Origin of the sequence: Promineifilum sp. (SeqCode), assembly GCF_041918635.1 — a bacterium.
Taxonomy (GTDB): Bacteria; Chloroflexota; Anaerolineae; order Promineifilales; family Promineifilaceae; genus Promineifilum.
Genome location: NZ_JAYRVJ010000009.1, coordinates 1 through 45,306, shown reverse-complemented (window position 1 = coordinate 45,306; position 45,306 = coordinate 1). Strand labels below are relative to the sequence as shown.

The following is a 45,306-nucleotide window of genomic DNA, read 5'->3' as shown; positions in this document are numbered from 1 at the left end:
GTCAGGATGGACACGATCGCGGCCAGGGCGATGCCGATGAGCGCCCGCTCCAGGTCACGCGGCTGAACGACGAGCGGCGAGCGACGAGCAACGCTCTCCCCCGCTCCCCCGCTCCCCTGCACCCCGGCGCCCCGGCGCGCCACCCAGATCACCGCACTCACATTAATGACCAACGCCAACGGCGCCATATTGATGCGCGAGGCGGCGGCCAGGCCCAAGGCCAGACCGAACAGCGCCCACCAGCGCAGCCGCCAGCGCGGCTCGGCGTCGCCCAGCGAGGCGGCGCGCACGGCGGCGTAGAGCGCCAACGTGGTGAACACCGTCGCCCAGTTGTCCATCGTGAAGAAGTGGGACTGCTGGATGGGCATGACGGCCACAGCCAAAAGCAGCGCGGCGAACAGGCCGGCCCAGGCGCTATAGAGCCGCCGGCCGATCAGGAAGGTGAACAGAATGGAGACGAGATCGACCAGCGCCGACAGAGCGCGGCCGACCAGCTGGATGCCGTCGTAGCCAGTGTAGACGCGCTGGCACCAGGCGAGCGGCGCGCCGGCCACGTCGGCGGCGAAGTCGCAGACGCCGGCCATCCACTCGGCGGCGTAGCGCACCACCGTCATGGGCAGGTTGCCATAGACGTAGAAAGATTCGCCAAAGTTATACGGGTTGAGCGTCGAACGGGAGGTGCGCAGGTAGTCGAGGGGGTTCTCCACGCCGCTGATCTTGCCGGCTACAATGGTCAAGAAGCGCTCGTCGGGGTGGAGGTGGCTGCCAGCGTCCCAATCGAGGCCGACCAGGCGGAAATAGGCCCCCAGGGCGAGCACCGCCAGGAGCAGGATGACTACCAGCGCCTCGGCGCGCGCCGCTGCTCGCGCCGCCGCGTCCAGGTTGTCGTGTTCGATGTCGGTCACGCCCATCGTCGTCTGATCAATCGCTAGTCCGAAAGGATCGGTTTGGTTTTCGCTGCCACGCCCGCTCCACCGCCCATACCGGCCAGGTGCCATCAGCGCGCCATCTCATGTTTATACACGACAGGCGCGGTTGCGGCGTACTTTTTCTCTCTTTCTAATCAGGGGAGTGAAATTACCCGGAGATCTCGATCAGGCCCTCCAGCGCCGCCTGATCGACGACCGTCACCCGCCGGCCGCTCACGCGAATCCAGCCGGAGCGCCGGAAGCGGCCGAGGGCCTTGTTGATGCTGACCCGCGTCGCGCCGGTCATCTCGGCCAGGTCGGTCTGAGTGAGTGCCAGGTCAATGAGGACGCCATCCTGGGTCTTGCGGCCATACTGTTCGGACAGGTTGAGCAGCAGCCGCGCCAGACGCCCGGGTAGATCGAGGAAGAAGATGTCGGCCAGTTGGGTGTTGAGCCGACGAATGACGCGGGCCAGCATCTTCAGCACGTGCAAGGCGAAACCGGGGTTCTCACTCAGGTAGTGCATGAACTCCTCGCGGTGCAGCGTCCAGGTCTCAGTCGGCTCCAGGGCGACGGCCGTGGCCGAGCGCGGGGAGTCATCGAGCAGGGCCAGCTCGCCGAAGAAGTCGCCCGTGCCCAGGATCGCCAGCACGACTTCCTGCCCCTCGGGCGTGGTGTGGCTGATCTTCACCTTGCCGCGGCTGATCAGATACAGCAGGCCGCCCGGGTCGCCCAGGTGAAATATCACCTGACCGGGGCCGAAGCGGCGGGGAACCAGCCGTGTGGCGAGTTCATTGGCGTGCTCGTCCCCTAAATTGGTGAAGAAAGGCACCACCTGCAGGGCCTGTGCGGCGTTACTATCCCGTATTGCCATCTCCCATCCTCCCGCTCACTCGTCCTCTTGCTCCACCCTTCATTCTACTGCGTTCGCGGCGGCCCGCAACCGCTGACGCGCCTCGGCCAGCGCGGCGGTCACGGCGGCCTCACCGGCCGGCGGCCCCCCGCCCTGGGCGAAGGTAGGCCTCCCGCCGCCGCGCGCCCCGCCCAGGGCGGCCAGCGCCGGCTTGATCAACTCGCCCATCATCCCCGGCGCGTCGGCCGAGCGGCAAAAGAGTAGTTGCGCCTGCGCCCCGGCGCTGCCCAGCAGGCCGACCGTCCCGCCCGCCTCGGCCAGCAGCTTGCCCAACTGGCGCAGTTCGTCCGCCTCGCGCCCGGCGAAGACGCGGCACACCAGGCGCGCCGCGCCCAGCGGCTCGGCCTCGGCCAGCAGCTGTTGCGCCTCCAGCCCCAACAGAGCCGCCGACTGCCGCTTCAGCGTGGCGCGCAATCCCTTGGCCTCGTCCTGTAGCCGAACCACCGCCGGCAGCAGGTCGGCCTGCCCCGTGGTCAGCGCCTCGCCCAGGCCCGTCACCACGTCGTGCTTCTGGCGGTAGTCGGCCAGCGCCCGGCCGCCGCAGCAAAACTCGACGCGGGCGTTCGCGCCGCGCCGCTCGACCTTGAGCACCTTCAGCGCGCCAACCGCGCCGGTATGGGCCACATGCGTGCCGCCGCAGGCGGTCAGGTCAAACCCCTCGATGTCGATCAGCCGCAGCCGGCCGTCGCGGCCGGGCGGTATCTTGCGCAGCGGCAGCGCGTCCGCCTCGGCGCGCTCGACTTCGCGGGCGTGGACGGGGCGGTTTTGCCAGATGACCTCGTTCGCCAGCAGTTCGGCCGCGCGCCACAGCTCCGGCGTCACGTCGGCCCGATCCAGGTCGATGGTGACGCTCTGGGGGCTGAGGTGGAAACCGACCGTCTCGGCCTCGGCCACGCGGATGAACGCCTGCGAGAGGATGTGCTGGCCGGTGTGCTGCTGCATGTGGTCGAAGCGCCGCGGCCAGTCGATCTCCCCCGTCACCTCGCCCAGGCTCAGCGGCCCGTCGAGGACGTGCAGCACGGCGTCATCCGCCTCGCGCACCACCACGTCGAGCACCCGCGCCGTCCGATCCCTCTGGCGCAGACAGCCGGTATCGTTCGGCTGGCCGCCGGAGGTGGGATAGAAGTAGGTCTGGGCCAACCGGACGGCGGGCCGGCCAGCTTCCTCGGTCACTTCTTCGACAACCGATGCGAACCGGGTGGTGTAGGCGTCGGTATAGTAGGCGCGCCGCCCGCTCATGACGCGGCGCCGTCCTCCCCGTCGGCGATGGCCTGCGCCTGGAGCGGCGCGGCCGGCAAGGTCAGGTTGAAGCGCGCGCCACGGCCCACAGCATCATCAACCCAAATGCGGCCGCCGTGCGCCTCCACCGCCAACCGGCAAAAGGCCAGCCCCAGCCCCAGCCCCTTGGACGAGGAGCCGTCCTTGATGCGCTGGAACTTCTCAAAGATGACCTCGCGGTACTCCTTAGGGACGCCCGCCCCCTGATCGCTGACCGAAACGAGCACCATGCCATCGTCGGCCGCACGGCCCTCGACGCGGATCTGTTCGCCATTGTGGCTATACTTCAAGCCGTTGTCGAACAGGTTCAGCAAGACGCGGGTGATGACGTTCTCTTCGACCAGCAGCGGCGGCAAATCGTCGGCCAGCGTTGTGCGCAAGGCGACGCCGCGCCGCGCGAAGTTCGGCTCCTCGATCTCATAGGCGTCGCTGACCAGCTTGCGCAAGCTGACGACCGTCTGCCGCCCCACCGGCTGGCCCGCCTCCAGCCGGCTGATGTCCATCAGCGAGGCGATGAGCCGCTGGAGTTGGGCGCTGCTGCGCGAGGCGATGTCGAGCAGCGACAGCAGTACTTCGTCCTTGTCGGCCGTCTCCATCTGCATGCGCAACAGTTCGAGGGCCGAGATGACGTTGCTCAGCGGGCTTTGCAGGTCGTGGAGGAGCATGGCGATGAGGTCCTGGCGCATCTCCTCCAGTTCGACGCGGCTGGAGACGTCGTGGTAGATCCATTGCCACGTCCCTTCACGGCCGGGCGTCAGGCGGCGGGCGCGCACCTCGACGGCCAGCGTCACCTGCCGCTCCCGCCCGTCCTTCACGCGGCCGGCGACCACGCGGCTTTGGAAGCTGCTGGAACCGGGGCCGGTCAGTTTGTTCACGTCGGGCAGCGGCTCGGCCGGATGGTGGAGGTCGCGGATGTTGGCCGCCAGCAACGCCCGCCGCTCAATGCCGAAGAAGCTGAGCGCCTGGCGGTTGCCGTCGAGAATCTGGCCGGTGTGATCGGTCAGCAGAATGGGGTCGAAACCCTCGGCGAAGACGTGGCGGAAGCGCGCGTCGGCGTTCAGCGCCAGGCCGGCGCTGTCCATGTGGGGGAGAGGGGCTGTCTCGTTACTCATCAGATACAGTGCCAATTAGACCTGACAGGTCTGGGAACGTTCAAGTCAACTGTAAACTCGGTACAACGTCCAGGTCGAGGCTATCGCGCCGGCCGCGGATGAAGTGGAAGTGGGCCGCCGCGCCGATCATGGCCGCGTTGTCGGTGCAGAGCGCCAGCGGCGGCACGCGCACCGGCACGTCCAGCCGCGCTGTCATGGCCGCGCGCAAGGCCCGGTTGGCCGAGACGCCGCCGGCGACGTGGACGGCGGTGGCTCCCGTCGCCGCCGCGGCGGCCGCGGTTTTGCTGACCAGCGCCTCCACCGCGGCAGCCTGGAAGCTGGCGGCCAGGTCGGCGACGGGCATGACTGTCGGCGAATGGTACTGGCTGACCTGGCGCATGACGGCCGTCTTCAGACCGCTGAAACTGAAGTCGTAGCCATGCTCCTGCTCCATCACCGCGCGCGGGAAGCGGTAGGCGGCCGGGTTGCCCCGTTCGGAAGCCTCATCGATGGCCGGGCCGCCGGGATAGGGTAGACCCAGCAGGCGGCCCACCTTGTCGAACGCCTCACCGGCGGCGTCGTCGAGCGTGGCCCCGAGCAGTTGGTACTGGCCGTGGCCGCTCATCAGGTACAGCTCGGTGTGGCCGCCGCTGACGACCAGGGTCAGCACCGGGAAGCGGATGGCCGGGGCCACCTCGGTGAGCCAGAGGGAGTAGATGTGGCCCTCGATGTGGTTGACGCCCAGCAGCGGCAGGCCGCGGCTGACGGCCAGCCCCTTGGCGAAGTTCATGCCCACCAGCAGCGACCCGACCAGCCCCGGCCCGCGCGTGACGGCGACGCAGTCCAGGTCGCCGAAACCCAGATGGGCCTGACGCATGGCCTGGTCGACAACGGCGTGGATGACCTCGACGTGCTGGCGCGAGGCGACTTCAGGGAAGACACCCCCGTAGCGCGCGTGCAGGTCGGTCTGGCTGGCGACGACGTTGCTCAGGATGGTGACGCCGTCGCCGATGACCGCCGCGGCCGTCTCGTCACAGGACGTTTCGATGGCCAGGATTCGGGTCGAGTGTTCCTTTACGTCCATAATGATCCTAACACAAAGCCGCTTCGTTCGTAGTCAGGCAATACATTGCCGTTCTTCTGGCGAGCCGGAAGAACGGCAATGAATTGTCTGACTACGAGCCGCGATTCATCGCCGTCCGCTCGACGGCCCGCAGCAGGGCCTCCGCTTGACCCGGCAGCACAGTGCGCGGATCGAGCAGCAGGCGATCGTCCTGGATGCGGGCAATGACCGGCCGGCGGCCGGCCCGCAGCCGCGCGGCGAATGCCTCGGCGCTCAGCCCGTCCGGCGTCACAGCCACCAGCCGCGTCGGCAGGCTCGCGCCGGGCAAACTGCCGCCGCCGACGCGCGATTCGCCCGGCAACGTCTCGGCGCGCAGGCCGGCCCGCGTTAGATGGGCCGCCCACGCCTCGGCCTCGGCGGCGATCTCGGCCGCCGGTCGGGCGATCATGCCCCAGACGGGCACGCGCTCCGGCTGTCCAGTCAGATAGTGGCCTAGCGTCGCCGTTAGGGCCGCCAGGGCCATTTTGTCAGCGCGGACGGCGCGGGCCAGTGGGTGTCGCTTCAGGCGCGCTACCAGGTCGGCCCGGCCACACAGGATGCCCGCCTGTGGGCCGCCCAGCAGCTTATCGCCGCTGAAGGCGACCACGTCACAGCCGGCGCGCAGGCCGTCGGGCACGGTTGGCTCCGGCTCCAGGCCGTAGGGGGCTACGTCGAGCAGCGCGCCGCTGCCCTGATCGAACAGCAGCCACAGGTCGCGTTCATGGGCCAGTTCGGCCAATTCGGCCAGTTCCGGCTGGCTGGTAAAGCCGGTAATCTGGTAGTTGGAGTGGTGGACGACCAGGATGGCCGCGGTGTCCTCGGTGATGGCCTCGGCGTAGTCGCGCCGGTACGTGCGGTTGGTCGTGCCCACCTCGACCAGACGCGCCCCCGATTGGGCCAGCACTTCCGGGATGCGGAAGCCGCCGCCGATCTCCACCAGTTGGCCGCGGCTAATGATGACTTCGCGCCCGCGGCAGAGGGCAGTCAGCAGCAACAGGACGGCCGCCGCGTTGTTGTTGACGACGAGCGCCGCCTCCGCGCCCACCAGCCGCGCCAGCAGGCGCTCGGCGTGGACGGCGCGCGAGCCGCGGCGCCCCTCCTCCAGGTCGTATTCCAGCGTCGAGTAGCCGGACGAGACGGCGGCCACCGCCGCCAGGGCGTCGTCGCTGAGTGGGGCGCGGCCCAGGTTGGTGTGGACGATGATGCCCGTGGCGTTGATGACCGGCCGGAGTGTGGGGGCCAGCAGGCTCTCCAGCCAGGCCCGCGCGCCGACAACCAGTTCCCAATCGGGCAGGGCCTCATCCTCGCGGCCGTCACGCAGGGCGGCACGGGCCTCATCCAGCGCGGCGCGCAGGGCCTCGGTCGCCAGTGGCCGGCCGTAGGCCGCGGCCAGTTCGTCCGCGCCGGGAGCGCGGAGCAAACGATCCACACTGGGCAAGTCGCGCAAGGCGCTGGCGGGAGGGGCAATAGTGGTCGGCACGCGCTACCCCCTATGAGGGCGAACCCTGCTCCTGGGCCGCCGCCGCGCGCGCCCGGATTTGCAGCAGGAGCTCGAACAGGATGAACACGCCGGCCATCAGCGCCGCCACGGCCAGGCCCAGGGTGCGGTTCATCTGCAACCAGAGGCAGAAGGCAACCCACAACCCGGCGTAGAGCGATTGGCGCAGCACGGCCAGGATGCTCGGCGGCTGGTCGCGCAGGTGGGGTGGGTTCAGGCGCTTGTTCAGGTAGTAGGCCAGGGGCATGAACAGCCCGGCGACGGCCACAACGACGGAGGCCAGGAAGGCCAGGATGATCTCGTTGTTGGCGGCAGCCAGCAGCATGGCCGCGTCGACGCGCTGCTGGGCCGTGGCGCGAACCAGTTCGATGCGGTTCACGTCGAACGGCCACATGGTGTTGACGACGCGATTGACCGCCAACAGGCCGAGCGCGACCAGACCGGCGCTGAGCGCCAGTACGGGTAATACTCCCAATCGCCGGGCAAAGTTACGCATGGCGGGATTATACACCAATTGACCCATTATGTTACGTCATGGCCAGGCTGGGTCAGCAGATGGAGCAGCGCCCGGCCGTACGCCTCGCTGGCCGTAGCCTCGTCGAAGGCCAGCCGCTCGCCGCCGATGCCAATGGCGCAGCGATAGCCGCCGGCCACGCGCCGCAACTCCAGCGCGGCCTCGTCTCCGGCGCGTTCCAGGGCGCCGGCCAGCGCCTCGCGCAACTGCTCCTCCGTGGGCAGCCAGATGACCTCAGTGGTGAAGATGTAGTCGAGCGCCCACTCGGCCGTGCCGTGGAAGGCCACCACCGGCCAGCCCTGCACCAGGTCGGTGTAGGCCATCATGTCGGCCAGGACGTAGACGCGATCATCCAGGCCGCGGTCGGGAATGGCGAAGAAGTCGTGCATGGTGGTGCGCCATAGCAGACCGGCCTGTTTGAGTTCCAGGGCCAGCGCGACGGGGATCATGACGCCTCCCACGGGTTGAGCATGGTCTGGATAAGCAGCGGCCGGCCGATCTTGACGTTGGCGCGGCGGGTCGCCAGCCACAGCACCAGGTCGGCAATGTCCTCCGGATAGAGGCAGCGCTCGCGGTTCAGCCCAACCGAGTCCTGTGTCATCTCGGTCACGACCATGCCTGGGCAGACGGCATTGACGCGGATGTTGTGCGCCTGGTTCTCGCGCTGGATGATCTCGCTCAGGGCGTTCAGCGCGTGTTTGGAGACGCCGTAAGCGCCATCTCCCTCATAATACTCCACGCCCGACTCGGAACTGATGTTGATGATGTGCCCCTCGCCCTGCTGGCGCATGAGCGGCAGGACGGCCCGCGCCATCAGGAATGGCCCGCGCAGGTTGACCGCCATGACGCGATCCCACTCCGCGACGTCGTGGGCGTGAATCGGCCCGCCGCCGTAGATGGCGGCGTTATTCACCAGCAGGTGGACGGCCCCGTAGGTATCCACCGCCGCCGCCGCCACTCGCGCCGCGTCCGCCTCCTGGGACACGTCGGCAGCCACGGGCAGCGCCGCGCCTCCCTCGGCCGCGATCGCCCCAACCACGCGGGCCAGCGCCGCCTCGCGCCGGCCGCAAATCACCACGTTCATGCCGTGACGGGCCAGCGCCATGGCAACGCCCTCGCCAATGCCGCTACCGCCGCCGGTGATGATCGCCGTCTTTCCCCGCAGATCGGTCATTTTGCCCTTCCCTCACTCATTGTTTGCCGCTTGCCCGCCGGATGGCGCGCCACTATGCTATCATTGAGCACCGATGAGCGCGCTACCGGCCCATTTTACCCACTTACACGTGCATTCGCATTTCTCGCTGCTGGGCGCGACCGGTTCGCCGGCGGAACTCGTGGCCCGCGCGCGGCAGGACGGGCTGAGCCAGCTGGCCCTGACCGACAGTAACGCCTTGCACGGCGCAGTGGCCTTCGCCCGCGCCTGTGGCGCGGCCGAGATACGCCCCCTCATCGGCATGACGGCCAGCCTGGCCCTGCCGGCTGAAGATTTGCGGCCCGACCGGCACGCCAGTTGGGGCCGGCTGGTACTGCTGGCCGCCGGCCCGGAGGGCTACCGCTCGCTGTGCCGCCTCACCTCGCTTTACTGGACCGACCCCGACTACGAGCGGCGGCGGCGCATGGGCTTCCAGTGGGCCGAACTGCGGGAGCACGCGCGCGGCCTCATTTGCGTGACCGGCGGACGCACCTGCTGGCTGGAGCGGCTGCTGCGCGCCGGCAATCTGGCCGCCGCCACCCGCTACGTGGCCCGGCTGGGCGGCCTGTTCGACGAGCGCTGCGCTTTGAGCATCAGTCCCGATCTGATGGCCCCGCCGCTGCGCCCGCTGGCGGACGAGATCATGGCCCTCGGCGCGCGCTTCGGCCTGCGCGTCGCCGCCGCCCAGCCTATCTTCTGCCTGGAGGAGGCGCGCCGGCCGCGCCTGCGCCTGCTGGCGGCCATCGACGCCAACCGCCCGCTGGCCGAGGCGGAACGGGAGCCCATCGCCGGCACACTGCCCGACTACGGCGAGGCGGCGACGGCCATCGCCTGGCCCGCGCCGGACGAGCTGGCCCGACGTTACGAGGAGTGCCCCGACCTGCTGCGCGCCGCTGGCGAGGTAGCCGATGAGTGCGGCGAGGCGCTGCCCGACGGCCGACTGCTGTGGCCGGTGCTGGCCGACGTGGGCGGGCGGTCGCCGGTCGAAGCGCTGCGCGAGGCGGCGGCGACCGGGCTGGCAGCGCGCTACCCGGCCGACGCGCCGCCAGCCGCCGGCGAGCGGCTGGCCCGCGAGATCGCCGCCATCGGCGACTACGGCTACGCGCCGCTCTTTCTGCTGGTGGCCGACGTCGTCCGCTTCGCCCGCGCGGCTGGCATCCCAGTCAGCACCCGCGGCAGTGTGGCGAACTCGCTACTGGCCTACTGCCTGGGCATCACCGGCGTAGACCCGATGGCCCACGACCTGCTGTTCGAGCGCTTCCTCAGCCCGGCCCGCCGCAGCCCGCCCGACATCGACCTCGACTTTTGCAGCCGCCGCCGCGATGAGGTGCTGGACTATATTCGCCGGACGTATGGCGACGACCGGGTAGCGCTGGTCAGCACGATGAACACCTTCCGGCCGCGCTCGGCGGTGCGCGAAACGGGCAAGGCGTACGGCCTGCCGGACGAGGTGATTGATCATCTGGTCGAGCTGCTGCCGGAAGGGTGGCATCCCGACCCACGCCGCCGCTCGACTGAGACGGTAGAAGACGTGCTGGCGAAGCTTGATGACCCGATTCATCGTGAAGTCGTCCGGGAGGCGTATGGCCTGGTGGGCCTGCCCCACCACGCCGGGCTGCACCCCGGCGGCGTGGTCATCACCCCCGGCCCGCTGACCGACACCGTGCCGGTGCTACTGTCGGCCAAGGGCTTCCTGGCGACGCAGTACGAGCACGCCGACGTGGAGGCCATCGGCCTGCCCAAACTCGACCTCCTGGGCATCCGCGCCCTGACGGTGCTGGCCGATGCCGCCGAATTGGTGCGCCGCCATCACGACCCGGTCTTCCAACTCGACGCCATCCCCGCCGACGATCCGGCGACGGGCGACCTGCTGGCCGAGGCGGAGACGATCGGCGTCTTCCAGTGCGAATCGGCCGGGGCGCGGCGCACGTTGCGCCAACTGGCGGCGCGCAACGTGGCCGATCTGGCCGTTGCCGGGGCGTTCTTCAAGCCTGGCCCGGCCATGGGCGGCATGGTCCGCGCCTTCATCCGGCGCTATCGCGGCCAGGAGCGGGTGACCTACCTCCACCCCTCGCTGGAGCCGATCCTGAGCCGAACTCAGGGCGTGCTGCTCTTCCAGGAGCAGGTGTTGCGGCTGGCCCGCGAGATCGCCGGACTGAGTTGGGAGCAGGCGGACGGGTTACGGCGGGGCATGAGCCGCTTCCGGGAGCATGAAATGGCCGCGCTGGCCGCCGCGTTCGTGGAGGGGTGCGGTCGCCCCGCGCCGGAGGGGCCGGGCATGAGCCGCGAGGGGGCGACCCGCCTGTGGGAGCAGGTCATCGCCTTCGCCGGCTATGGCTTCAACCAGGGACACGCCACGGCCTACGCCAACGTGAGCTACCGCTCGGCCTACGTGAAGGCCCACTGGCCGGCCGAGTTTCTGTGCGCCCGGCTGGCCGACGCGGGCGGCTTCCACCACCCGGCGATCTACATGGCCGAGGCAACCCGGCTGGGCATCGCCGTCCGGCCGCCCCACGTTAACCACAGCGAGGCGCGCTTCGCCCTGAGCTACGAGGGGGAGCAGCCCGTCCTGTGGATGGGGCTGGGACAGGTGCGCGACCTGCGCGCAGCGTCGGTGCGGGCTATCGCGACGGGGCGATTGACCGCGCCCTACAACAGCCCCGGCGATCTGCTGGCCCGCGTGCCGCTCCAGGCCAAGGAGATTACCCATCTCATCCGCTGCGGCGCGCTGGATGGATTGGGGGATAGCCGGGCGGCCATGCTCGACGAGGCGCACACGGCCGGCCGGGCCGGCAGCGCCCGCCAGCTGAGCTTCGCCTTCGCCGGCAGCGACCCGCCGCCAGCCGAGACGGCCGCCCAGCGCGCGACCTGGGAGACGGAGCTGCTCGGGCAGCCGGTCAGCGTCCATCCGCTCGAATTGGTCGCGCCGCCGGAGGGGGCGACGCCGTTGCGCCGGCTGCCGGACATGCCGGGCCGGCCAGTGGTGGTGAGCGCGGTGCGTGTGCCGGGCTGGCCGGGCGGGCCGGGGTTCTTCATCGGCGACGGTGAGACGTTCGTCATTGCCCGGCTGGACAAGCAGTTGGCCGCGGAGCGCGTACGCCGGCCGGTGTGGCGGCCGATGCGGCTGGCCGGGCGGTGGTTGCGGGATGAGTGGGGGAATGGGTGGTTTCAAGCGGAAGAATTAAGAATTATGAATTATTAAGCAAAGCTCAGGTCACAAGTTCATAATTCATAATTTCTCTCAGGGGGTATGAGATGAGAGCAAGGGCGATACTCTGGTTGGTGTTGATGCTGGTGTTGGCGGTGCTGCTGGCGGCGTGCAGCGCGAGCGGCGGGGATAAGGGAGAAGAGATCGAAGAGAACGCGGGCGGGCCGGAGGCGCTGGATGGCGGCTTCGTCTGGCAGCGCGTGGGCGGCATTGCCGGCTTCTGCGACGTGGTCACCGTCGGCGCGGGTGGCCCGGCGACGGCCGCCTCCTGCGCCAGCGAGCCGCCGGAGACGCTGGGCGAGACGACGCTGACGGCGGCCCAGGCGCAACAGGTGGCCGGCTGGGTGGCGCGGCTGGCCTCGTTCGAGCACGAGCAGAGCGACCCGGCCACGGCCGACGCCATGACCATCACCATCACCTTCACCGGCCGGGGGGACGAGCAGCCGACCGACGCCGATATTGCGGCCATTGAGGGGCTGGCGGTGGAGGTGTTGCGGGCAGTGGCGGCGCGATAGCTTGTGGCGCGAAAGAATGGCTACGGATTTGGACGGAAGGGACGGATGAAGAACGGATTGAAAACAATGTTGAATCCGTTCTTCATCCGTCTCTTCCGTCCAAATTCGTAGCCATTTCTCCCCCTTCAAACTAAAATAGTAGAATCCGGTTTCTCAGAAGAAACCGGGTTTCTACGACAACGACGTGATCATCGACGCCCCCGCCAAATGCCCCCTCAAGACCCTTTGTGCAGGCGCGGCTTTTGCGCGCACTGCGGCGGCCCCTTTCCCGGCCGTCATCCTGGCCCAGACAGCCGACTTCACCTTCACTATCGAGCCGGCCCTGCCCGCCGCGCTGGAGCGGCTGCGGCGCGAGCCGGACATCGACCTGCTACTCCTCGACGCCGACGACGCCCCCCTGCCCGACCTGCTCGCCTTCGCGCGCGAGGCGCGGCGGCTGCGGCCGGACGCGCCGCTCGTCGCTTTCTCAGCCCGCTCCGGCGACCGGGCGCGCTACCTGCTGCGTGAGGGGGCCGCCTGGCAGTTCACCAAGGGCGCACGCGAACTGACCCACCTGGCCTGCGCCCTGCGTCGCCATCTGCCGGCCCCGGCTGGGAACAGGCGGCCCGACTCGGCCCTGCTCCCCAACCCCTACGTCGTCGGCCGCCCGCTCGCCGGCCCGGCCGAGACGCTGTACGTCGGGCGGGAGGAGGTGTTCGCCTGGCTGGCCGAGAATCTCCACGCCCCCAGCCGCCCCAACGCCCTGCTGCTCCACGGTCAACGGCGCGTGGGCAAGACCTCGACGCTTTATCAGGTCGCCGCCGGGCGGCGCGGCGATCCTCTGCGTCGGCATCCCATCCGGCCGCTCACGCCCGTCTATATTGACCTGCAACGCCTGGCTGGCTGCCACACGGGCGAGTGGCTGTGCCATGTGGCCGGCGACGTAGCCCCGCAAGCGCACGCCAACGGCCACACCGGTGACGCCCTGCCCGATGAATCCCCTTATGCCGTGCTGGAGCGGGCGCTCGACCGGGCCGAGGCGGCGCTGCCGGCCGGGGGGCTGCTGCTCATCGCCGTGGACGAACTGGAGCAGCTGCGGGCGGGCATCGAGGGCGGCCGGCTGGAGCCGGAACTGCTGCCCTTCCTGCGCGCCCAGATGCAGCACCGCGAGCGGACGGCCTTCCTGCTCTGCGGCGGCCCCGGCGCGCTCGACCCCTTCTGGCGGCCCCTTCTCGACCTGTGCGCCCGGCGCGAGCTCGGCCCGCTCGACCGGGCGGAGACCGAGGTGCTGGTGCGCGGGCCGCTGGCCGGCGCGCTGACCGTGGAGGATGAGGCCGTGGAGCGCATCTGGGACGCCACCGCCGGCCACCCCCTCGCCGTCCAGACCCTCTGCCACCGCCTGGTCAGCCTGCTCAATGAGCAGGGTCGCCACGACCTCCGCCCGGCCGACGTCGCCCACGTTCTAGAAACCTTGATCGCGGAGGACACTCACCAATGGCTGCCCCAATCTGCGTAATCTGCGGATTGTTCTTCTGCGGATTCTTCTTTCTTCGGAGATGATATGAAGTCGCCCTACCTCGTCGGCCCCCCCATCCGCCAGTCGTTCGACTTCTTCGGCCGCGCCGGCCAGACGCGCCAGTTCTTCGAGACGCTGGATGGCGTGCAGGCTCAATGCGTCAGCATCCTCGGCCTGCGCCGCGCCGGCAAGACCTCCTTCCTGCGCCACGTCGCCGACCCGGTGGTCATGGCCGCCCACCTGCCCGACGCGGCGCGCTACGCCCTGCTCTACGTCGATCTCTCCGCCTGCCGCAACGCCGCCGACTTCTACGGCCGCGTCGGCCGGCGGCTGTTGGGTCTCCTCTCGCCCCGTACCGCGCCGGGCGACGCCGCCCCGGCCGACGTCTATGCCGTGGAGTCGCTGCTCTATGAGCTGGGCGAGCGGCGCGTCGTCTTGCTGCTGGATGAGTTCGATCACCTGCGCGCTGCCGACTTCGGCGGGGAGTTCCTGACTGAGTTGCGCGCCCTGGCCAGCGTGTGGGACTACGAGTTGGCCTACGTCACCGCGTCCTATTGGGATCTGTACCGGTTGGGGGCCTTCGCCGGCCTGCCGCCCACGTCGCCCTTCTACAACATATTCTACCCGACGCCCATTTACCTCTCCAGCCTCGGCCCGGCTGAACTGGATGAGTTGATCCGCGTCCCCGCCCGGCGGGTGGGCATCGCCGCCGACGATGAGGATGTGGCCGCCATCCGCCATATCGCCGGCTCGCTGCCCTTCTTTGTCCAGGCTACGGCCGCCGTCTGGCTGGGCCACAAGGCGGACGCCCAGCGGCCCACGCCGGCCGGCGTCACGCCGCGCCTGGTGTCGGAGATGGGGCCATACTTCGAGCAGTGGTGGAGCTGCTTCAGCGACGTGGAGCGGAGTGTGCTGCTGGCCGTGGCCGGGGAGCGGCCGGTCGAGCGCCTACCTTACGACGAGGCGGAGATTCGCGGGGCGGCGGCGCGGCTGCGCAGCTATGGTGTGCTGGCCGACACGGGCGGGCATCTGTGGGCGGATAGCTTGTTGTTCAGCGAGTGGTTGCGGCAATCCTCTAGACCTCAGAGGTTTGCGGCAAACCTCTGAGGTCTGCCAGAAGTGTGGCATACAAGTCTGCCAACTCCCCCGCCGCCCGCTCCCAGCTGAACCGCGCCGCCTGCACCGGGCCGGCCGCGGCCAACGCGCGCCGCGCCACCTCGTCCGACAGCAGTCTATCCATCGCTGCCGTCCAGCCCGCCTCGTCGTGGGGCGACAGGGCCAGCGCCGCGGCCGCGCCGTCCGTCCGCACCACCTCCGGCAGGCTGGAGGCGTCGGACGTGACCACCGGCGCGCCGCAGGCCATTGCCTCCAGCAGCGGCAGGCCGAACCCCTCATAGAGGCTGGGGAAGACGAACAGGTCGGCCGCCGAGTACAGTGCGGGCAGGTCGGCATCGTCCACGAAGCCGGCCAGCTGCACCCGGTCGCCCAGCCCCAGCCGCGCGATCTCGGCCAGCAGCCCCTCCACCAGCCAACCCCGCCCGCCGGCGATGACCAGCGTGTGCGGGTGGCGCTCGGCCAGCGGCGCGAAGGCGCGCACCAGCATCTCGTAATTCTTGCGCGGCTGCACCGTGCCGACGGTCAGCACGTAGGGCCGGTTGCCCAGGCCGTAGCGGGCGCGCACGGCGGCCAGCGCCGCCAGGTCGCGCACCGGCCGGAAGCGCGGGTTGACGCCGCTGTAGAGCACCGTCACCTTGCCCGGCGACACCCCCCACACCGCCTCCAGGTCACGCCGCGTGGCCTGGGAGTCGGCCAGGATGTGACCAGCCCGCGCCACCGACCGGGGCACGACGCGGTTCAGATAGACCACCAGCCGCGCCGGAAACGTCTCCGGGTAGTGGATGAAGGACAGATCATGGACAGTCAGCAGCGTGGGGATGTCACCGCGCACCGGCGGCAGCACGAAGTCGGGCGAGTGGAACAGGTCAATCGGCCCGGTGAAAAACTGGACAGGCAGTGGCAGGTTGGCGCGATACCACAGCCGGTAGAGCCAGCGCTCGTCCACCGGGGCCGGCCGGTGCGCCACGTGGGCCGCGGCCGGCAGCGAGTCGGGTACGGGCGGCGCGGCCGGCGGTCGGGCGGAGAAGAGCGTATACCGATACTGCGGCGCGGCACTGACCAGGGCGTGGATCAGTTCGCGGGTGTAGCGGCCGATGCCGCCCCCCTGCGTCAGGGCCGCGGTCACGTCGAAGCCGATGGTCGCGCCGCGCTTCACTCGACGTCGTTATAGGTCCAGTGCCGGTTGGCGAAGAAGTTCCAGAACAGGACGACGACCACCGCCACGCCCAGCGACAGGTTGTCTGCCAGGCGCGTCGTGTACGCCTGGAGCGGCCCGATGCTGCTGATGAACGAGCGGAAGAGGGGCGTCATCAGGAAGACGATGGGGATACGGATGAGCACGCCGACGATGCTGACCAGGAAGAACATGGTGAACTGCCGGCGGCGGGAGCGGGAGCGCGAGTCGGGGTACGTCCAGTAGCGGTTCCACAGGAAGTTGCTGAACACGGCGGCGACGAACGAGATGGATGAAGCCAGCGTCGGGCCGAGGTGGGTAATGAAGTAGTCGCCGAAGCCCATACCGGCCAGCAGCGTGTAGAGCGCCGCCCCCGGCGACACAAGGTCATTCATCGGGTTCAGCAGGAGGTTGAAGAAGCCGAAGTCGACCACAAAGCCGATAGCGCCGACGATCAGGAACTTGACAAAGCGCTTGGCCTCCCTGGGATTAATCCCAAAGCGGCTTGAAACGTCCGTAATTAGCATGCCCACTTTTGACATTCCTTTGAAGCATCCACAGATTTCACAGATTGCACAGATTTCAAGAGAGGCGTTGTGCCGCATCTGTGAGCGGTTCATCTCATTGATCGTTGGCCCCGCGACTCTTGCCCACTCGCAGGGCGGGTTTGAAACCCGCCCCTACACCGGGCAAATGTCGTCCGTAGGGGCGGGTTTGGAAACCCGCCCTACATCATAAAACCCACGCCAGACAAGCAATTGTAGCAGACCGAGCATCCCGCCCAGGTGGATGTAGATATTATTCACGTATAGTTTATCCACGAGGTGGTGGACTGCCAACGCCGCCCAGGCCGCCAGCAACCCTACGGCCACCCCACGCTCCGGCCACGCCAGCCGCCGCGCCAGCCACACCGTCTGGCCGACGACGAACAGCCAGAAGAGCGCGTAGGCCAGCAAACCGGGCGCGCCCACTTCGGCCAACAGGTTGAGGTAGTAGTTGTGGGCGTGGCCCAGCGCGTCGGGCCAATTGATGAGCGCGTAGTCGGGATAGGCGGCGGCGTAGTTGCCGAAGCCGACGCCGCTCCACAGGTCGTCGCGGGCCATATCGGCCGCCGCCTGCCAGTGGGCCAGCCGCTCCAGCACGGCGTAGTTGGCGTCGTTGATGTCCACGCCGCGCACGTCCCCCAGGCGGAACTCGTCGCCGAAGCCGCTCAGCCGGTCGGCCACCGACAGCGCCGGCCCGAACCCGGCCGACACGCCCAGCCACAGCCCCCCGCCCAGCACGACCGCCGCCACGCCGGCCACGGCCGCGCCCACCGCCACCCGCCGCGCGCTGAACAGCAGCAACACCGCCCCGCCGGCCAGAAAGCCCAGCCACGCCCCGCGACTCCACGAAAAGACCAGCCCCAGTGTTCCCGCCCCCGCGCACAATAGGGCAAAAATCAGCCAAATGATATGAGCGCTCCGAGACTGGGTTGGTGTGATGATGGCGTGATCAGAGAAGAGGAACACAGAGCTGTGTAACTCTGTGTTCCTCTTCCTCTTAACGCCAGCCAGGTACGCGGCATAACCCAATGCCACCCCCGCCCCCAGGAACGCCGTCAAATTCATATACCCGCCGAACGGGTTGGGCTGCTCGAACGTCCCATAGGCGCGATAGAAGCGGCCCAGGACGAGGAAGTGCTCCGGCCCATCGCCGCGCAACCCGAATTGCCAGACGCCGATGAGCGCCTGGATCAGCCCGGCCAGCAGCAGCGCCGCCAGCACCAGGCGCAAGACGGCCGGGCGACCCACCGGCCGGCGCGTGGGGTCGTCGGCCAGGTCGAGCATCAGCCAGACGATCAAGCCCATCTCCAGCCATTTCAGCAGTTCGACCAGACCCAGCGGGATGGAGTAAGCGTCCAACAGGCCCAGGGCGGCGACGGCGACGAAGAGCAGCCACGGCCCATTGAACGGCGTGGCCGGGACGCACAGCCGCCGCCGCGCCAGCCCGCCGCCGATCCACGACGCCAGCGCCAGCAGCAGCGCCGCCTGCCCGCTATCCAGCAGGGCGCTGCCCAGAACGACGTTCTCCAGCGCCCCCAGCGGCCCGACCAGCAGCGCCAGCGCCAGCCCGAAGAGCGGGTTGATCAGCGCCAGCAGCACGGCCGCCGCCAGCGCCACCGCCCCTGCGGCGACTGGCAGCGGCAGTCGGACGACGGCCAACCCGACCATCACGGCGATAGCCAGAAAGAGCGCTGCCCGTCGTCCGTCGTCTGTCGTCAGTAGTCCGCTCAAAGCCTCTGCCGGAAGTAATCAATAGTCTGCGTCAGCCCTTCGTCGGCCGGCACGCGCGGCTCCCAACCCAGTAACTCGCGGGCGCGCGTGATATCCGGTCGGCGCACCTTTGGGTCGTCCACGATGCGGTCGTCGGTCGGCTCAATGCAGATGATCGGTGATTGACTGCGCGCCCGCTCTACGATCCGCTCGGCCAGTTCCATGACAGACATCTCAGTATAGGGGTTGCCGATGTTCACCGGCAACGTCTCGTTAGAGTGCAGCAGTCTGTAGATGCCCTCGATCAGGTCAGAATAGTACTGGAAGGCGCGCGTCTGCGTACCCCGACCGTAAACGGTCAGCGGCTGGTTGGTGAGGGCCTGATAGATAAAGTTAGGCACGACGCGACCGTCATTCAGGCGCATGCGCGGCCCGTAGGTGTTGAAGATGCGCACGATGCGCGTCTCCAGGCCATGATAGCGGTGGTAGGCCATCGTGATCGCCTCGGCGAAGCGCTTGGCCTCGTCGTAGACGCCGCGCGGGCCAATGGGGTTGACGTGACCCCAGTAGCTTTCGGGCTGCGGGTTCACCTCCGGGTCGCCGTACACCTCCGAGGTGGAGGCCAGCAGAAAGCGCGCCCCCTTATGCTTGGCCAGGCCCAGCGTGTTGTGCGTGCCCAGCGAGCCGACCTTGAGCGTTGGGATGGGGTACTCCAGATAGTCGTTGGGACTGGCCGGCGAGGCGAAGTGCAGCACGGCGTCGATCGGCCCGGCGACGTAGATGTACTGGCTGACGTCGTGCTTGATGAAGCTGAATCGGTCGTGGCCGGCCAGATGGGCCAGGTTGTCCATGCTGCCGGTCAGCAGATTGTCCATGCCGACCACGGTGTGGCCCTCGGCGATGAAGCGATCACAGAGATGTGAGCCGAGGAAGCCGGCCGCGCCGGTGATAAGTACGCGCATAGGTTCTCCAAAGCTATAGGGCCAGCGCCCTGGTTTCAGTCCGCAATTCTACCCTGCGTCCCCCAAACGGGCGAGAGCGTCCGCTCTCAATCGTCCAGCACCACGATCCGCCCCTGCGTGCCATCCACTCGAATCCGCTGCCCGTCCTTCAGCCGGCTCGTCGCCTGATGCACGCCCACCACGGCTGGGATGCCGTACTCCCGCGCCACCACCGAGCCGTGGGTCATCATCCCGCCCACCTCGGTGATGAGCCCGCCAGCAGTTAGAAAGAGCGGCGTCCAGCCCGGGTCGGTGCCGGGACAAACCAGAATCTCGCCCGGCGCGAGTTGCGTCCCGAACGGATCCAGCACGACGTGAACGACCCCCTCGGCCACGCCCGGCGAGACGGGGCTGCCGATGATGACATCTCCGGCGTCGCTCAGCGCGCCCAGCCCCTCGTAGAAGGCCCGGCCGTCGCTGACCAGCACGCGCGGAACCTGGCGGCGGCGCGCCTCGCGCTCGTAGAGGGCGCGACGCTCGGCGATCAGACGGCGATAAATCGCCTGACTACCAACCTCATTGCGGGAGAGGCTCTCTAATTCAGTGATGGTCAGGAAGAACAGGTCGTCGGCCTGCTCAATCGTCCCCGCCGCGGCGAACGCCTCGCCCACGTCCAGCAGCGCCGCACGAACGATCCCCATGACGCGTACGGCGAAGAACTTGGGGCTTTCGCGCGCGCCCATCATCAGCCGGACGCGCGTGGCGGCGGCCCGCGCCACCTTCTCCTTGAGCCACCCGCCGCGCTGGCGGCGGGCGACGGCGGCCAACGCCTCCACCGCCTCGGCCGCCGCCCGCTCGCCGCGCGCAAACACCACGTCGGGCGCGGCTGCCGGGTCAATCTGGAGGTAGCTCTGCAGGGTGCGCATCACCGGCGCCGGCTCCTCGCGCCAGCGCGCCCGGCCCATGTCGATCTCGCCCACACCGCGCGCCCCATACCGCTCCAGGAAGCCAGACACGGCCGTCTGCGCCGCCGGCGGCAGCGCGCCGCGCAAGTAGCGCTCGGCCAGCGCGGGCGCGTCCAATGCGGCGAAACAGGCCGCCGCTTCCGCGTCGGCCCGGATGGCCGCCGCCGCCCGCCACAGCGCCAAGTCCATCTCCGTCGTCACGTTCTGGGGCAGGGCGCGGGTCACTTCCAGCGCTAGCGCCGGTTGGTCTCCGGCCAGCTTGTTGAGTAAGGCCAGCGACCCCATACTGGGGCCGAGCACGGGCACAAAGCGAGGCAGCAGGAACGAGAAACCATGCGCCAGCCGGTCGCGCAGGAAGGCGGCGATGTGGCCCAGCCGCTCGAAGCGGTCGGCCCCGGCCGGGATACGGGCCTCGGCCAGGTACGCCTCGATGTCGGCCTCCAGCCGCGCTCTCGCCGCCGCGGGCCGCGCCGCGTTGCGGATGATCCGCGCGATGAGCGGCACAAAGACGCGGCCCAGCTGCCACAGCGTGCTCAGCTTGAGCCGCCCCTGTCCCGCCCCCAACCGCGGGTCATCGGCCAGGGCGCTGACGATCTGCCCCACACTTGGCTCCAGGTAGTCGACCACACCCTTGAACAGGCGGTGGCCGACCGGGTGGCGGATGAGGTCGCTGATGCGCACCCAGATGCGCTCTCCGGCCGCGGCGAACACGCGCAGTTCCTCGGGCGCGGGCTGCCGCCCGAACAGCCCGGCCGCCCCCGCCAGCAGTTGGCGCAGGCTGTCGCGCCCCAACGGCGTGATCGGCTCCAGCATCCCCTGCGCCGCGCCGAACGAGAACCAGATGATCAGCGGGTCGAACGACACCTCCGGCACGGGGAAAAGCGACGTGATGGCCCGCGATTGCAGCAGATAGAGTTCGTAGTCAGGCGATTCATCGCCGTTCTTCTCCCCTTCGCCAGGAACGGCAATGAATTGCCCGACTACATGTCGCCGCGCCAGCGCCCACTCTATATCCTGCGGCGCGCCATACTCCGCCTGCACTCGCTGCCCTAACTCGACCAGCCGCCGAATCTCGCCCGGCGCGAGCGTCTGCCGCGCCGCGCCGTCCTCGGCCCGCGTCTCCACCCCGCCGCCCGGCCGGCCGCGCGTGGCGACCGCCTTGGCCCCCAGCGCCACCGACCGGATCGCGCCGGAGCGCGCGTCCACCACGAAGTGATCCGGCTCTACCTGCCCGGCCACCAGCGCCTCGCCCAACCCGAACGTGGCGTCGATGACCGACTCGCTGAGCAACCCTGTCAGCGGGTTGGCGGTGAACAGCACACCCGACACGTCGCTGGGAACCATGACCTGCACGATGACCGCCAGCGCCGCCCCCTCGTGATCCAGGCCGTTGCGCGCCCGGTAGCCGATGGCCCGCCCCGTCCACAGGCTCGACCAGCAATCCACCACCGCCCGCAGCAGCGCCTCCGCGCCCACCACGTTGAGGAACGTGTCCTGCTGCCCGGCGAAAGACAGGTCGGGCAAATCCTCCAGCGTGGCCGACGAGCGCACAGCCACACTCGGATCGCCGGCGTCCCCGCCGGCCAGTCCTCTATACGCCTCCCGAATCGCCGCGGCCACCTCCTCCGGCACGCGCCCCCGTGCGAAGGCCCCGCGAATGGCCGCCGATGCCGCTTCCAGCCGGGCCGCGTCGTCGGCGGCCAGGCCGGTCAGGGACGCGGCGATGACGCCGCCTAACTCATTGGCTTCCACGAAGGCGCGATAGGCGGCCGTCGGGGCGATGAAGCCGGGCGGCACGGGGAACCCGGCGTGCGTCAGGCGGGCCAGATTGGCCCCCTTGCCGCCGGCGGTCTGGAGCGTGGCGTCGGTCGAGGTGAACGGCAGGAGCAACATAGGGCTCACGTGGGGGAGAATGATCCGCCGATTTCGCAGATTACTAAGAGCGTGATTCTAGCATCGTTCAGCGGAGTACGCGACGGCGCGAGCGTGCTATAATACCCGTCTATGAAAGATGCACCGACCCCGCTCGCGCCCGCGGGCGCCGATAGCCACGAGAAGCGCAAGGCCGATTCGGCCGGCCCTGAACCGAATACCGACATTCACGAGAAGCGCAAGGCCGACCACATCCGCATCAACCTGGAAGAGGACGTCGCCTTCAAGAGGCTAACCAACGGCCTGGAGGCGTACTTCTTCATGCACCAGGCGCTGCCCGAACTGGACCTGGCCGCGGTGGATACGTCCGTGGAGGTGTTGGGCAAGCGGCAGGCGACGCCCCTGCTCATCTCGTCCATGACCGGCGGCACGGAGCGGGCGCGGCACATCAACCGCACGCTGGCCGCCGGGGCGCAGGCGGTGGGCATGGCGATGGGGCTAGGTTCCATGCGCGCCGCCATCGAAGACCCCGCGCTGGAATCCACCTACCAGGTGCGCGACGTGGCCCCCGACATCCTGCTCTTCGCCAACCTGGGGGCGGTGCAACTCAACTATGGTTACGGCATCGACCACTGCCGGCGCGCCGTGGACATGATCGAGGCCGACGCCCTCATCCTGCACTTCAACGCCCTGCAAGAGGCCGTCCAGCCCGAAGGGGACGGCAACTTCGCCGGACTGCTGCGGCGGGTGGAGGCCGTCTGCCGGGCGCTGCCCGTGCCGGTGGTGGCCAAGGAAGTAGGCTGGGGCTTCTCGCGCGAGGACGCGCGGCGGCTGGCTTCGGCCGGCGTGGCGGCCATCGACGTGGCCGGGGCCGGCGGCACGTCGTGGAGCCAGGTAGAGATGCACCGGGCGCCCACGCCTCGCCTGGCTCGCGTAGCCGGCGCGTTCATCGACTGGGGCATTCCCACCGCCGTCTCGCTGCGCTACTGCCGCGAGGCCGCGCCGGGGCTGGCCCTCTTCGCCAGCGGCGGCATCCACGACGGCATCGAGGCGGCCAAGTGTATCGCCCTGGGCGCGTCGCTGGTTGGTCTGGCCGGCGAGTTCCTGCGGGCGGCCGACCAGGACGGGGTGGAGGGCGTGGCACAGCTGGCCGGCGCGCTGACCGACGAGCTGCGCGTCGCCATGTTCTGCGCCGGCGCGGGCGACATCGGCGCGTTGGGCCAGACACCACTACATACCAGCTTTTAGTAGAAACCCGGTTTCTCAGAAGAAACCGGGTTTTTACAAGGACGAAAATCTGCCTAATCTGCGGATGGTAATATGAGCGACGAACTGAGCACCTTTTCCGCCGCCTTCCTGCCGGCTGTCGAAGCCGAGATGCGCGCCGTGCTGCGCGCTGATGGCGCGGACGCCGGCCTGGCCGACCCCTTCTACGGCATGATGCACTACCACATGGGCTGGGCCGACGAAGCCCTGCAACCAGCCGGCGGCAACAGCGGCAAGCGCATTCGCCCCATCCTCTGCCTCCTGGCCTGCGCCGCGGCCGGCGGCGACTGGCGACAAGCCGTTCCCGCCGCGGCAGCTATTGAAATCCTGCACAACTTCTCCCTCGTCCACGACGACATCGAGGATGACAGCCCCACCCGCCGCGGCCGGCGCACCCTCTGGACGTTGTGGGGCCAGCCGCAGGCCATCAACACCGGCGACGGCATGTTCGCCCTGGCCCACCTGGCGCTGGGCCGGCTGGCCGAGCGGGGCGTGCCGCCGGCCACTGTCGTGCGGGCGCTGCGCCACTTCGACGAGACCTCGGTCGCCCTGACGCGCGGTCAGCACGCCGACATGACCTTTGAGACGCGGCCGGCCGTCGCCGTCGCGGAGTACGTCGCCATGATCACCGGCAAGACGGCGGTGCTGGTCGCCCTGTGCGCCGAACTGGGCGCGCTGGTGGCCGGCGCGGACGACGCGCGCGTGAGCCACTTCGCGGCCTTCGGGCTGAACCTGGGGCTGGCCTTCCAGGTGCAGGATGACATCCTCGGCATTTGGGGCGACGAGGCGCTGACCGGCAAGTCGGCGGCCACCGACATCACCACGCGCAAGAAGACGCTGCCGGTGCTCTATGCCCTGGAGCGGAGCGCGGCGCTGCGCGAACTCTACGACGCCCCGGCCGAAGACGACAGGACGTTTGTGCGCCGCGCGGTGGCCCTGCTGGATGAGGCGGGGGCGCGGGCCTATGCCGTCGAACGCGCGGCCGACTACTCCGACGAAGCGCTGGCCCATCTCGCCGCGGCGCGGCCGGTGGAGCCGGGGGCGGCGGCGCTGCGCCAGTTGACCGATATGCTCCTGCGCCGCGATTTCTAGGAACCCCGCCCCGCTCGTAGTCAGGCAGTTCATTGCCGTTCTTCGCCACAGGCGTGAAGAACGGCAATGAATTGCCTGACTACTAACAAAAAGACCGGGCAACCTCGCGGCTGCCCGGTCTTTCACTCACTCAACAGAACCCGGCCCTAGTCGCCTGGCTCTTCCCAATCCTCTTCTTCGGACTCCTCGGACTCCTCAGACTCCTCAGACTCCTCGGTCTCATCGTCCTCGTCGTCGTCCCACGCCTCATCCTCGTCGTCCCACACCTCTTCACCCTCTTCCGCGTCGTAATCGCTGAGCAGAGTCAGGCGCGAGGCGTCGGCCGCCGCGGCGGAGATGGCCGCCAGAATCTCTTCGTCGGTGTCGTCATCGATCAGCGCGCTGCTGGTCAGGCGTGTGCCCGGCTCCAGCTCCGGCGCCATGAAGAACCCTTCGGGCAACTCCATCGGCTCTTCCTCACCGGCGCGGAAACCCGTGCCAGCGGGGATAAGCTTGCCGATGATGACGTTCTCCTTCAGGCCCACCAGACGGTCTTCCTTGCCGGCAATGGCCGCTCCAGCCAGCACCTTGATGGTGTGCTGGAACGAGCTGGCCGACAGGAAGCTGTCGGTGTTGAGCGACGCCTTGGTGATGCCCAACAGTACCGGTTCGGCCTGCGCCGGCTGACCGCCCTCCGTCAGGACTTCCTCATTCTTCTCCAGGAAGGACGGAGACTCGATCAGGTCGCCGGGCAGCATATCCGTGTCGCCGGAGTCGGTCACGGTCACCTTGCTCAACATCTTGCGGATGATGACCTCGAAGTGCTTGTCGTGGATGTTCTGGCCTTGCGGCCGGTACACCTGCTGCACCTCGCGGAGCAAGTACTGGGTCACCGCGTCACGCCCCAGAATCTCCAGGATGCGGTGCGGGTTGCGGGAACCCTCGGTCAACTGGTCGCCGGCGTTGACGCGCTGGCCGTCGTTGATCAGCAGGCGCACGCCCGCGGCGATCTCGTAGTCGCGCTCATCGCGGCTCTCCCAGGTAACGCGCAGGCCGTTCTCGTCCAGCGTCACGCGGCCGGGGTGGCGGGCGAAGATGATCTCGTCGCCGCTCTCGGCCAGCGTCTCACCAATGGCTACGTCCTGGTTATTCTCCACCTGAATCGTCCAGCCGGGCGGTACTTCGTACACATCATCGACCAGCTTGCTATCGGTGATGAAAGCGTGGCGCACGCCGTCGATGATGCGGATGTTGGCCGCGCCGCCGATCTCGGTCATGACCGCCTCGCCCTTGGGCCGCTGGCGCGCCTCGAACAGTTCCTCGACGCGCGGCAAACCCTGGGTGATGTCGCCGCCGGCTGACGCCGTGCCGCCGGTGTGGAACGTGCGCAGCGTTAGCTGCGTGCCCGGCTCGCCGATGGACTGGGCGGCGACGATGCCGACCGCCGTGCCCAACTCAACCGGCTTGCCGCGCGCCAGGTCGGTGCCATAGCACTTGCGGCAGATGCCCAGCCGCAGTTCGCAAGTCATCGGCGAGTAGACGTAGACCTGAACCACGTTCAGATTATCGACCGCCTCGGCCGTCTCAGCCGTGAAGTAGTCGCCCTCGCTGACGACGATCTCACCCGTCTCCGGGTGGCTGATCGTCTCGGCGGCCACGCGGCCGATCAGGCGTTCAGTCAACGTCTGCTTGCCGAAGTTATCGACGCGGCGCACCCAGATGCCCTTGGTCGTGCCGCAGTCCTCTTCCATGATGATGATGTCCTGCGCCACGTCCACCAGACGCCGGGTCAGATAGCCGGCGTCGGCCGTGCGCAGGGCGGTGTCGGCCAGACCCTTGCGCGCGCCGTGGGTGGAGATGAAGTACTCCAGCGCCTCCAGCCCTTGCCGGAAGTTCGACTGGATCGGCACAGGGATGATGCGCCCTTGCGGGTCGGCCATCAGACCGCGCATACCGGCCAACTGCGTGATGGGGCCAAAGCCGCCCTTGCCCGCGCCCGACAGCGCCATCAGCGCCAGCGGGCCGTTGGGATCCATGGCCTGCTTCACGGCGTCGGCGACCTGATCCTTGGCCTCGTTCCACTGTTCGATGGTGCGCTGGTACTGCTCCTCCTCGGTCAGCAGACCGCGGCGGAACTGCCGGTCGATCTCATCCACGCGCTTGCGGGCGGTGTCGAGGATGCCGGCGCGCTGCTCCGGGATGGTCAGGTCGGCCACACCCACGCTCGTGCCCGAGACAGTCGCAAAGCGGAAGCCGATGTCCTTGATGGCGTCCACCATCTCAATCGTTGCCTCGTCGCCCAGCACCTGATGGACGCGGTTAATCAGCGCATTCACGCCGCCCTTGTCCAGAATGCGGTTGACGAAGCGCGCCGGCTCCGGCAGCGCCAGGTTGAACAGCACCCGGCCGGGCGACGTCTCGATGATGCGCGTGATCGCCTCGCCGTCGGCGTAGCGGATGTTGCCGTCGTCCTTCCAGTAGGTCGATGTCAGGACCTTAATCTTGGCATGGATGTCCAGATAGCCCAACTCGTAGGCCGTCTCGACCTCTTCCAGGCTGCTGAAGATGCGCCCCTCGCCCTTCAGGCCGTCGCGCATCATGGTGATGTAGTAAACGCCCAGCACCATGTCCTTCGACGGGCCGACGATAGGCTGGCCGTCGGCCGGCTTCAGCAGGTTGCGCGTCGCCATCATCATGCCCTTGGCCTCGGCCACCGCCTTGTCCGACAGCGGCACGTGCACGGCCATCTGGTCGCCGTCGAAGTCGGCGTTGAAGGCGGCGCAGACCAGCGGATGCAGCTGGATCGCCTTGCCTTCCACCAGCTTGGGCATGAACGCCTGGATACCCAGACGGTGCAGCGTCGGCGCGCGGTTGAGCAGGATGGGCCGGCCCTGGATAACCTCTTCCAGCACCTCCCAGACCTCCGGCGGCTGGCGCTCCATGAAGCGCTTGGCCCCCTTCACGTTGCTGGCGTAGTTGTACTGGACGAGCTTGCTGATCACGAACGGCCGGAACAGTTCCAGGGCCATCGTCTTGGGCAAGCCGCATTCGCCCATCTTCAGCTTCGGGCCGACGACGATGACCGAGCGGCCGGAGTAGTCCACGCGCTTGCCGAGCAGGTTGCGGCGGAAGCGCCCCTTCTTGCCCTTCAGCATGTCGGACAGCGACTTGAGTTCGCGCCGGCCGCGGCGGCTGAGCGCCTTGCCGCGCTGGCTGTTGTCGATCAGGCTGTCCACGGCCTCCTGGAGCATGCGCTTCTCGTTGCGGACGATCACGTCCGGCGCGCCCAACTCCAGCAGTCGCTTCAGGCGGTTATTGCGGTTGATGACCCGGCGATACAGGTCATTCAGGTCGGACGTGGCGAAGCGGCCGCCGTCCAACTGCACCATCGGGCGCAGGTCGGGCGGAATGACCGGCAGAACGGTCAGGATCATCCACTCTGGCCGGTTAGCGCTGGCGCGCAACGCCTCGACGACCTGGAGCCGCTTGGTCGCCCGCTTGGCGGCCTGCTTGGAACGGCTGGTGCGCACTTCGCGCCACAGGTCGCGAGATAGCTTGTCGAGATCCATGCTGCGCAGAATCTCGTGGAACGCCTCGGCGCCCATGCCGGCGCGGAAGACGTTACCGAACTTGCTCTTCAGCTCGCGGTATTCGTTCTCGTTGAGGAACGTCATCTGCGACAGCGCCTCGAGTTGGTCGCGGCTGGCCGTGGCCTGCTGGCGTAGGCGGATGAGCTTCTGATCCATCCGCTCGCGCAACCCCTCGCCGGCGTAGCCGATCTCACCGCGCAGTTCCTCGATCTCGCGCCCCAACTCTTCCAGTTCGCGCTGTTGATCCTCTTCGAACGTCTTCTGGATCGTCTCCAGGCGCTCCTTGGTGATCTCCTGAACGAGGACAATGTGCTCGCGGCCAACCGTCTCGCCCTTCTGGACAATCAGTTCGCCGGCCAAAATGATGTCCTCGGACGCGGCCGAACCGCGTATGTTGTTCAGGCGCTGCTCGATGTTCTTGGCTTCCTGGACAAGCTCGTCGGTGCTGGTGCTCAGGCGGTCGTCGAAAGTGCTATGGCGCTCGTCGCGGGTGGCCTCGAGTTCGCTCAGACGGACGGCGGCTTCGGCCGTCGTCTCTTCCAGTTGTTCGCGCAGCTTCGTCTCCAGTTGCGACTCCGCCTCCTGGAGTTCCTCGTCCAGCCGCTTCAGGGCGCGCTGGCGCGACTCCTCATCGACGTGGGTGATGACGTACTGGGCGAAGTAGAGGACGCGGTCGAGATTGCGGCGCGAAATATTCAGTAGCAGGCCCATGTAGCTGGGCACGCGGCGGGTGTACCAGACGTGGGCCACCGGGGCGGCCAGCTCGATGTGGCCCAGACGCTCGCGACGGACAGACGAGCGGGTGATCTCCACACCGCACTTGTCGCAAACGATACCCTTATAGCGGACGTTCTTGTACTTACCGCAATAGCATTGCCAGTCCCGCGTCGGGCCAAAGATGGCTTCGCAGAACAGACCGTCCTTCTCTGGACGCAGACGACGATAATTGATGGTCTCCGGCTTGGTGACCTCACCGTAAGACCAGGAGCGAATCTGCTCCGGGGACGCCAAGCTGACGCGTAGCGAGCGGAAATCCGTTGTCTCCACTAATGACCTCCCAAAATCACTAGGCTCCTACCCAACCGGAAGAAGTGCAATTGACGATGCGTTTTGTTTGTCGCTGTCGGGCCGTCCGACCTAAGGCTGATGTCGGTGGATAAACGCGCAAAAGAGCGCCTGGCCTATGGCCAGCGCTCTTGGTCACGTTCGAATCAATCAATGACTAGGACAATTATATCGGCAACCGTCAATATGTCAAATATTCGAACCTCAGAAATGCGTTAATACGCGATCCAGAATTATAACACACTGGTGAAAAAACACAAGCCCTACAGCGCTTGATCGTCACTCACAGCCACCGGCTCACCTCCACCCACGCTCTGGCGCAGGTAGGCCTCCATAAAGTCGTCCAGCCGCCCATCGAGCACGGCCTGTGTGTTGCCGACCTCATGGCCGGTGCGGTGATCCTTGACCATCTTGTACGGCTGCAACACGTAGGAGCGGATCTGGCTGCCCCAGGCGGCGTCCACATCCTCGCCTTTCAGCGCGGCTATCTCAGCGTTCTGCTTGCGACGGGCCAGGTCGAACAACTGCGCCTTCAGGATGTTCATGGCGACCTGTGTGTTCTGCGTCAGTGAGCGCTGGTTCTGGCAGGAGACGACCAGCCCCGTCGGCAGATGGGTGATACGCACGGCTGTCTCATTCTTCTGCACGTGCTGGCCGCCCGCGCCGCTGGCCCGGAAGCGGTCGATGCGCAGGTCTTTCTCGTCGATCTCGATCGCGATCTCCTCAGCCACGTCCGGCCACACCTCGACCTTGGCGAAGGAGGTGTGACGGCGGGCGGAAGCGTCGTAGGGGGAGATGCGCACCAGCCGGTGCACGCCGCGCTCCGACTTCAGCCAGCCGTAGGCGTACCGGCCGCGGATGGACATGGTGCAGCTCTTAATGCCCGCCTCGTCGCCGGCGCTCTCATCGACGATCTCAGCGCTCATGCGGTGTTGTTCCGCCCAACGTAGGAACATGCGCTGAAGCATATGCGCCCAGTCCTGGGCCTCGGTGCCGCCCGCCCCGGCGTGGATGGCCAGGATGGCGTTCTCGTCATCGTAGTCGCCCGACATGAGCGTCTGGAACTCCAGTTGGGCGACCTCACCCGCCAGGCGCTCGACCTCGACCGTCAACTCGTCGCGCATCGACTCTTCGCCCAACTCGGCCAGTTCGCGCGCGTCGGCTAGCGACCGGCCGATCTCCTGCCAGACGGCGACGGACTCGCGCAGGCGGGTCAATTCGCGCATGACGCCCTGACCCGCAGCCGGGTCATTCCAGAAGCCGGCGTCAGCGATCTTCTCTTCTAGTTCAGCAATTCGGGATTCTTTAGCGGCGACGTCAAAGACGCCCCCGGAGGTTGGTCACCACATCGATCATTTCGGCCAAGCGGATCATCAACTCTTCCATGCCTTTTATGTTCCTTGCGTCAGTGAGCGAATAGTTTGTGTCTAATAAATGGCTACAGATTCGGACGGACAATACGGATTAAGAGCGAATTCAATGATCCGTCTTCTTCTGCCGTGATCCGTAGCCATTTCTTAAGACTCCACAATTGCGAATCTGCGTGATCTGCGTAATTTGCGGATTCTTCTTCTCTTATGGCTCGAACAGGCCGCCGATAAACTGGTCGGCGTCGAAGGGGGCCAGGTCTTGCAGCCGCTCGCCCGTGCCGATGAAGCGCACCGGCAGCCCTAACTCGCGGTAGATGGCGAAGACCATGCCGCCCTTGGCCGTGCTGTCCAGCTTGGTCAGGATGACACCGGAGACGTGCACCGACTCCTTAAACTTCTGAGCCTGGGCCAGCGCGTTCTGGCCCGTCGGCGCGTCGAGCACCAGCAGCACCTCGTGCGGCGCAGCGTGGACGCTCTTCTGGCATACGCCGTGCACCTTCTCCAACTCCTTCATCAGATTGAACTTGGTGTGCAGCCGGCCAGCGGTGTCGATGAAGAGCAGATCGAAGCCACGCGCGCGCGCGGCGCGGATGCCGTCGTAGGCCACAGCCGCCGGGTCGCCGCCGGGCTGTCCGGCGATGACCGGCACGTCGGCCCGCTCGCCCCAAATGCGCAACTGGTCAATGGCCGCGGCGCGGAAGGTGTCGCCGGCGGCCAGGATGACCTTGCGCCCGTGATCCTTGTAGCGCTGGGCCAGCTTGCCGATGGTTGTGGTCTTGCCGGAGCCGTTGACGCCGACGACCATGACCACGGTCAGCAGCCGGTTCTCTTCCAACTCAAACACAGGCGGATCGACCAGGATGGCGCGCAGTTCGCTGCGCAGCGCGGCCAGCAGTTGGTCGGCCCGATAGAGACCGTCGCGGCGCACGCGCTCGCGCAACGAATCCACCAGATAGACGGTCGTCGGCACGCCTACATCGGCCTGGATGAGCAGCGCTTCCAGGTCTTCCCAGGTCTCGTCGGTAATATCGCCCGCGCCCAGGACGCCGGCGATCTGGCCGAACACCGTCTGCCGCGTGCGGCTCAGTGATTCACGAATGCTCTTGAACAAACTTGCCTCGTCATAAGAAGCATCCACAGATTTCACAGATTACACAGATTGAAGAGAAAATCTGTGAAATCTGTGAAATCTGTGGACGCTTTGTTCTTGCTAATTCAATTAGGTGGGGTCAGGACGATAATCTCGCCGTCCTCGGTCAGTTGCTCCACGCGCAGTTGGGCCTCGTCGAGCAGACGACCGCAGCGAGTCGCCAGCAGCCGTCCGCGCTCGAACAGCGACAGCGACGCCTCCAGCGTGAGATCGCCCGATTCCAGCGCGGCCACCGTCTGCTCCAGTTCCAGGAGCGCTTCCTCAAAGGTCAGGTTCTCCGTCCCATCCATCATAGGGGTCATTGTACGCCAAAACGCGGCGGCTCGCCAACGCACCGCCGTGGTACCCACCGTGCCGGTTGTAGGGGCGGGTTTGAAACCCGCCCCTACCACACCACTACCATGTAAGGGCGGGTTTCAAACCCGCCCCGACTACGACGTGGTCTGCGTCCGCGCCGGCGCGGCGATAGGCTCGGCGGCGCGCTTGGAGCGCGTGATGGCCCAGCCCAGCACGCCGATGAGGGCCAGCACGATGAGGATGACCACGATGTTGCGGTCGCTGTAGCGGACGACGATGGGCGCGATGATAAGGCTGACCAGGTTGACGACCTTAATCATCGGGTTCAGCGCCGGGCCGGCCGTGTCCTTCAGCGGGTCGCCGACCGTGTCCCCGACGACGGCCGCCTTGTGACGCTCCGAGCCTTTGCCGGTGTTGGCCTCAATGTTGCGCTCCTCATCCTCAATGAGCTTCTTGCCGTTGTCCCACGCGCCGCCGGTGTTGGACATGAAGACGGCCAGGAGCATACCGGAGACGATGATGCCCGCCTGGAAGCCGCCCAACGCCTCCACCTGCAAGAGCAGGCCGACGGCGATGGGGGTGAAGACGGCCAGCACGGCCAGATTGATCAGGTCGCGCTGGGCGGCCACCGTGGAGATGGTCACAGCGCGGGCATAGTCCGGCGTCACCGTCCCCTCGATGATGCCAGGGATGCGGAACTGCCGGCGCACTTCCTCGACCATCTGGCCGGCGGCGCGGCTGACGGCGCGGATGGCCAGCGACGAGAACATCCATGGCAGCGCCCCGCCCAGCAACATGCCGACAAAGACGAGCGGCTCCGACACGCGAATGCCGTTCGCCAGCGCTTCCGGGTCTACCAGCGACACGTCAGTGATGAACGAGCCAAACAGTGATACGGCGGCGATGACCGCCGAGCCGATGGCGATGCCCTTGGTGATGGCCTTCGTCGTGTTGCCCACGGCGTCCAGGTCGGCCATGATCTTGCGCGCCTTAGGCTCCAGACCGGCCATCTCGCCAATGCCGTTGGCGTTGTCGCTGATGGGGCCGAAGGAGTCCATGGCGACGTTGTTGCCCGTCAGGGTCAGCATGCCGATGCCGGTCAGGGCGATGCCATAGAGCACGAAGGTGAACTGGATGAAGTCGGGCGAGAAGCGCTCCGACACGAAGGCGTCGGCCGAAACGCCGCTGTAGATGAGGATGGCGACGACGATGGTCGCGGCGATGACGATGACTGACCAGACGGCCGACTCATAGCCGGACGAGAGACCGGACAGGATCGTAGTCGCCGGGCCGCCGGAGGTGGCGTCGCGAATCTCCTTCACCGGCCGGAAGTGCGTGCCGGTGAAGTAATCGGTCAGCCGGTCGATGACGATGGCCAAGCCAACGCCAGCCGCCGTCGAGAGGAACGGCCGCCACCAGCCGCCGGGGACCCCGGACATGTAGAACAGCGCCACCGCGCCGAAAAGCACCACCGAGATGGCCGCCGAGGTCAGGAAGCCGCGGAAGATGGCCTGCATGGCGTTGCCGCTGTCGTCCGACTCGCCGCGCACCAGGTAGGTGCCAACGATGGACGCCAGCACGCCGATGCCGCGCACCAGCAGCGGGAAGAGGATCCACTCGTTGTGGCCGGTGATGAGCGTCAGGGTGACGCCGAGGATCAGGCTGGAGACGATGGTCACCTCGTAGGACTCGAAGATGTCGGCGGCCATACCGGCGCAGTCGCCGACGTTGTCGCCCACCAGGTCGGCAATGACGGCGGCGTTGCGCGGGTCATCCTCCGGCATGTCCTGCTCGACCTTACCCACCAGGTCGGCGCCCACGTCGGCGGCCTTGGTGTAGATGCCACCGCCGACGCGCATGAAGAGCGCGATCAGCGTGCCGCCAAAGCCGAAGCCGAGCAGGGCGTCGGGCGCGGCCTTGCCGAAGACCATGAAGATGAGCGTGCCGCCCAATAGCCCCAGGCCGTCGGTCAGCATGCCAGTGATGGTTCCGGTGCGGTAGGCGATGCGCAGAGAATCCTTGAAGCTGGTGCGGGCCGCGGCGGCCACGCGAACGTTGCCCTCAACGGCCATGCGCATGCCCAACTGGCCGACCATCAGCGAGAAGCCCGCGCCCAACACGAAGGCCACGGCCCGGCCGATGCCGACGATGAGCCGGATGGTATCTTCACTGTAACCGGCGAAAACCTCCATCGAGAACTCCGTCGGTGGGACGATGTAGACGCTGAGAAACAGGGCGATAGTCAGGATGACGATGAAGGGCAGAATCGTGCGCAACTGGCGAGTCAGGTACGCATTCGCTCCCTGGCGAATGGCCTCCCACACTTCCTGCATCTTCTCCGTCCCCTTGTCTTCACGGAGGATTTGCTGCCGCAAGAAGAGCGCGTAGAGCAGACCAACAAAAGCGACGGCCAGAATGGCCCATGTGGCGATGACCTCAAATTGTTCCAAGCCCATCTGGAGAAATCTGAATATCTGATCCATGCTAAGTTGTGAAACCTCCTCTCAATACGGTTAAAGTGGGTGGGATGCGGGCTAGTTTGGCTGATAACTCGGCCGAGTCGGCCAGCTATGCCGCGCCGCCAAGACTCACTGCGTCTTAATGTTAGTCCAATTCGCGATAAATCGCACAAATAGCCGACATCTGAAATAATGGAGAGTATTTGATGGCGCGAAGAAAAGCATGACGACACTCCTCGTATTTGCTCCCGGCGACGGCCACACCAAGCATCACCACCCAGAGAACCACGAGCGCACCGCCGCGTTGGGGCGGGCGCTAGACGGCTCGGGACTGATGGCCGATCTGCGCCACGTCATGCCGGTGTCGGCCACCACTGTCCAACTGCAACGCGTGCACACGCCGGAATTGATCGGCTACGTGCGCCAGGTGTCGAATCGCGGCGGCGGCCTGCTCGACCATGGCGACACCTACGCGACGGCCCAGAGTTACCATCTGGCGTCGCTGGCCGTGGGCGGCTGCTGCGCGGCGGTTGACCAGATTTTGACCGGAGCCGCTCACAACGGCTTCGCCCTTATCCGGCCGCCCGGCCATCACGCCGAGACCGACCGGGTCAGCGGCTTCTGCCTCTTCAACAATGTGGCCGCGGCGGCCCGCCAGGCCCAGGTGGCCCACGGCGCGGCGCGGGTAGCCATTATCGATTACGACGTGCACCACGGGAACGGCACGCAGGACATCTTCTATGAGGATGACACCGTCTTGTTCGTTTCCCTTCATCTCTACGCCCCCTACTTCTACCCCGGCATCGGCGGCATGCACGAGGTTGGCGTCGGGCCAGGCAAAGGGTACACGCTCAACGTGCCCTTCCCGCCCTACGTGGGGGACTACGGCTACCGGCTCGCTTTCGACGAACTGATCGGGCCGCGCCTGCGCCAGTTCCGGCCGGACATACTGCTTGTCTCGGCCGGCTTCGACGCCCATTGGCAAGACCCGCTGGCCATGGCCGGCCTCAGCCTGACCGGCTACGCGCAGATTACTCGCAAACTGCTGAGCTATGCCGACGAGTTGTGCGCGGGGCGGATCCTGTTCGTGCTCGAAGGCGGCTACCAGTTGGAAGTGCTCTCGCTGGGCGTGCTCAACGTCCTGCACGCCTTGCTCGGCCGCGATATCATCTACGATCCATTTGGCCCCATGCGCCAGCCGGAATACGATGTCACCCCCTTGATAGAGCGCCTGAAGCGGCACTACTTGTCAAAATGAGGATTCCCGCCGATAATAGCGGATGGAAGTTGACCATAACGTGCCGCGCATAACTGCCAGCGGTGATGCCATTAATGACCGCGATCTCTCGGTCGCCGGCCGGCGTCGAGTGGCCCGTGTGGAGGAATGAGGATGGACAGCGATATCGACGACCGCGAACCCCAACAGCCGCCGGACGTGCCCCCCGATGAACTCGAGGAGGCGCTGAAGTGGCTGGAAGAGATGACCGCACGACAGCGAGGGCCGGCCGACCCCAACGACCTCAGCCCGATTGCCCCCATCGATTCCCCTTTTAGCGGGCTGATCGAGACCGAACCGGGCGATGTTCTGCCGGATTGGCTGCGCGAGACGCCCGGTCCCGACGAATCGGACCAGGATGAGCCTGAGAGCCGTCTGGATTGGCTGGGCAAAATGGCCGAGCGCGAGTCCGTCGAGGAGCAGACCACCGTGCAGTGGCGTTATCTGGGGGAGGCGGATGAGAGCGCCACGCGTGATGAGACGGAAACGCCGCTGGCCGAATCGGCGACGCAACCTTTAATGGCGTTGGAGCCTGATGACGCCGCGCAAGATGCGCCTCCGGCTACGGAAGCGTGGGAGACGGTCGCTGACGACACATTCGAGGCGACCAACGAGCCTGAACTAACCGCGCCGCCCATCGCCGCGCCCGAAGCGCTGCCCCCCGTCGATGACCTGGACGCGGCCGAGGCGGCGATGGCCTGGATCGAAGAACTGGTCGGCAGCCAGGACGCGCCCATCGAGGATGTGCCCAGCGTGGCTGACCGCGCCTTAGCCTCCAAGCTCATGCTCGAGGCCGGGCTGTCGCCGGACATTTTCGGGCTGGAATCGGCCGCCGTGGACTTCTCCTTGTTAGAAGAACGCACACCGATCAATGCTTTTGTCGAAGCGGAGGATCTCGCCGACACCGTGGTGCTCGTCGAGACGCTGGTGGCCGATCAGGGCGGCGAGCCAGAATTCACGCCCGACGCCCCCGTTCTGCCGGTCACGGTTTTGCCGGGCGCGGCCGCGCCCGATCTGGGCGATGAACCACTCATGGCTGAGGAGTTCGTCCCGCCGGAAGTGGCCGGGCTTGTGGACGAGACGGCCGAACCCCTGTCTTTTGATGAAGCAATGAGCTTGCTAGACGATATGGCGCCGGGGGCGGCGCGGGGGGCGACGCGGGGGGCGGCGCCGGCGAGCGAATTGGATACGGGCGCCCTCCCCGGACCGGACGGGATGGAAGCTGCGCCGGACGAGACGGCAGGCGTGGAGGCGTTGGACGCCGGTGAAGCGCCATGGCTCACGGCAACCGTGGGGGCCACGGCAACCGAGGGGGCCGCGACAGTCGCAACAGCCGGCGATACACATTGGGACGAGGACGCGGTGACGCAGCCCCTGGAACCCGCCACGTTCGTTGAAGAGCCGGCGGTCGAGGAAGTCTATGTCGAGGAATGGGACCAGCCCGCTCCGCCGCTCAGCGAAGTGGCGTCTGAAGCGGACGAACTACTGCCGGCCCTCATCGAATCGGACGCAGAACCCTTGCAAGCGGAACCGATCGTCGAAGCCGAAGTTGCAACCGGTGGGACTGACGCAGAGTGGCCGGACGCCATTGAACTAACGGCCGACAACCTGGAAGCGCCGGCCCCCTTTGACGTGGCTGTTGTGGCCGCGTCGAGTCAATTCGTCGACACGCTGGAGGAGGATGCGCCCATGTCCGCTATAGAGCCGGAACCCGAGTATCTGGCCGCGTCAAACGGCCTGGAAGCGACATCGGCCCTGGAGGCCACGCTGCGCGAGTTAGACGTGCTGGCCCTGCCTCCCGGGCGCACGCTGGGCGATGTGGATATGACGCTGCGCCGCCGTGGCGCAGTCGCGCCACAGCGCGACTTGCCGGCGGCGCTCGCCTGGTTGGAAGCGGCGCTGGTGGGGCCGGCCGAGCCGCCCCCGCCGGCCTCCCCGGCTATCCTCGCGCCAGAGCCTGGTCTGGATGAGACCGAGCTGCTCGACCGCATGCCGGACGACCCCGACGCGGCGCTGGCCTGGCTGGAGCGCATCGCCGGCGAGGAAGGGGACGTGGCGATGGCCGCGCCGGCCTCGACCGCGGAGCCGATCGCGTCGTCACAGGCCGCGCGCGCCGCGCTGCCGGCCGCCCCTCCCTCATCGGACGAAGTGTGGACGGAAGACGCCAATCTGCTGGATATGCCCGACGACCCGGACGAAGTCATGGCCTGGCTGGAAGGGATAGCTCAGGGAGGTTCGGCCAAGCCGGTCGCGGCGACCACGGCGACTATACCGGTGGCCTCGCCAGTTGAAGCGCCCCAGCCCGTCGAAGCGCCTGCAGCACTGGCGATGCCCGCACCACCGGCGGAGCAGACCGCCCCGGCAGAGGCAATCGCCCCGGTCGAGATGCCAGCGTCCGTGGAGGCGTCCGCGCCCGTGGTAGCCGCGCCCCCCGTCGAGCTTTCGGCGGAGCCGCTGGCCGTTGCGCCGCCCGCGCCCGGCCTGCGCGTCAACCTGCGCAAGCGGCGGTTCGTCATCCGGGAAGGGCAACCCAGCGCGCCGGCAGAGGGCGACGCGGGCTGGGTGGATCGCCTGGAGTCGCGCGAATAGCCGCCGCGGCCGGCGATTGATTACGACTCATTTACTTACAACGGAGCAAGCTAGATGGAACAGACCCTTGTCTTGGTGAAACCGGACGGCGTTCAGCGCGGCCTGATCGGGGAGATCATCCACCGCCTGGAGCGCCGCGGATTGAAGCTGAAAGGCTTGAAGTTCATGCAGATGACGCGCGAGTTGGCCGGCGCGCACTACGAGGCTCACGTCGGTAAGCCGTTCTACCCCGGTCTGGTGGATTACATCACGTCCGGCCCGGTGGTGGCGATGGTCTGGGAGGGCAACAGCGCCATCCAGATCGTGCGCAACACGATGGGCGTGACCAAACCGGTCGAGGCCGCGCCCGGCACTATCCGCGGCGACTTTGCCGTGGAGATCGGCCGCAATCTCGTCCACGGCTCTGACGGTGTGGAGAGCGCCGCCCGCGAGGTCTCCCTCTTCTTCGCGCCCGAAGAACTGGTTGACTGGCAGCGCGACGCGGAACGCTGGATCCGCGAGTAAGTGGAACAACCGCGCAGTAGGGCCTGCGTGGGCCCTACTGCATTCTCATCACCACGCGGCCCCGGTGCCAGAGGGCTTCCAGATCGTAGTACTCCCGCTTGTCGGGGGAGAACAGGTGGACGACCACGTCGCCAAAGTCGATAAGCACCCAGCCGTCGGCCGGCGTACCCTCTACCCCTTTGGGCATCCGCTCGCCCTCCTTCTTGACCTGCCCCAGAACAGCTTGAGACAGCGCGCGCAGTTGTGGCTCTGAATCGCCGCTACAGATGACGAAGTAGTCGGCGAAGATGGCTTGGGTATGTATGTCCAGCACGAGGATGTCGATGCCCTTCTTGTCCAGCAGCGCATCGGCCAGCAGATTAGTCAGTTCCAGACCTTCCAGAAAGCACCTCCAAATCGAATAGATGTTGAATAGGACGGCATTGTAGCGCGTTTAGCGCGGGTTTGCCATGCCGCAGATAGACCTGACAGGTGGGCAGCCAGTGGTACTTCGGCAGGGATGTGCCTTGTGGCTGCCCACCTGCCAGGTCTAAGCATGTCAGTTGCGGCCCGCGCCCCGGCCCGCTAGAATCAGGCCAGATGTTCTAACAGCCGGAGCGCATATGTTCTCCTTCATGGGCCAATCCGAGAGTCCCGAACGGGCCATCTGGACGGTGAGCGAGCTGTCGAGTTACGTGCGGCAGATGTTCGAACTCGACTATCGCCTGCAAGACATCGACGTGTCCGGCGAGATCTCCAACTTCACGCGCGCGGCGTCGGGCCACCTCTATTTCACCCTCAAGGATGGCGCGTCGCAGATGAAGTGCGTCATGTGGCGCAACATGGCCGAGCGGCTGCGCTTTCGCCCGGCCGAAGGGGACGCAGTGGTGGCCCACGGCCGCGTCTCGGTCTACGAAGCCGGCGGCGTCTACCAACTCTACGTCGACCGGCTGCAACCGGCCGGCCGGGGCGATCTGGCCGCCGCGTTCGAGCGCCTGAAAGAGCGCCTGATGGCCGAAGGGCTGTTCGACCCCGAGCACAAGCAGCCCATCCCCCGCTTCCCGCGCAAGATCGGCGTCGTCACCTCGGCCGACGGCGCGGCGCTGCGCGACATCCTCAACGTTCTGGCGCGGCGCAACCCGCTGGTCACCGTCCTCATCGCGCCGACGTTGGTGCAGGGCGAGCTGGCCCCGGCCCAGATCGTGCGCGCCCTGCGCTGGCTTGACGGCCGGGACGACGTTGACACGATCCTCATCGCCCGCGGCGGCGGCTCCATCGAAGACCTGTGGGCGTTCAACGATGAGCGCGTGGCCCGCGCCATCTATGACGCCCGCCACCCGGTCATCAGCGGCGTCGGCCATGAGACGGATTTTACCATCACCGACTTCGTGGCCGACTTGCGCGCCCCCACGCCCTCGGCCGCCGCCGAACTCGCCGTCCCCGACCTGTCCAGCCTGCGGCCGGCGCTGGCGCAGATCGACGGACGGCTGCTGGAGGCGGTAAAGGCGGGCCTGGCGGCGCGGCAGCGAGCCGTGCGCGCCCAAACGCAACTGTTGTGGCTGCTCAGTCCACGCCGCACGCTGGACAGCAACCGGCAGCAGGTGGACGTGCTGACCGGGCGGCTGACGCGGGCGGCAGTGCGCATTCTCGATAGGCGGCGGGCGCGGCTGGCGGTGGCCGGGGCCAGCCTCTCGGCCGTCAGCCCGCTGGCGACGTTGGGGCGTGGTTTCGCCATCGTGCGCGACGCCAATGGTCACATCATCCGCAGCGCGACAGCGGTGCATCCAGGTCAGGTGTTCGTCGTGCAGTTGGGCGACGGGCAATTCGGGGCGCAGGTCACCACGTAGCGGCGACCTGGGCCGCCAGGGCCACCGTCTGGTGATAGATGTCCACCGTGTCGGCCGTGTCCCGGCCGTAACCGCCAGCCAGCGTCACGGCGACCGGCGTCCGCTCGGCGCGACAGCGCTCCAGCACCAGTGCGTCGCGCGCCGCCAGCCCCTCCTTGCTCAGCGCCAACCGGCCGAGCCTGTCGCCCCGGAATGGGTCGGCCCCGGCCAGATAGATGACCAGGTCGGGCGCGGCCGCCGGAAAGGCCACGTCCAGCGCCGCGGCCAGGGCATCGAGATAGGCCGCGTCCCTCGTGTCGTCGGGCAACCCCACGTCGAGATCGCTGGGATATTTGCGGTACGGGAAATTCTTCTCGCCGTGGATGGAGAAGGTGTAGAGACTGGGGTCGCCGGCGGCGATACGGGCCGTGCCGTTGCCCTGGTGAACGTCGGCGTCGACGATGAGGACGCGGTGGGCGCGCCCCTCGGCCTGCATGGCCCGCGCGGCGATGATCACGTCATTGTAGAGGCAGAAGCCTTCGCCATGGTCGCGGGCGGCGTGGTGAGTTCCACCGCCCAGGATGACGCCGACGCCGTCGCGCAACGCAATACGCGCCGCCGCGACGGAGCCGCCGGCCATGTGGCGCACCCGCGCGACCAGTTCGCGTGACCAGGGCAGGCCAATGCGTCGAATCTCAGCCGCGCTCAGCAGGCCGCCCTCGAAGCGCGCAACGTAATCGGCGTCGTGGGCGCGGGCCAGCTGGGCGTTCGTCACTTCGGGCGCGGGCGTAAGGCAATCGGGCGCGACAACCCCCGACGCCAGAATTCGCTCGCGCAGCCGCCGGTACTTGTCGGCCGGAAAGCGGTGGGTGGCGGGCAGCGACAGAGGAAGGTGATCGTAGTAGAAGGCGCGCACGGGGGAAGTCGGTAGTTGTCAGTTGTTAGTTGTTAGTGGTTGGTCGTTGGTCGCCAACCACTGGCAACCAACGACCAACGACTAACAACCAATCTGTGCAATCTGCGAAATCTGTGGATTCCCTTCTTACTGTTGGCTCCAAAAAGCGATGTCGCCCTCCGCCAGGCGATGGGGCCGGCCCCCGCGCGCGGGTACGACAACCACCATGTTGACCCCTTCTTCGCGCACCGGCAGCACGAGCGCGTTGCTATCCGGCGACCAGATACGATGGCTGAGCGCATACTGATCGAAAAACGGCAGGAATTGAGTCAGGTAGGTCGCGGTCGGCTCAAAGTCTAGTAGACGAAGGCCCTCCCCGGTGTCCACGTCAACAATGGAAAGCGTGAGATAGTTCTGGCCCGGCTGTTGGACAGGCATGGCCGGTTGACTGGTCAGGCGGCCGACGCGGCGCGTCTTGGGCGCGGTCGAGGCATGGATGCTGTCCTCGTCGTCGCGGCCAATGGTGATGAAGGCGATGGAGCGGCCATCGGGCGACCAAAAGAAAGCCAACACCGTTTGCCTGCTCAAAACGCGGGTTTCGCCCGTGCTCACGTCCAGCAAGCGCAGCGCCCCCCAGAAAGGATGTCCCTCAATGGAACCGTTGGTGAAGGCGAGACGATCCTCGGTGGGACTCCAACTCAGCGCCAGAGAACCAACCTGCTCATAGGGCCGGTGTTCCCCGGTCTGCGTGTCTACGATCACCAGAGTGCTGAGGCCGCCGCTCTCCTGTTCGGCAAAAGCGAGATAGCGGTCGCCGGAGGCGACACCGGGCGCCTGGAAGTAGCCAGGAGTCGCCAGGTTGTCAGCCTGGGCCGCGCCTTGCAGGTCAATCAGGGCCAGTGTGTCGCGCGCGCGCCCCTGGCCGGAATGGATCAGCAGCCGGCGGCCGTCGTCAGTCCAATCCCAGTACATCGGCGAGCCGGTCGCCAGCAACCGGCTGTCCGTCGCGCCGTCGCCGGCAATAACGTTCAAGCCCATCGAGTTGCGCTCGTGGTTGGCCAGGAAGGCCAAATGGCTGCTGTCGGGCGACCAATAGAGGTAAAAGGGCGTCTCGTCGGCGCTGAAGTAGACCTCGCTTTGCACGGCGGGCAACTCCGTCTCGGCATCTTCAAATACGTAGACGCCGCCGCCCGTGAAGCGGCTGCCGATCACGGCGATGCGGCTGCCGTCCGGCGACCAGGTGGGGAACTGGAAGAAGATGTTGTCGTCGTCGTCAGTCACGGAGCGGCGATCCTCGCCGGTGGGCGACAGCGTCTCTATCTGGCCCTCGCCGTTCACGATGGCGATGCGATTGATGCCGGGCACAGCGGAAGCCGGTTTGTCGCTGACCGGCGCCGACGTGGGCACGGCGGCCACGATGGTCGCCGGCGCGGCTGTAGGCGGGGCGTCGGTCGCGGCCTCTTCCAATTCAAGTGAGAGGGCGGCGGTGGCAACCATCGTCGCCGCCGCCGCGGACATGGTTTGCGTGGCGCGGTCTCTGACGATGAAGAAAGCCACTACCGAGGAGCCGAGCAGACTGGCGATCACGACCAGCGAGATGACCGTGAACAGGCAACTGCGAAGGCGAGAGTTGCTGGCCGTCTCATCGAATTCCAGGAGATCGGCATTCAACGGCTCGGAAAGAGGCTCATCATCGTACATGGCAGAATTGTAACATTTCAACAGGGAGAAGCTTGCCGGGGTTTAGCAACTGTTCAGATACCGTTGTGGCGCAGCCTGGCCGGCTGCGCTACGATCGCCTTATGACCACGCAAGAAAGCAATGTTACCGAAAACGCCCTGTCCGGTTTCATCCGGGCCGCGGGCGTCATCCTGGCTATCTCTTACCCGGTGCTGGCTTTGTCCACCGGCGTTCGGGCGCTCTATCAGTTGTTCCTTAAGGAAGGCGTAACCAACTACCTGCCGCCGCTGCTCAGCGGCGTGGCGGCGGTGTGCTATCTGCTGGCGACCGTTGGCTTCGTCGTGCGCAAGCGCTGGGCCTGGCGGTTGTCGGTCAGCATGCTGGTCTTCGAACTGGCGATGGTACTGCTCATCGGCACCCTCAGCTTTATCATCCCCGACGCGATCGGCCGTACGGTCTGGGGCCGCTTTGGGGCCGACTATGGCTACTTCCCGCTCATCCAGCCCATTCTGGGGCTGGCCTGGCTGTTTCATCGGGAGACGAGGGCCGCCTACGTATAAGGGTGAAAGCGCGGGGGTGCAGGGGAGCGGGGGTGAAAGCGCTTTGGCTCTCCTGCTCCCGCGCCCCCCTGCTCCCCCGCTACTCCTCCAACGTATGCTCCGCCTGGATAAACCGCCTTGTCTTCGTCTTGGCGCGGATTAGCAGCGAGTGCGTCTCAGCGCGCCCGCCCTGGTAGGTGATGCCCGGCAACAGCGAGGAGTCGGTGACGCCCGTTGCGGCAAAGAAGATATCGTCGCCCGTCACCAATTCGTCAATGGTCATGACCCGCTTGGTATCCAGCCCCGCCTGAGCGACGGCCGCCTGCTCTTCGGCCGACTGCGGGGCCAGCCGGGCCAGCATGCCGCCGCGCAAGGCCCGCACGGCGCAAGCCGCCAGCGCCCCCTGGGACGCCCCGCCGACGCCCATCAGCACGTCCACGCCCGTGCCCGGCGTGGCGGCCACCAGCGCTCCCTCCGCGTCCCCTTCCTCGCGCAGCAGAATGCGCGCTCCGGTCGCCCGTATCTCCTCGATCAGCTCGTAGTGGCGCACGCGCTGGAGCACCACCACCACGAGGTCGCGCACCGCCTTTTTCTTGGCGCGGGCGATGAGCGCCAACGTCCAGGCCGCCGGCGCGTCCATGCATTCCGGCACGAGCAGCGGCGCGGCGTCGCGGTCGACGACGATCTTGTCGAGGTATTCGGCCGGGCCGGTCGACCAGATGCTATGGCGCGGGGCCACGGCCACCACCGAGATGGCCCCCGGCTTCCCCTCGACCAGCAGTCGCGTACCGTCAATGGGATCCACCGCCAGATCGCATGGCACGCGGCCCGGCCCAAACACCGTCCTCTCGCACAGCGGCGCGACCCCGTCAATGAGCCGGTCCTCGCCGATGGCGATGCAGCCGTCGATGCCCAGCGTCAGCAGCATGTTAGCCATAGCTTCGGTGGCCGCGGCGTGAGCGGCGGCGTAGTTGCCCGACCCTATCCACCGCCCCGCGGCCAGCGCGGCCGCCTCAGTGACCCGCACCAGGTCAAGACCGATGTTGCGGGAGGCGAGACGGTCATTCAGGATTGACGGCTCCTCTTGACTTGGCTTAGGCGTCGTAACGTCCATGAGAGCGCCTCAAAAGAAAAGATACCCTTTGTCAGACGCGGCCGGCCGGCGGCTCGGGGTCGAACTCCACGGCGGTCAGCAGGCCGGCCGCTTCCCAACCCTGCATGCCGCCCTCAACAACGGTGATGTCGCCATACCCCAGGTCACGGAGCACAGCCGCCGCGCGGCGACTGCGGCGGCCCGCCTGACATACCAGCACAATCGGCCGGTCGTTGGCGACGGTCAGCCCACCCTTGAGCAGACTAGACAAGGGCACGGACTGAGCCTCAGCGATGTGCGAGCGGCGATACTCGCGCGGCTCGCGCACGTCCAGCACGGCCGGGTGCTGCGACGGCGATGTGAGGCGCAGGACGCGCCACAACTCGCGCGGCGCGATGAGCGGCGCGTCGAGGCGCGGGCCTGTTGACGCGACGACGCCCTGAATCGCCGGCGCGCCGTCCAGCAACTCAAATCGCTTAGGCAAATTCTGGCACTCCCGGAAAGCGCGCACCGGGCACTCGTAGATGCAGATGGCCGGATCGAGGACGTGATGGAAGATGTGGTGAATGGCGATGTCGTCATCCAGCAGGTTCCCCGGCCCGATGTAGGTCAGGCAGCCC

At 67.2% G+C, this 45,306-nt stretch carries 35 protein-coding genes; 11 read left to right on the top strand and 24 right to left on the bottom strand.

From position 1 onward, the window contains the following. The 9 genes from ACE3UY_RS00460 to ACE3UY_RS00420 form a co-directional block, all read right to left on the bottom strand. The coding region (locus tag ACE3UY_RS00460) for an ArnT family glycosyltransferase (RefSeq protein WP_374685587.1) at window positions 1-905 on the bottom strand (905 nt) is incomplete at its 3' end. A gap of 172 nt (window positions 906-1,077) precedes the next feature. Then, window positions 1,078-1,782 (bottom strand): Crp/Fnr family transcriptional regulator, encoded by a 705-nt coding sequence (locus ACE3UY_RS00455; RefSeq protein WP_374685586.1) that lies wholly within the window; start codon window positions 1,780-1,782, stop codon window positions 1,078-1,080. A 39-nt stretch (window positions 1,783-1,821) separates the two neighbouring features. Further along, window positions 1,822-3,060: an alanyl-tRNA editing protein gene (locus tag ACE3UY_RS00450; RefSeq protein WP_374685585.1), complete on the bottom strand. Its 1,239-nt coding sequence runs from the start codon at window positions 3,058-3,060 to the stop codon at window positions 1,822-1,824. Beyond that, a complete protein-coding gene (locus ACE3UY_RS00445; RefSeq protein ID WP_374685584.1) occupies window positions 3,057-4,211 on the bottom strand; it encodes an ATP-binding protein in 1,155 nt (384 codons plus the stop codon). Before ACE3UY_RS00445 ends, ACE3UY_RS00450 begins: the two co-directional genes overlap by 4 nt. Window positions 4,212-4,251: 40 nt before the next feature. Next, on the bottom strand, window positions 4,252-5,274 hold the full coding sequence (gene tsaD / locus ACE3UY_RS00440; RefSeq protein WP_374685583.1) for a tRNA (adenosine(37)-N6)-threonylcarbamoyltransferase complex transferase subunit TsaD: 1,023 nt from the start codon (window positions 5,272-5,274) through the stop codon (window positions 4,252-4,254). Window positions 5,275-5,365: 91 nt separating this feature from the next. Next, on the bottom strand, window positions 5,366-6,772 hold the full coding sequence (selA, locus tag ACE3UY_RS00435; RefSeq protein WP_374685582.1) for an L-seryl-tRNA(Sec) selenium transferase: 1,407 nt from the start codon (window positions 6,770-6,772) through the stop codon (window positions 5,366-5,368). Between the two features lie 10 nt (window positions 6,773-6,782). After that, the gene (locus ACE3UY_RS00430; protein WP_374685581.1) at window positions 6,783-7,286 is read right to left on the bottom strand and encodes a hypothetical protein; all 504 of its coding nucleotides are present in this window, start codon (window positions 7,284-7,286) and stop codon (window positions 6,783-6,785) included. 26 nt (window positions 7,287-7,312) lie between these two features. Further along, entirely contained in the window at window positions 7,313-7,753 is a 441-nt protein-coding gene (locus ACE3UY_RS00425; RefSeq protein WP_374685580.1) for a pilus assembly protein CpaE, read from the bottom strand. Continuing rightward, entirely contained in the window at window positions 7,750-8,478 is a 729-nt protein-coding gene (locus ACE3UY_RS00420; RefSeq protein ID WP_374685579.1) for an SDR family oxidoreductase, read from the bottom strand. The genes ACE3UY_RS00425 and ACE3UY_RS00420 overlap by 4 nt, the downstream gene beginning before the upstream one ends. Before the next feature lie 73 nt (window positions 8,479-8,551). Between ACE3UY_RS00420 and ACE3UY_RS00415 the strand changes: the two genes are divergently transcribed. From ACE3UY_RS00415 to ACE3UY_RS00400, 4 genes are all read left to right on the top strand, one after another. Further along, a complete protein-coding gene (locus ACE3UY_RS00415) occupies window positions 8,552-11,698 on the top strand; it encodes a DNA polymerase III subunit alpha (protein ID WP_374685578.1) in 3,147 nt (1,048 codons plus the stop codon). 53 nt (window positions 11,699-11,751) lie between these two features. Further along, entirely contained in the window at window positions 11,752-12,219 is a 468-nt protein-coding gene (locus tag ACE3UY_RS00410) for a hypothetical protein (RefSeq protein WP_374685577.1), read from the top strand. 184 nt (window positions 12,220-12,403) lie between these two features. Further along, a complete protein-coding gene (locus ACE3UY_RS00405) occupies window positions 12,404-13,714 on the top strand; it encodes a hypothetical protein (RefSeq protein ID WP_374685576.1) in 1,311 nt (436 codons plus the stop codon). Window positions 13,715-13,759: 45 nt separating this feature from the next. Beyond that, the gene (locus ACE3UY_RS00400) at window positions 13,760-14,821 is read left to right on the top strand and encodes an AAA family ATPase (RefSeq protein ID WP_374685575.1); all 1,062 of its coding nucleotides are present in this window, start codon (window positions 13,760-13,762) and stop codon (window positions 14,819-14,821) included. On the opposite strand, the gene ACE3UY_RS00395 is transcribed toward ACE3UY_RS00400, so the two are convergent. The 5 genes from ACE3UY_RS00395 to ACE3UY_RS00375 all read right to left on the bottom strand — a co-directional run bounded on the left by ACE3UY_RS00395 (window position 14,790) and on the right by ACE3UY_RS00375 (window position 22,058). Continuing rightward, window positions 14,790-15,986, bottom strand: a complete 1,197-nt coding sequence (locus ACE3UY_RS00395; protein ID WP_374685574.1) for a glycosyltransferase family 4 protein — start codon at window positions 15,984-15,986, stop codon at window positions 14,790-14,792. The two genes, ACE3UY_RS00400 and ACE3UY_RS00395, sit on opposite strands and share 32 nt — an antisense overlap. After that, window positions 15,983-16,546 (bottom strand): GtrA family protein, encoded by a 564-nt coding sequence (locus tag ACE3UY_RS00390; RefSeq protein WP_374685573.1) that lies wholly within the window; start codon window positions 16,544-16,546, stop codon window positions 15,983-15,985. Before ACE3UY_RS00390 ends, ACE3UY_RS00395 begins: the two co-directional genes overlap by 4 nt. A gap of 138 nt (window positions 16,547-16,684) precedes the next feature. Further along, window positions 16,685-18,280: an O-antigen ligase family protein gene (locus ACE3UY_RS00385; RefSeq protein ID WP_374685572.1), complete on the bottom strand. Its 1,596-nt coding sequence runs from the start codon at window positions 18,278-18,280 to the stop codon at window positions 16,685-16,687. Continuing rightward, the gene (locus tag ACE3UY_RS00380) at window positions 18,277-19,221 is read right to left on the bottom strand and encodes a UDP-glucuronic acid decarboxylase family protein (RefSeq protein WP_374685571.1); all 945 of its coding nucleotides are present in this window, start codon (window positions 19,219-19,221) and stop codon (window positions 18,277-18,279) included. Before ACE3UY_RS00380 ends, ACE3UY_RS00385 begins: the two co-directional genes overlap by 4 nt. Window positions 19,222-19,307: 86 nt before the next feature. Then, window positions 19,308-22,058 carry a PEP/pyruvate-binding domain-containing protein gene (locus ACE3UY_RS00375; protein WP_374685570.1) on the bottom strand — a complete coding sequence of 917 codons (2,751 nt, stop codon included), beginning with the start codon at window positions 22,056-22,058 and terminating at the stop codon, window positions 19,308-19,310. Between the two features lie 111 nt (window positions 22,059-22,169). Here ACE3UY_RS00375 and fni point away from each other — a divergent pair, with 111 nt between their 5' ends. Next, entirely contained in the window at window positions 22,170-23,285 is a 1,116-nt protein-coding gene (fni, locus tag ACE3UY_RS00370; protein WP_374685569.1) for a type 2 isopentenyl-diphosphate Delta-isomerase, read from the top strand. Window positions 23,286-23,357: 72 nt separating this feature from the next. Then, window positions 23,358-24,395 (top strand): polyprenyl synthetase family protein, encoded by a 1,038-nt coding sequence (locus tag ACE3UY_RS00365; protein WP_374685568.1) that lies wholly within the window; start codon window positions 23,358-23,360, stop codon window positions 24,393-24,395. A 146-nt stretch (window positions 24,396-24,541) separates the two neighbouring features. Here ACE3UY_RS00365 and rpoC read toward each other — a convergent pair whose 3' ends face one another. From rpoC to ACE3UY_RS00340, 5 genes are all read right to left on the bottom strand, one after another. Further along, on the bottom strand, window positions 24,542-29,011 hold the full coding sequence (rpoC, locus tag ACE3UY_RS00360; protein WP_374685567.1) for a DNA-directed RNA polymerase subunit beta': 4,470 nt from the start codon (window positions 29,009-29,011) through the stop codon (window positions 24,542-24,544). 281 nt (window positions 29,012-29,292) lie between these two features. Continuing rightward, window positions 29,293-30,415, bottom strand: a protein-coding gene (gene prfB / locus ACE3UY_RS00355; RefSeq protein ID WP_374685566.1) for a peptide chain release factor 2 whose coding sequence is annotated in 2 segments (ribosomal slippage) — window positions 29,293-30,348 and window positions 30,350-30,415 — 1,122 coding nt in all. Because the reading frame shifts where the segments join, the coding sequence is not laid out codon by codon here. 189 nt (window positions 30,416-30,604) lie between these two features. Continuing rightward, entirely contained in the window at window positions 30,605-31,510 is a 906-nt protein-coding gene (gene ftsY, locus ACE3UY_RS00350) for a signal recognition particle-docking protein FtsY (protein WP_374685565.1), read from the bottom strand. 104 nt (window positions 31,511-31,614) lie between these two features. Beyond that, window positions 31,615-31,851, bottom strand: coding sequence for an exodeoxyribonuclease VII small subunit (locus ACE3UY_RS00345; RefSeq protein WP_374685564.1), 237 nt, complete (start codon window positions 31,849-31,851; stop codon window positions 31,615-31,617). 129 nt (window positions 31,852-31,980) lie between these two features. After that, window positions 31,981-34,302 carry a sodium-translocating pyrophosphatase gene (locus ACE3UY_RS00340; RefSeq protein ID WP_374685563.1) on the bottom strand — a complete coding sequence of 774 codons (2,322 nt, stop codon included), beginning with the start codon at window positions 34,300-34,302 and terminating at the stop codon, window positions 31,981-31,983. 226 nt (window positions 34,303-34,528) lie between these two features. Between ACE3UY_RS00340 and ACE3UY_RS00335 the strand changes: the two genes are divergently transcribed. From ACE3UY_RS00335 to ndk, 3 genes are all read left to right on the top strand, one after another. Next, window positions 34,529-35,563 (top strand): histone deacetylase, encoded by a 1,035-nt coding sequence (locus ACE3UY_RS00335; protein WP_374685562.1) that lies wholly within the window; start codon window positions 34,529-34,531, stop codon window positions 35,561-35,563. Between the two features lie 132 nt (window positions 35,564-35,695). Further along, on the top strand, window positions 35,696-38,170 hold the full coding sequence (locus tag ACE3UY_RS00330; protein ID WP_374685561.1) for a hypothetical protein: 2,475 nt from the start codon (window positions 35,696-35,698) through the stop codon (window positions 38,168-38,170). 54 nt (window positions 38,171-38,224) lie between these two features. Beyond that, entirely contained in the window at window positions 38,225-38,674 is a 450-nt protein-coding gene (ndk, locus tag ACE3UY_RS00325) for a nucleoside-diphosphate kinase (protein WP_374685560.1), read from the top strand. Between the two features lie 34 nt (window positions 38,675-38,708). Here the strand turns inward: ndk and rsfS are convergent, their stop codons facing one another. After that, window positions 38,709-39,029: a ribosome silencing factor gene (gene rsfS / locus ACE3UY_RS00320; RefSeq protein ID WP_374685588.1), complete on the bottom strand. Its 321-nt coding sequence runs from the start codon at window positions 39,027-39,029 to the stop codon at window positions 38,709-38,711. 247 nt (window positions 39,030-39,276) lie between these two features. On the opposite strand from rsfS, the gene xseA reads away from it, so the two are divergent. Then, window positions 39,277-40,500, top strand: a complete 1,224-nt coding sequence (gene xseA / locus ACE3UY_RS00315) for an exodeoxyribonuclease VII large subunit (protein ID WP_374685559.1) — start codon at window positions 39,277-39,279, stop codon at window positions 40,498-40,500. Here the strand turns inward: xseA and ACE3UY_RS00310 are convergent. Beyond that, on the bottom strand, window positions 40,490-41,395 hold the full coding sequence (locus ACE3UY_RS00310; protein WP_374685557.1) for a histone deacetylase: 906 nt from the start codon (window positions 41,393-41,395) through the stop codon (window positions 40,490-40,492). The genes xseA and ACE3UY_RS00310 overlap by 11 nt on opposite strands. 126 nt (window positions 41,396-41,521) lie before the next feature. Beyond that, the gene (locus tag ACE3UY_RS00305) at window positions 41,522-43,075 is read right to left on the bottom strand and encodes a TolB family protein (RefSeq protein ID WP_374685556.1); all 1,554 of its coding nucleotides are present in this window, start codon (window positions 43,073-43,075) and stop codon (window positions 41,522-41,524) included. Between the two features lie 101 nt (window positions 43,076-43,176). Here ACE3UY_RS00305 and ACE3UY_RS00300 point away from each other — a divergent pair, with 101 nt between their 5' ends. Continuing rightward, window positions 43,177-43,614: a hypothetical protein gene (locus ACE3UY_RS00300; RefSeq protein WP_374685555.1), complete on the top strand. Its 438-nt coding sequence runs from the start codon at window positions 43,177-43,179 to the stop codon at window positions 43,612-43,614. 79 nt (window positions 43,615-43,693) lie between these two features. Here the strand turns inward: ACE3UY_RS00300 and ACE3UY_RS00295 are convergent, their stop codons facing one another. Together ACE3UY_RS00295 and ACE3UY_RS00290 are read right to left on the bottom strand one after the other, a co-directional pair. Next, window positions 43,694-44,707, bottom strand: a complete 1,014-nt coding sequence (locus ACE3UY_RS00295) for a fructose-bisphosphatase class II family protein (RefSeq protein WP_374685553.1) — start codon at window positions 44,705-44,707, stop codon at window positions 43,694-43,696. 31 nt (window positions 44,708-44,738) lie between these two features. Continuing rightward, window positions 44,739-45,306: rhodanese-like domain-containing protein (locus tag ACE3UY_RS00290; protein ID WP_374685552.1), on the bottom strand; the 568-nt coding region annotated here is incomplete at its 5' end.

What these genes read in the sequence shown, in the direction of transcription:
- ACE3UY_RS00455 (WP_374685586.1), bottom strand. Translation starts at nt 1,782, where the DNA reads ATGGCAATACGGGATAGTAACGCCGCACAGGCCCTGCAGGTGGTGCCT.
- ACE3UY_RS00450 (WP_374685585.1), bottom strand. Translation starts at nt 3,060, where the DNA reads ATGAGCGGGCGGCGCGCCTACTATACCGACGCCTACACCACCCGGTTC.
- ACE3UY_RS00445 (WP_374685584.1), bottom strand. Translation starts at nt 4,211, where the DNA reads ATGAGTAACGAGACAGCCCCTCTCCCCCACATGGACAGCGCCGGCCTG.
- tsaD (WP_374685583.1), bottom strand. Translation starts at nt 5,274, where the DNA reads ATGGACGTAAAGGAACACTCGACCCGAATCCTGGCCATCGAAACGTCC.
- ACE3UY_RS00430 (WP_374685581.1), bottom strand. Translation starts at nt 7,286, where the DNA reads ATGCGTAACTTTGCCCGGCGATTGGGAGTATTACCCGTACTGGCGCTC.
- ACE3UY_RS00425 (WP_374685580.1), bottom strand. Translation starts at nt 7,753, where the DNA reads ATGATCCCCGTCGCGCTGGCCCTGGAACTCAAACAGGCCGGTCTGCTA.
- ACE3UY_RS00420 (WP_374685579.1), bottom strand. Translation starts at nt 8,478, where the DNA reads ATGACCGATCTGCGGGGAAAGACGGCGATCATCACCGGCGGCGGTAGC.
- ACE3UY_RS00415 (WP_374685578.1), top strand. Translation starts at nt 8,552, where the DNA reads ATGAGCGCGCTACCGGCCCATTTTACCCACTTACACGTGCATTCGCAT.
- ACE3UY_RS00410 (WP_374685577.1), top strand. Translation starts at nt 11,752, where the DNA reads ATGAGAGCAAGGGCGATACTCTGGTTGGTGTTGATGCTGGTGTTGGCG.
- ACE3UY_RS00400 (WP_374685575.1), top strand. Translation starts at nt 13,760, where the DNA reads ATGAAGTCGCCCTACCTCGTCGGCCCCCCCATCCGCCAGTCGTTCGAC.
- ACE3UY_RS00390 (WP_374685573.1), bottom strand. Translation starts at nt 16,546, where the DNA reads ATGTCAAAAGTGGGCATGCTAATTACGGACGTTTCAAGCCGCTTTGGG.
- ACE3UY_RS00380 (WP_374685571.1), bottom strand. Translation starts at nt 19,221, where the DNA reads ATGCGCGTACTTATCACCGGCGCGGCCGGCTTCCTCGGCTCACATCTC.
- ACE3UY_RS00375 (WP_374685570.1), bottom strand. Translation starts at nt 22,058, where the DNA reads ATGTTGCTCCTGCCGTTCACCTCGACCGACGCCACGCTCCAGACCGCC.
- fni (WP_374685569.1), top strand. Translation starts at nt 22,170, where the DNA reads ATGAAAGATGCACCGACCCCGCTCGCGCCCGCGGGCGCCGATAGCCAC.
- ACE3UY_RS00365 (WP_374685568.1), top strand. Translation starts at nt 23,358, where the DNA reads ATGAGCGACGAACTGAGCACCTTTTCCGCCGCCTTCCTGCCGGCTGTC.
- ACE3UY_RS00345 (WP_374685564.1), bottom strand. Translation starts at nt 31,851, where the DNA reads ATGACCCCTATGATGGATGGGACGGAGAACCTGACCTTTGAGGAAGCG.
- ACE3UY_RS00340 (WP_374685563.1), bottom strand. Translation starts at nt 34,302, where the DNA reads ATGGGCTTGGAACAATTTGAGGTCATCGCCACATGGGCCATTCTGGCC.
- ACE3UY_RS00335 (WP_374685562.1), top strand. Translation starts at nt 34,529, where the DNA reads ATGACGACACTCCTCGTATTTGCTCCCGGCGACGGCCACACCAAGCAT.
- ACE3UY_RS00330 (WP_374685561.1), top strand. Translation starts at nt 35,696, where the DNA reads ATGGACAGCGATATCGACGACCGCGAACCCCAACAGCCGCCGGACGTG.
- ndk (WP_374685560.1), top strand. Translation starts at nt 38,225, where the DNA reads ATGGAACAGACCCTTGTCTTGGTGAAACCGGACGGCGTTCAGCGCGGC.
- xseA (WP_374685559.1), top strand. Translation starts at nt 39,277, where the DNA reads ATGTTCTCCTTCATGGGCCAATCCGAGAGTCCCGAACGGGCCATCTGG.
- ACE3UY_RS00305 (WP_374685556.1), bottom strand. Translation starts at nt 43,075, where the DNA reads ATGTACGATGATGAGCCTCTTTCCGAGCCGTTGAATGCCGATCTCCTG.
- ACE3UY_RS00300 (WP_374685555.1), top strand. Translation starts at nt 43,177, where the DNA reads ATGACCACGCAAGAAAGCAATGTTACCGAAAACGCCCTGTCCGGTTTC.
- ACE3UY_RS00295 (WP_374685553.1), bottom strand. Translation starts at nt 44,707, where the DNA reads ATGGACGTTACGACGCCTAAGCCAAGTCAAGAGGAGCCGTCAATCCTG.